At 55.5% G+C, this 57,671-nt stretch carries 50 protein-coding genes and 3 tRNA genes (1 of these 53 cut by a window edge); 28 read left to right on the top strand and 25 right to left on the bottom strand.

Going from position 1 to position 57,671, the window contains the following annotated elements; genetic code table 11:
* Window positions 1–111: 111 nt before the first annotated feature.
* Both IPJ96_04720 and IPJ96_04715 read left to right on the top strand, forming a co-directional pair.
* Window positions 112–186 (top strand) — tRNA-Val (locus IPJ96_04720).
* 48 nt (window positions 187–234) lie between these two features.
* Window positions 235–444, top strand: a complete 210-nt coding sequence (locus IPJ96_04715; GenBank protein MBK7909651.1) for a GIY-YIG nuclease family protein — start codon at window positions 235–237, stop codon at window positions 442–444.
* Between the two features lie 172 nt (window positions 445–616).
* Here IPJ96_04715 and IPJ96_04710 read toward each other — a convergent pair whose 3' ends face one another.
* The 5 genes from IPJ96_04710 to IPJ96_04690 form a co-directional block, all read right to left on the bottom strand.
* Entirely contained in the window at window positions 617–1,918 is a 1,302-nt protein-coding gene (locus IPJ96_04710) for a bifunctional folylpolyglutamate synthase/dihydrofolate synthase (protein MBK7909650.1), read from the bottom strand.
* 43 nt (window positions 1,919–1,961) lie between these two features.
* A complete protein-coding gene (locus tag IPJ96_04705; protein MBK7909649.1) occupies window positions 1,962–2,807 on the bottom strand; it encodes a TonB family protein in 846 nt (281 codons plus the stop codon).
* Entirely contained in the window at window positions 2,808–3,212 is a 405-nt protein-coding gene (locus tag IPJ96_04700) for a biopolymer transporter ExbD (protein ID MBK7909648.1), read from the bottom strand.
* 33 nt (window positions 3,213–3,245) lie between these two features.
* Entirely contained in the window at window positions 3,246–3,971 is a 726-nt protein-coding gene (locus IPJ96_04695; GenBank protein MBK7909647.1) for a MotA/TolQ/ExbB proton channel family protein, read from the bottom strand.
* Between the two features lie 291 nt (window positions 3,972–4,262).
* Entirely contained in the window at window positions 4,263–5,072 is an 810-nt protein-coding gene (locus IPJ96_04690; protein MBK7909646.1) for an energy transducer TonB, read from the bottom strand.
* Between the two features lie 493 nt (window positions 5,073–5,565).
* Between IPJ96_04690 and IPJ96_04685 the strand changes: the two genes are divergently transcribed.
* Window positions 5,566–6,309: an alpha/beta hydrolase gene (locus tag IPJ96_04685; GenBank protein ID MBK7909645.1), complete on the top strand. Its 744-nt coding sequence runs from the start codon at window positions 5,566–5,568 to the stop codon at window positions 6,307–6,309.
* Between the two features lie 28 nt (window positions 6,310–6,337).
* Window positions 6,338–7,081, top strand: a complete 744-nt coding sequence (locus tag IPJ96_04680; GenBank protein ID MBK7909644.1) for a hypothetical protein — start codon at window positions 6,338–6,340, stop codon at window positions 7,079–7,081.
* Here the strand turns inward: IPJ96_04680 and IPJ96_04675 are convergent.
* The 3 genes from IPJ96_04675 to rsgA all read right to left on the bottom strand — a co-directional run bounded on the left by IPJ96_04675 (window position 7,078) and on the right by rsgA (window position 8,902).
* Window positions 7,078–7,407 (bottom strand): nucleotide pyrophosphohydrolase, encoded by a 330-nt coding sequence (locus tag IPJ96_04675; protein MBK7909643.1) that lies wholly within the window; start codon window positions 7,405–7,407, stop codon window positions 7,078–7,080. The genes IPJ96_04680 and IPJ96_04675 overlap by 4 nt on opposite strands.
* Window positions 7,408–7,525: 118 nt before the next feature.
* Window positions 7,526–7,978: a D-tyrosyl-tRNA(Tyr) deacylase gene (locus IPJ96_04670; protein ID MBK7909642.1), complete on the bottom strand. Its 453-nt coding sequence runs from the start codon at window positions 7,976–7,978 to the stop codon at window positions 7,526–7,528.
* 3 nt (window positions 7,979–7,981) lie between these two features.
* On the bottom strand, window positions 7,982–8,902 hold the full coding sequence (gene rsgA, locus IPJ96_04665) for a ribosome small subunit-dependent GTPase A (GenBank protein MBK7909641.1): 921 nt from the start codon (window positions 8,900–8,902) through the stop codon (window positions 7,982–7,984).
* A gap of 81 nt (window positions 8,903–8,983) precedes the next feature.
* Here rsgA and gldA point away from each other — a divergent pair, with 81 nt between their 5' ends.
* The 4 genes from gldA to IPJ96_04645 all read left to right on the top strand — a co-directional run bounded on the left by gldA (window position 8,984) and on the right by IPJ96_04645 (window position 12,853).
* Complete coding sequence (gldA, locus tag IPJ96_04660; protein ID MBK7909640.1) at window positions 8,984–9,892, top strand: gliding motility-associated ABC transporter ATP-binding subunit GldA; 909 nt, start codon at window positions 8,984–8,986, stop codon at window positions 9,890–9,892.
* Window positions 9,893–9,895: 3 nt separating this feature from the next.
* The gene (locus IPJ96_04655) at window positions 9,896–10,981 is read left to right on the top strand and encodes a hypothetical protein (protein ID MBK7909639.1); all 1,086 of its coding nucleotides are present in this window, start codon (window positions 9,896–9,898) and stop codon (window positions 10,979–10,981) included.
* Between the two features lie 266 nt (window positions 10,982–11,247).
* Complete coding sequence (locus tag IPJ96_04650) at window positions 11,248–12,546, top strand: methionine adenosyltransferase (protein ID MBK7909638.1); 1,299 nt, start codon at window positions 11,248–11,250, stop codon at window positions 12,544–12,546.
* A 76-nt stretch (window positions 12,547–12,622) separates the two neighbouring features.
* Complete coding sequence (locus IPJ96_04645; GenBank protein MBK7909637.1) at window positions 12,623–12,853, top strand: hypothetical protein; 231 nt, start codon at window positions 12,623–12,625, stop codon at window positions 12,851–12,853.
* A 5-nt stretch (window positions 12,854–12,858) separates the two neighbouring features.
* Here the strand turns inward: IPJ96_04645 and IPJ96_04640 are convergent, their stop codons facing one another.
* Complete coding sequence (locus tag IPJ96_04640) at window positions 12,859–14,496, bottom strand: peptide MFS transporter (protein MBK7909636.1); 1,638 nt, start codon at window positions 14,494–14,496, stop codon at window positions 12,859–12,861.
* A 127-nt stretch (window positions 14,497–14,623) separates the two neighbouring features.
* Here IPJ96_04640 and IPJ96_04635 point away from each other — a divergent pair, with 127 nt between their 5' ends.
* A complete protein-coding gene (locus IPJ96_04635) occupies window positions 14,624–16,081 on the top strand; it encodes an SLC13/DASS family transporter (protein MBK7909635.1) in 1,458 nt (485 codons plus the stop codon).
* A gap of 2 nt (window positions 16,082–16,083) precedes the next feature.
* On the opposite strand, the gene IPJ96_04630 is transcribed toward IPJ96_04635, so the two are convergent.
* The 4 genes from IPJ96_04630 to IPJ96_04615 all read right to left on the bottom strand — a co-directional run bounded on the left by IPJ96_04630 (window position 16,084) and on the right by IPJ96_04615 (window position 20,358).
* The gene (locus IPJ96_04630; GenBank protein MBK7909634.1) at window positions 16,084–17,562 is read right to left on the bottom strand and encodes a TlpA family protein disulfide reductase; all 1,479 of its coding nucleotides are present in this window, start codon (window positions 17,560–17,562) and stop codon (window positions 16,084–16,086) included.
* A 45-nt stretch (window positions 17,563–17,607) separates the two neighbouring features.
* Window positions 17,608–18,927: a ribosome biogenesis GTPase Der gene (der, locus tag IPJ96_04625; protein MBK7909633.1), complete on the bottom strand. Its 1,320-nt coding sequence runs from the start codon at window positions 18,925–18,927 to the stop codon at window positions 17,608–17,610.
* A 53-nt stretch (window positions 18,928–18,980) separates the two neighbouring features.
* Window positions 18,981–19,056 (bottom strand) — tRNA-Met (locus tag IPJ96_04620).
* Window positions 19,057–19,434: 378 nt separating this feature from the next.
* Entirely contained in the window at window positions 19,435–20,358 is a 924-nt protein-coding gene (locus IPJ96_04615; protein MBK7909632.1) for an IS110 family transposase, read from the bottom strand.
* A 400-nt stretch (window positions 20,359–20,758) separates the two neighbouring features.
* On the opposite strand from IPJ96_04615, the gene era reads away from it, so the two are divergent.
* The 3 genes from era to IPJ96_04600 all read left to right on the top strand — a co-directional run bounded on the left by era (window position 20,759) and on the right by IPJ96_04600 (window position 24,218).
* A complete protein-coding gene (gene era / locus IPJ96_04610; GenBank protein MBK7909631.1) occupies window positions 20,759–21,637 on the top strand; it encodes a GTPase Era in 879 nt (292 codons plus the stop codon).
* Window positions 21,638–21,664: 27 nt separating this feature from the next.
* Entirely contained in the window at window positions 21,665–24,067 is a 2,403-nt protein-coding gene (locus IPJ96_04605) for a penicillin acylase family protein (protein MBK7909630.1), read from the top strand.
* Between the two features lie 79 nt (window positions 24,068–24,146).
* Window positions 24,147–24,218, top strand: a tRNA-Arg gene (locus IPJ96_04600).
* Between the two features lie 83 nt (window positions 24,219–24,301).
* Here the strand turns inward: IPJ96_04600 and IPJ96_04595 are convergent.
* On the bottom strand, window positions 24,302–25,429 hold the full coding sequence (locus tag IPJ96_04595; protein ID MBK7909629.1) for a PAS domain S-box protein: 1,128 nt from the start codon (window positions 25,427–25,429) through the stop codon (window positions 24,302–24,304).
* A 152-nt stretch (window positions 25,430–25,581) separates the two neighbouring features.
* Between IPJ96_04595 and IPJ96_04590 the strand changes: the two genes are divergently transcribed.
* From IPJ96_04590 to IPJ96_04565, 6 genes are read left to right on the top strand one after another with little or no spacing between them, the layout of a single operon-like run.
* On the top strand, window positions 25,582–26,040 hold the full coding sequence (locus IPJ96_04590) for a sterol desaturase family protein (protein MBK7909628.1): 459 nt from the start codon (window positions 25,582–25,584) through the stop codon (window positions 26,038–26,040).
* Between the two features lie 52 nt (window positions 26,041–26,092).
* Complete coding sequence (gene crtI / locus IPJ96_04585; GenBank protein ID MBK7909627.1) at window positions 26,093–27,589, top strand: phytoene desaturase; 1,497 nt, start codon at window positions 26,093–26,095, stop codon at window positions 27,587–27,589.
* Window positions 27,561–28,394, top strand: a complete 834-nt coding sequence (locus IPJ96_04580; protein ID MBK7909626.1) for a phytoene/squalene synthase family protein — start codon at window positions 27,561–27,563, stop codon at window positions 28,392–28,394. Before crtI ends, IPJ96_04580 begins: the two co-directional genes overlap by 29 nt.
* Window positions 28,395–28,396: 2 nt before the next feature.
* Complete coding sequence (locus IPJ96_04575; protein MBK7909625.1) at window positions 28,397–28,885, top strand: hypothetical protein; 489 nt, start codon at window positions 28,397–28,399, stop codon at window positions 28,883–28,885.
* A gap of 2 nt (window positions 28,886–28,887) precedes the next feature.
* Complete coding sequence (locus IPJ96_04570) at window positions 28,888–29,607, top strand: lycopene cyclase domain-containing protein (protein MBK7909624.1); 720 nt, start codon at window positions 28,888–28,890, stop codon at window positions 29,605–29,607.
* Complete coding sequence (locus IPJ96_04565) at window positions 29,567–30,430, top strand: 4-hydroxy-3-methylbut-2-enyl diphosphate reductase (protein ID MBK7909623.1); 864 nt, start codon at window positions 29,567–29,569, stop codon at window positions 30,428–30,430. The genes IPJ96_04570 and IPJ96_04565 overlap by 41 nt, the downstream gene beginning before the upstream one ends.
* 71 nt (window positions 30,431–30,501) lie before the next feature.
* Here IPJ96_04565 and gldN read toward each other — a convergent pair whose 3' ends face one another.
* The 7 genes from gldN to topA all read right to left on the bottom strand — a co-directional run bounded on the left by gldN (window position 30,502) and on the right by topA (window position 40,560).
* The gene (gene gldN, locus IPJ96_04560; protein ID MBK7909622.1) at window positions 30,502–31,359 is read right to left on the bottom strand and encodes a gliding motility protein GldN; all 858 of its coding nucleotides are present in this window, start codon (window positions 31,357–31,359) and stop codon (window positions 30,502–30,504) included.
* A 24-nt stretch (window positions 31,360–31,383) separates the two neighbouring features.
* The gene (gldM, locus tag IPJ96_04555) at window positions 31,384–32,982 is read right to left on the bottom strand and encodes a gliding motility protein GldM (protein MBK7909621.1); all 1,599 of its coding nucleotides are present in this window, start codon (window positions 32,980–32,982) and stop codon (window positions 31,384–31,386) included.
* Window positions 32,983–33,059: 77 nt separating this feature from the next.
* A complete protein-coding gene (gene gldL / locus IPJ96_04550; protein ID MBK7909620.1) occupies window positions 33,060–33,821 on the bottom strand; it encodes a gliding motility protein GldL in 762 nt (253 codons plus the stop codon).
* Between the two features lie 158 nt (window positions 33,822–33,979).
* A complete protein-coding gene (locus IPJ96_04545; GenBank protein ID MBK7909619.1) occupies window positions 33,980–35,257 on the bottom strand; it encodes an SUMF1/EgtB/PvdO family nonheme iron enzyme in 1,278 nt (425 codons plus the stop codon).
* Between the two features lie 154 nt (window positions 35,258–35,411).
* Window positions 35,412–36,308, bottom strand: a complete 897-nt coding sequence (locus IPJ96_04540; GenBank protein MBK7909618.1) for a type IX secretion system membrane protein PorP/SprF — start codon at window positions 36,306–36,308, stop codon at window positions 35,412–35,414.
* Between the two features lie 442 nt (window positions 36,309–36,750).
* The gene (locus tag IPJ96_04535; GenBank protein MBK7909617.1) at window positions 36,751–37,914 is read right to left on the bottom strand and encodes a formimidoylglutamase; all 1,164 of its coding nucleotides are present in this window, start codon (window positions 37,912–37,914) and stop codon (window positions 36,751–36,753) included.
* Between the two features lie 144 nt (window positions 37,915–38,058).
* The gene (gene topA, locus IPJ96_04530; GenBank protein ID MBK7909616.1) at window positions 38,059–40,560 is read right to left on the bottom strand and encodes a type I DNA topoisomerase; all 2,502 of its coding nucleotides are present in this window, start codon (window positions 40,558–40,560) and stop codon (window positions 38,059–38,061) included.
* Between the two features lie 638 nt (window positions 40,561–41,198).
* Between topA and miaB the strand changes: the two genes are divergently transcribed.
* From miaB to IPJ96_04485, 9 genes are all read left to right on the top strand, one after another.
* Window positions 41,199–42,683 carry a tRNA (N6-isopentenyl adenosine(37)-C2)-methylthiotransferase MiaB gene (miaB, locus tag IPJ96_04525; GenBank protein MBK7909615.1) on the top strand — a complete coding sequence of 495 codons (1,485 nt, stop codon included), beginning with the start codon at window positions 41,199–41,201 and terminating at the stop codon, window positions 42,681–42,683.
* Window positions 42,684–42,698: 15 nt separating this feature from the next.
* Entirely contained in the window at window positions 42,699–43,943 is a 1,245-nt protein-coding gene (locus IPJ96_04520) for a sigma-54-dependent Fis family transcriptional regulator (GenBank protein MBK7909614.1), read from the top strand.
* Window positions 43,944–44,014: 71 nt separating this feature from the next.
* Window positions 44,015–44,536: an LptE family protein gene (locus tag IPJ96_04515; protein ID MBK7909613.1), complete on the top strand. Its 522-nt coding sequence runs from the start codon at window positions 44,015–44,017 to the stop codon at window positions 44,534–44,536.
* A complete protein-coding gene (locus IPJ96_04510; GenBank protein MBK7909612.1) occupies window positions 44,536–45,924 on the top strand; it encodes a hypothetical protein in 1,389 nt (462 codons plus the stop codon). The genes IPJ96_04515 and IPJ96_04510 overlap by 1 nt, the downstream gene beginning before the upstream one ends.
* A 4-nt stretch (window positions 45,925–45,928) precedes the next feature.
* On the top strand, window positions 45,929–46,306 hold the full coding sequence (gene secG / locus IPJ96_04505; GenBank protein ID MBK7909611.1) for a preprotein translocase subunit SecG: 378 nt from the start codon (window positions 45,929–45,931) through the stop codon (window positions 46,304–46,306).
* Window positions 46,307–46,557: 251 nt separating this feature from the next.
* Window positions 46,558–46,836 carry a co-chaperone GroES gene (locus tag IPJ96_04500; protein ID MBK7909610.1) on the top strand — a complete coding sequence of 93 codons (279 nt, stop codon included), beginning with the start codon at window positions 46,558–46,560 and terminating at the stop codon, window positions 46,834–46,836.
* A gap of 89 nt (window positions 46,837–46,925) precedes the next feature.
* On the top strand, window positions 46,926–48,560 hold the full coding sequence (gene groL / locus IPJ96_04495) for a chaperonin GroEL (GenBank protein ID MBK7909609.1): 1,635 nt from the start codon (window positions 46,926–46,928) through the stop codon (window positions 48,558–48,560).
* A 92-nt stretch (window positions 48,561–48,652) separates the two neighbouring features.
* A complete protein-coding gene (locus IPJ96_04490; GenBank protein ID MBK7909608.1) occupies window positions 48,653–49,144 on the top strand; it encodes a YkgJ family cysteine cluster protein in 492 nt (163 codons plus the stop codon).
* A 6-nt stretch (window positions 49,145–49,150) separates the two neighbouring features.
* Window positions 49,151–49,726 carry a DUF1211 domain-containing protein gene (locus IPJ96_04485; protein MBK7909607.1) on the top strand — a complete coding sequence of 192 codons (576 nt, stop codon included), beginning with the start codon at window positions 49,151–49,153 and terminating at the stop codon, window positions 49,724–49,726.
* An 8-nt stretch (window positions 49,727–49,734) separates the two neighbouring features.
* Here the strand turns inward: IPJ96_04485 and IPJ96_04480 are convergent, their stop codons facing one another.
* Window positions 49,735–51,213: a hypothetical protein gene (locus tag IPJ96_04480; protein ID MBK7909606.1), complete on the bottom strand. Its 1,479-nt coding sequence runs from the start codon at window positions 51,211–51,213 to the stop codon at window positions 49,735–49,737.
* Window positions 51,214–51,365: 152 nt separating this feature from the next.
* On the opposite strand from IPJ96_04480, the gene IPJ96_04475 reads away from it, so the two are divergent.
* The gene (locus tag IPJ96_04475) at window positions 51,366–52,088 is read left to right on the top strand and encodes a hypothetical protein (protein MBK7909605.1); all 723 of its coding nucleotides are present in this window, start codon (window positions 51,366–51,368) and stop codon (window positions 52,086–52,088) included.
* Between the two features lie 69 nt (window positions 52,089–52,157).
* Here the strand turns inward: IPJ96_04475 and IPJ96_04470 are convergent, their stop codons facing one another.
* The 3 genes from IPJ96_04470 to IPJ96_04460 all read right to left on the bottom strand — a co-directional run.
* Entirely contained in the window at window positions 52,158–52,577 is a 420-nt protein-coding gene (locus tag IPJ96_04470; protein ID MBK7909604.1) for a YqaE/Pmp3 family membrane protein, read from the bottom strand.
* 263 nt (window positions 52,578–52,840) lie between these two features.
* A complete protein-coding gene (locus IPJ96_04465) occupies window positions 52,841–55,768 on the bottom strand; it encodes a GH92 family glycosyl hydrolase (protein MBK7909603.1) in 2,928 nt (975 codons plus the stop codon).
* Between the two features lie 6 nt (window positions 55,769–55,774).
* Window positions 55,775–57,671 carry the 3' portion of a glycoside hydrolase family 2 protein gene (locus tag IPJ96_04460; GenBank protein ID MBK7909602.1) on the bottom strand. 635 nt of this gene lie beyond the right edge of the window, so the window shows 1,897 of its 2,532 coding nt (coding positions 636–2,532); its start codon lies beyond the right edge, outside the window; the stop codon is at window positions 55,775–55,777.

The following is a 57,671-nucleotide window of genomic DNA, read 5'->3' as shown; positions in this document are numbered from 1 at the left end:
AAAAAATACGTCCAAGTTTTTAGGAAATGATCGAAACAGCTATATTTGCACTCCTTTTTCAACAAAATCCGCCGACTTTGATTGTGCTAAACTGTTGAAAAAGAGATCATTGGGAGCATAGCTCAGCTGGTTCAGAGCATCTGCCTTACAAGCAGAGGGTCACAGGTTCGAACCCTGTTGCTCCCACAAAACGGAAACCCACCCTTGCGGTGGGTTTCTGCATTTATGGGGTAGTTGTATATACTATACAGCAAAAAAGCTGATCGGTTCTATATCGGGAGCACGGCCTATCCTGTTGAGCAGCGGTTGCGCAAACACCTCACGAATCACAGAGGTTATACATCCCGGTTCAAAGATTGGGTTATCGCATACAAGGAGCTTTATGGAACATACAACGAAGCCAGGAAACGGGAAATGGAACTGAAGCGATCGAAAGATCGCTAGTTACTCGAGCGATTGATTTCAGCAGGGGCAGAGCATCCCGGCTAACAGCCGGGAGGGTCACAGAGCCTGTCCCGGTTTACCGGGATTCGAACCCTGTTGCTCCCACAAAACGGAAACCCACCCTTTTTTTTATCGGCTGTTTGGGCACCAGCTAGCCTCTCTGGCTAAACCATCAGCTTATTTGACTTGCCTTCATCGCCTCCGCTACTACAAAGGTGCTGCCGGCGATGAGTATGAGATCCCGCTCGTTCGCCGATCGCATGGCGGAGGCTAAGGCCAGGGCTACGCTTGGATAGGCTTCTGCGCGAAGTCCGTGTTCGCGTAGTGCCTGGCACAGGGATGCCGCATCACGTCCTCTGGGCAAGTCCGGTTTGCAACAGTAGTAAGTGGCTGCGGCAGGCAACAAGGGTAGAATGCCCGAAAGGTCTTTGTCTTCAACCACACCGATCACCCAGTGTAAGTCCGTATGATTTTCATGCTCCAATTGTAGGAGGATCTCCCGAATGCCATCAAGGTTGTGACCTACATCCGCGATCACCTTCGGTTGTTCTTTCAGCAACTGCCAGCGTCCCATCAAACCGGTCAGACTCCTGACATCCCGTAATCCGCGCGCGACTGCAGCCTCCGGTATCTTCCAGCCCATTTCGCGCAATCGATAGATCGTCGCTAAAACACCCGCTACATTCTTGGTCTGGTACCGACCCGGCAATCCGATTGTATAATGCAACTGCACCGCACCTTCACGCTCGACCGACACGTTCAGGTCGCGCCCATCTCCTCCAATCGCTTCAACCTTGTACTCCTGATCCGCAACGCAGCTGTTTGAACCGGCGCGCTGAGCCGCGGATGTAAGGACATGGATGGTTTCAAGCTGACCTTCGCTGATGATCACCGGCACTCCCGGTTTAATGATACCGGCCTTTTCCGCCGCGATCTTCTCCAGGGTGTCACCCAGCAAATTCATGTGGTCCCAACCGATGTTGGTGATGAGTGCCACTTCCGGAGTAATCACATTGGTAGAGTCCAACCGACCGCCTAAGCCGGTCTCGATGATGGCGATGTCGACCTGTTCGTTCCTGAAATAATCGAACGCCAGGGCTACCGTCCATTCAAAGAAAGAAGGCTGGATGCGATCGAAAGCGGCGCGGTGAGCTTGAACGAATCCGGTCACCACCTCCTCCGGAACCATGCCACCGTTGACACGGATGCGCTCACGAAAGTCGAGTAAGTGCGGCGATGTATACAGACCGGTCTTGTAACCGGCGGCCTGCAGAACCGCTGCCAGCATATGCGAACTGGAGCCCTTACCGTTCGTTCCTGCCACGTGCACTGAACGGAATCCCTGCTCGGGATGGTCCAGCAATTCCATCAGGTGGTGTGTGTTGTCCAGGTTAGCCTTGTAGGCCACCGCGCCAACCCGATGAAACATCGGGAGACAGGAATACAGGTAGTCGAGGACCTCGGGATAGGTCATAGCCGGCAACAAAGAAAAGAAGGATTCCCCTACCCGAAGCGGGTTATTGTACGAGGAAGATGAAGGTCATGGTCCCCTTCTGGATATCGGCTCCGTCGGGACTGGGACTGAATTCGGCTTTCATGGCGGCCTCTTTCGCCAGGCGATACAGATACGAGCTGGTGGTCGTAGAACCACGACCGCCGGGGATGGCGCTGGTTACATGTCCATTCTTATCAACGGTAATTTCGACGACCACCTTGCCGGTCTCCTGCGAGCGATCGTTGACCTGCGGCTTCCGCGTCATGCGACGGCCTGCGAGGTCGAAGGAGAATCCATCGCCCTTACCACCGCCGGTACCTTTTCCGTCGCCACCGCCTTCTCCTCCACCGGTACCACTGCCCTTGCCGTAGTACTTCGAATTCGGATCACCCGTTGGGTCGCCCTGATCACCGGTGCCCTGACCGGTACCCTGGTTGCCGGTACCGGTCTTCGGACCTTTATACAAAGCACGGCTGTCCACCACGCGAACCGGTTCCGTTTTCACCGGCTGGGTCTTCGGCGTCGTCTCGCGGGGTGTCTTGGGACTGGTCTTGGCCGGGTCGGGTTTCTCTTTGGCAATTGGCGACTCTTCGATCTCCTGCGTCGCGAACTGTTCGTCCGGCGAAGGGACAGGAACCGAAGCCGACAGATTGGGATCCTCCGTGGTATTCGGCGACATGGGTTGCACTTCTCCACTCGCTTCGTCCACGTAGCCAATGTTCACGATCACTCCGCCTCCGCCTCCTGTTTCAGGAAAAGGAGGAATGGGTGTCGACATGACCGTAAACAACAGGATGAGAAACAACAACCCGTGTACGAGTACGGAAATGAGGATGGAGCGCGAACGAATGCCGGCTTCCGTAGCCATTTACTGCTGCTTGGAGGTTTGGGTGGCAAGCACCATTTTCACTTTTTTCCGGTTGCCGATATCGAGCAGGTCGACCAGATTCTGAACCTGGACGGTCTTGTCGACTTTCAGCAGCGCGGTCGGGTCGGGCTGGCCTTTGATGGCCTGTTCGATCGCCGCTTCCAGCTGATCCGCCGGAACCGGCGTATTGTTGATGGCATACTGCAGATCCGCTGTCACCGAAATGGTCAAGGGGTGCTTGACGCTCTGGCTGCTGCTCTTGGCCGACGGAAGCAGGAGCTTCAGTACGTTCGGCGTTGCCAGCGTAGAGGTGATCAGGAAGAAGAGCAGGAGAAAGAACATGATATCGTTCAACGAAGCGGTGTACACTTCGCCGACGAGTCGGTTTCTTCTGCGGAAGTTCATGGTAGTGGTTGTCGGAGATCCGGAACTGCGACCTTATCCTTTCACGGGTTCTTCCAGCAGGTCGATGAACTGGACAGCGTTGATCTCCATTTTGTTGATGACACGGTCGATCATGTACACCAGGTAGTGATAACAGGCGTACGCGATCATACCTACGAGCAGACCGGCTGCAGAGGAGATCATCTTCACATACAAACCGCCGGAGATGGCGTTGATCTCAAGACTGTTTTGCAGGGCGATCTGATAGAAGATCTTGATCACACCAAAAATCGTTCCGAGGAATCCGAACATCGGGGCGATACCGGAGATGGTACCCAGTACGTTCATGTTGTTCTCCATCTTGTAGATTTCGAGCTTGGCCACGTTTTCGATGGCTCCTTCGATCTCCTTCACCGGTTTCCCGAGGCGCATCAGGCCCTTCTCGATCATGCGGGCCACCGGGGTGTTGGTGTTTTTACAGAGCGCCTTGGCGGCATCGATGTTGCCATTGTGCACGTAGTCGCGGATCTGATTCATGAAGTTCATGTCGATCTTGGAATTCTTCTTGATGGTGAAATACCGTTCGAAGAAGATATACAAGGCAGCGATCGACAGGATCGCGATGGGGATCAGGATCGGGCCGCCTTTTTCGGCCATCTCCCACAGCGAGATTGACTGAGACGGCGTAGGGAGGGTGGGGACGGTCGTACTGGCGGTAGCCGCCGAGTCGGCGATCGAACCCGTCGATTGGCTGATCTGCAAAATGATTCCGTTCAACATGGACACTTTTCTTCTTTAATAGCCAACAAAATTACCCGGTTCAAGCCCCTGCATGGCTGCCGGGAGGGGTACTTGTTAACACGATTCTGTTAGCGGTAACGGAGTCGAGCCGAGGGATATTGAAAGGCCAGTGACAACTGCGTTCCGGGTTTCGGGTTCCGGGTTGAAGGTTGAAGGTTGAAGGTTGAAGGTTGAAGGTTGAAGGTTGAAGGTTGAAGGTTGAAAAAACCAAACTTTCAACATTCAACTTTCAACATTCAACTTTGAAACAGACCCGAAATATTCAACTCCCTATTCGGCCAGTAAGCTGAAGTTCACCGGCAATACCATGGCGGTGCTGACGCTTTCGCCTCCGTAGCGACCCGGCGACCACTTGGGACCGTTCGTGAGTACTTTTTCAATTTCACTTTCCATTCCAAAGCCGATCGGTTTGAGGAAGGTGATTTCCTGAATACGACCGTCGCGACCTACGATGAATTGCACGAAGAACCGACCGGATAATCCTTCCATTCTTGCCTGGGGTGTATAACGCAATTTGCTTCTGAAGTATTTATAAAACGCATCCAAACCTCCGGGGAAATCGGGTGCGACTTCCACACTCGCCTGGGAAAAGACCTTCGGGGCCGGCAAGGTCGACAAACCTGCTGTTGGCGGACCAACTGGGCCGGTGACCGGATTGCCAGGCCCCGGGCCGGGTGTGGGATCCACCGGACCGGGAACAGGAACAGGATCGACCGGTAAAGGTTCCTTTGCAACCGGTTTGAAGGCGTTTGGATCCCTTGGAGGAGTGATGGAAGACTTCCCGGCATTGGACTTTGGAAGAACCGAAGGCACGCTTGCCGGCGGTACATAGACGGACGGATTGACGAATACTATTCCGTCGCGCAGGCGGATCGGACTGTCGTGTGCCGGGCTGGGGAAAACCCAGCGCATCACTTTGGGAAGAAGGATCGCCATTCCGGCGAGGAGGCAACCGATCAGAAACGCACGGATCAATCGGGCTTCATAATTCACGCGCAAATCGTACGCGCCATACTGCTTGTTCTTTCGTTCAAAAATCATTTCGGTGTACACCGACTTACTAGATCGAAGGATTTTCATGGAAAGGATTTTCGGAAAGAGTCGGCGGCCGGGGGAATTCCATATGGGGTGGATAGGAGAAACTAGTAATTAGTAATTAGTAACTAGGAACTAGTAACTAGTAATTGGGGGATAGGGGATGGGGGATGGGGGATGGGGAATGGAGAATGGAGACTGAGGACTGAGGACTGAGGACTGGAAACAGTGGCCTGGGGTTGCTGTTTAAATGTTCTACTACCTAAAGTGGTTAATTTTACCGCCGACTTATTATAGGGACGAGGGACGAGGGACGAGGGACGAGGGACGAGGGACGAGGGACGAGGAGCGAGGGACGTGGGACGAGGAGCGATGCATGCCTGCCGAAGCTTTAGCGAAAGCAGGGGCGAGGCAATGAATGCCTACTGCCTACTGCCTACCGCAAACCGATTCCCGCCTACTGCCTTCCGTTTACCGCTTAGTCAACTAAGACAGAAACGACAGCCTTTTCGTATCTTAGTCGGGTCATTCTCTACTTATGCGAAAACTCCTATCGCTTGTCTTGCTAAGCTGTCTTGCCATGATCGCTCCTGCTTCCAGCAATGCGCAACTGTTGGTGACCTTTCCTGCTGCGGACAGTACGACGGTAACAGCCGACTGGTATCCGGTGAGCGATGAATTTCCGACCATTCTGCTTTGTCACCAGAACCGGTTCAGCCGTGGTGAATACCAGGAAACGGCACTTCGTCTGAACAAATTCGGCTTTAACTGCCTGGCCATCGACCAACGGGTGGGCAGCGAGGTGAATGGCGTGATCAACCAGACCGCTCTGGAGGCGAAAGCAAAAGGCCAGCAACCGGAGTTTCCGGACGCTGAACAAGACATCCGCGCAGGACTCGACTTTCTCTATGACAAATACAACAAGCCCGTCCTGATACTCGGCAGCTCGTATTCGGCTTCGCTTGCGCTTAAAATCGCGAACGGCAACAACAAAGTATCCGGTGTGATCGTTTTCAGTCCGGGCGAGTATTTCCAGGACAAGGATTTCACCCGCAACTCCATCAACGGACTGGACAAGCCGCTCTTCGCGACCTCCTCGCGGGACGAATCCGACAAAGTAACCGACCTCTTGCGCGACGTGAATTCCAGGATCAAAGTACAGTACGTACCGAAAACCGCCGGCGACCATGGATCCAAAGTACTTTGGTCGAAGTCGTCCGACAATCAGGATTACTGGGCAGCGCTCATGAGCTTCCTGATGCGCATGAAAAAAATGCAATAAGCCTGGCAAGCAGGGAAATCTCTGACGTGTGCGTTCGACTATGATTCATCAGAAGTTCCTGCCGCTCGTCCTGTTGTTTTGCCTGTGCCTCTCAACAGCCTATGCACAGAAAAACGTCACCACCGTAGGGCTGCAATTCAAACCGATCTTCCCGCTTTCCTTCCTGGGCACCGGTACCCAAAGCCAATTGGAGCAGGGTGTGCAATTCGACTTTTCGCTCAAGAGCGGATTTGCCGCTGGCATGGTGGTTCGTCGGGGCATGACGGACCTGCTTTCGTTCGAAACAGGCATCAACTACGTCAAGCGAACATTTACGCTTGACATTACCGATGCCAACTTCAATGCATCGAGCGATTTCCGGATGATCGCCTATGAAATACCGGCCTCGCTCCTGGCCTACGTCCAGCTTGGCGAAAAGCTATACATGAACGCATCCATGGGCGCTTCCGCCGACATGTTCGCCAGTAGTCTGGAGACCAAAGGGGAAGGATACGAGCATCGATCCAAGCGAAAAAATGTCCTGCAGCCAGCCGTCATCGCCAACATCGGCTGGGAATACCGCACCGTGAAATCCGGCTACTGGTACCTCGGCGCAAGCTATCATCGCCCGTTCAATTACATTTATAATTCTCAGGTACAGTACCAGCGCGCCGGCAAGGATTTCATCGTCGAACAACGCCTGCTCGGCAATTATCTGACACTGGACCTTCGTTACTTTTTTCACGAAGACCCCGACAACCTGAAACGCAAGCGGGTCTACTACGAAAATTAACCGTTCAACTTGGGATTGTTCTTGTGGCGATCCTGGTCACGAGCGGTCTTTTTCTCCAGGTTTTTCTGAAATGCTTCTTCCAGGTTAATGCCCGTTTGATTCGCCAGGCAAACCAACACGAACAACACATCCGCCAATTCATCCGCCAGCTCTTTTCCCTCGTCGGAAGGCTTCATGGATTGATCGCCATACTTCCGGGCCATGATCCTGGCCACCTCGCCTACCTCTTCCATCAGTATCGCCGTATTCGTGAGCTCGCTGAAATAACGTACACCATGCGTGCGGATCCAGTTGTCGACGGTGGTTTGGGCTTGGGAGAGGGTCATGGGGGTATTGGTGATTGGATATTGGATATTAGAAATTAGATATTGGTGATTGGTGATTGGTGATTGGTGATTTGGGGTCTATAACCGGAAAACCGAAACCGGAAACTTCCAACCCCCATCATTCTTTCACTTTACTGTCGATCCAGATCGTAACGGGGCCGTCGTTGATGAGACTTACTTTCATATCGGCCCCGAAGGTGCCGGAGGCGATTGGCTTACCGGTATCGCGTTGCAAGGCCGCTTTGAATTGCTCGTAGCGTGGAATAGCCGTTTCCGGTCGCGCCGCGTGGATGTAGGAAGGTCGGTTTCCTTTGGCTGTGGAAGCGTGCAGCGTGAATTGAGAAACGACCAGGATCTCGCCATCCACCTCGGTGACCGACCGATTCATCACACCCTGCTCGTCCGGGAAGATGCGAAGTCGGGCTATCTTACCCGATAACCAGTCGATATCCGTTTCATTGTCGGCCTCTTCGACGCCCACCAGTACGAGTAATCCCACGCCGATCTTCGCCGTGATCGCGCCGTCGATACGGACAGCAGCTTCCGAAACCCGTTGCAGCAATACGCGCATGACTCAGCGAAAATAGTCTTCGTTCATCAGAATGCTATGATAGCTCTCGTAACGGCTGAGCGCGATCTCCCCTTTTTCGACGGCAGGCAAGACCGCACAGCCCGTTTCATTCGTATGGATGCAATTGTTGAACTTGCATCCTTTGCCCACACGAAATATCTCCGGGAAAAAATGCGAGACTTCGTACTTGTCGAAGTCGATCGTACCGAACTCGCGGATACCCGGCGTATCGATGATGTAGCCTTTCTCCGGCAACTCGTGCATCTCCGCGAAGGTGGTCGTGTGCATGCCTTTCTGGTGTTGACGGGAAATACCGGCGGTCTTCAATTGCTTGCCCGGGATCAGGGAATTGATCAGGGTCGACTTTCCTACACCGCTGTGACCGGAGAACAAGGTGATGGAACCCTTCAGATCGTTTGACAGCACATCCAGCCCCTCACCGCTTATCCCGGACACGGCATACACCTTGTACCCGATGGATTCGTACAGATCGCGCGCCTCATGTACGAAGGCCCAAACATCTTCGTCGTAGAGATCGGTCTTGTTCCAGACGATTCCCGCCGGAATCGAATAGGCTTCAGCGGTGGCAAGGAAGCGATCGATGAAACCGAGCGAGGTTCGTGGAAGGACCGGTGTCGCAACGACCAGCGCGCGGTCGAGATTGGCCGCGATGATTTGAACCTGTCGGGATAGTTTGACCGATTTTCGAATGATGTAATTCTTACGCACACCGATCGATGTGACCAGGCCGACATCGTCACCCGGCTTCAATTCCAATTCGACCCGGTCGCCAACCGTGAGCGGATTGGTCGCCTCGAACCCCTTGAGCCGAAGGTTGCCGCGGATCCTGCATAAGAGCTCCTCCCCGCTGTCGAGCCGCACCAGGTACTGGCTGCCGGTGGATTTGGTTACAAGTCCGTGCACGGACCAAAGGTAGGAATCTCCACCGCCCCAAGTGGCCGGGCCAGTCTTAAAACCAACGCCCATTTCCTACCTTTGAGGGCAATGTCGGTCAGTGTACAGTCCATCAGCAAACGATACGGCGAACAGTTGGCGCTGGATGCCGTGAGTTTCGAAATACCGAAAGGGCACGTGGTCGGATTCCTGGGCCCTAACGGTGCCGGTAAATCAACGATGATGAAGATCCTGACCGGCTACCTTCCTCCCTCAGCCGGACGGGCTGCCGTTTGCGGCTTCGATGTTGTCGACGAATCGCTGGAAGTACGCCGGCGCGTGGGCTACCTGCCGGAACACAATCCACTCTATCTCGATCTCTATGTCCGGGAATACCTGGAATTCGTTGCAGGCCTGTATCGGACCGGAGCCGGACAAGCAGGTCGTATCCGTGCCATGATCGAAGCAACCGGTCTCGGACCCGAACAGCATAAAAAAATCGGCGCCTTGTCGAAGGGCTATCGTCAGCGTGTCGGCCTGGCGCAAGCCCTGCTGCATGATCCCGAAGTGCTGATCCTCGACGAACCTACCTCCGGGCTCGACCCCAACCAACTCAGCGAGATCCGGTCCCTGATCAAATCCCTCGGCCGGGAAAAGACCGTTCTACTTTCCACGCACATCATGCAGGAGGTAGAAGCGCTCTGCGACCGCGTCATCATCATCAACAAAGGCCGGATCGTGGCCGATGATACCACCGACTTACTCCGCCGGAAAGCCGCTCCGGAAGCGGCGATCCGGGTGTCGTTCGACCGCAATCCTACGCGCAGCCAATTGATGCAACTGAAAGGCGTCCGGGATGCCGAGAACATGACCGATACCCATTGGCGGATCGTTCCGGGCGAAGGGCAGGATGTTCGACCTGAATTGCTGCGGTACGCGGTCGAAAACGGATTGACGGTCCAATCCTTGCAGGTGGAAGAACAACGGCTGGAGGATGTGTTCCAGATACTCACCCGTTAGTTCATGACAAAGAAGCTACTCGCAGGACTACTCCTGCTGATTGCCTCGACGGCATTCGAAGCGAAAGGGCAGGCCCTTAGCGCTTACACCGATTACCGGGGTTACCTGCAAGTCTTTGACCGCGGCATGTTTTACCAGGCAGAATATCTGCCGGTACGTTCCTATCAGGTCGGCGGAAACGCTGTCGCGTATATCGACAACCGCAGTGACTTCCGCATTTTCCAGAATGGAAAAGCGAATATGCAGGTCAACGCGGCCGACTTCTGGTACCAGGTCACCAATAACCTGATCGCCTACAAAGTGGGCAACGTCTTGTATGTCTATGACAACGGGCAGAAGAAAATCCTGAGTTATTACAACGACGGCGTTTACCTCGGCGACAGCCTGCTGGCCTGGTTCGACAACAGCAACTACCTCTTGAGCATTTACTACAACGGGCGCACAGCCGAGTTGGAAAGCTCCATGCTCGAAAAGCCCAAAACAGTGAAAGCCGGCGCCAACACCCTGGCATGGGTGAATCAATCCAACTTCTTCAAGATCTTCTATCATGGTCAGACCTATACCCTCGACAACATCCCTCCGCGCGAATTCCAGGCCGGGCGCGATATCGTGGGGTATGTGGATGACTACAATGGTCACTTCCACCTGTTCTATCAGGGCGACACGGCGAGCGTCGAGATCTTTGCTCCGGATTCCTTCAAAGTAGGCTGGTCCATTGCCGCCTATGTTGATAATCTGGGAGACTTCCGGATCTTCTCGGAAGGCGCAACCCGCCGGATCATGCCCGACCGGCCGGACTTCTTTTATGTGGTGGGTAATGTGATCTGTTGGGGCTACAACGGTGATTTCAATATATTCTGGAACGGTAAGACCCACGTGGTCGAGCGTTTCATTCCCCGGGAATTCAAGATCGGACCCAACGGGGTGGCCTATTTCGATCTCAGCAACCAGCTCAAATACTGGTACAAAGGCGAAAATGCCACAGCATCCTATGAATCCGTGCTGAATTACGCCCTAAACGGGGACGTCCTCAAATTCACCGTCGGGACGAATACGGTGAAGGTCTTTTATGAGGGACGGGCTTATTGAGGTACGAGGTGCGGGGCATGCGAGGCATGCCTGCCGAAGCTTTAGCGAAGGCAGGGGCGAGGCATGCCTGCCGAAGCTTTAGCGAAGGCAGGGACGAGGGACGGGGGACGAGGTGCGGGGTGCGAGGCATGCCTGCCGAAGCTTTAGCGAAGGCAGGGACGGGGGACGAGACCTTGGGATTAGGCTGCCTGAAGCACAGCCTAAACACGAAACCCGGAACCCGGAACCCTCTTTTCCTTATCTTTGCAACCTGAAATTCAAAACCAATGTCCTATCTCTTCACGTCCGAATCGGTGTCCGAAGGGCACCCTGATAAGATTGCCGACCAGATTTCCGATGCACTGATCGATTATTTTCTGGCGTATGACCCGAAATCGAAAGTCGCCTGTGAAACACTGGTCACGACCGGACAGGTTGTACTTGCCGGTGAGGTGAAGTCGGAAGCATACCTGGATGTCCAGGAGATCGCCCGCGAAGTAATCAAGAAGATCGGCTATACGAAGTCGGAGTACATGTTCGAAGCGGCTTCCTGCGGTATCCTTTCCGCGATCCACGAACAGTCACCCGACATCAACCAAGGTGTTGAAAAGAAGGATCCCTACAAACAAGGCGCCGGTGACCAGGGCATGATGTTCGGTTACGCCTGCCGCGAGACGGATACCTACATGCCGCTTCCGCTGGAGCTGGCTCACCTCCTGCTCCGTGAGCTCGCGGATATCCGCCGCGAAGGCAAGGTCATGAAGTATCTCCGCCCGGACGCCAAGAGCCAGGTAACGATCGAATACAGCGACGACCATCGCCCGATCCGCATCGACGCCATCGTGGTCTCCACCCAGCACGACGACTTCGACAAAGAGAAAGCCATGCAGAAAAAGATCGCGGAGGATGTGGTAAGCATCCTCATTCCGCGCATCATGAAAAAACTGCCGAAGCGTGTGCAAGCCCTGTTCAACGACAAGATCAAATACCACGTCAACCCTACCGGCAAATTCGTCATCGGCGGACCGCACGGTGATACCGGCCTGACCGGCCGCAAGATCATCGTCGATACCTACGGCGGCAAAGGCGCACATGGTGGTGGCGCGTTCTCCGGAAAAGACCCGTCGAAGGTTGACCGTTCCGCGGCCTACGCTACCCGTCACATCGCCAAGAACCTGGTGGCCGCCGGTATCTGCGACGAAGCGCTGGTACAGGTAGCTTACGCGATCGGCGTCGCCGACCCCGTTGGCCTGTACATCAACACCTACGGAACCTCCAAGGTGAACATGTCCGACGGCGAGATCGCCCGGAAAGTCGCCCGGATCATCGACATGCGTCCGTACGCGATTGAGCAGCGTTTCAAACTGCGCACCCCGATCTACCTCGAAACGGCCGCCTATGGACACATGGGACGCCAGCCGAAGAAGGTGACCAAGATCTTCAACAAAGGCAAGAAGAACGAGAAACGCATCGAAGTGGAACTCTTCCCTTGGGAGAAACTCGACAAAGTCGATGCCTTGCGCAAGGAGTTCAACCTTTCCGAAAAGGCTGCAACCCGCAAGACCGCGCAACTCGAACTGGTCTGATCGCAATATCATCAACGAAAAACCCCGCCACATGGCGGGGTTTTTTATTTCTTCGTGTACCACAATCAAATCATCGATGAACCTGAGTGACTGGATCGGTTTCGCCGGCGTCAGCCTGTTGCTGATCGCGTACTTTCTTCAGACGAGCGGAAAGCTCGCCAGCGACGGACGCCCGTATCTCTGGATGAACTTCCTGGGCGCAGCGGTCGCATGCTTTGCCAGCTGGCTGATACGGTACTGGCCGTTCGTGCTGCTCGAAGGTGCCTGGGCGGTTGTTTCATTGCAATCGCTGTTTAAAAAGAGGTAAGAGAATCAAGTGTGTTCCGCTACGATCTTCCGCAGCCATTTCAACATGGCCAGGATCGCAAGGGCCGCAATGAGGGAAACCACACAGTTCACCCAAAAGAAACTGGCTTTGTGCGAGTAAGAATCCCAGAGCGAGGCCAGCACGCCTGACATCTTGTTTCCAATCGAGGTGGCCAGCGACCAGCCACCCATCATGAGCGCCGTGATGCGGGGCGGACTCAGTTTGGATACCAGCGACAAACCCATCGGACTAAGGCATAGCTCACCGATGGTGATGACACCATAGGTACCCACCAGCCACCAACCGGAAACCTTCTCGGCACCATTACCGCCCGCATATACGGCTCCTACCATTAGCAAGGTGGAGAGCGCCGTGATCAGGAGACCCAGGAAGATCTTACCCGGGGTGGATGGCTCCTTGTTTCGTCTTCGCAGGAACGCGAATGCGGCCACCACCAACGGCGTCAACGCGACGACAAAGAACGGATTGATACTCTGGAAGATCTCCGTCGAGAGCAGGTGCGTAGTACCACCTTCCTCCGGCCAGTGATCCCGGGGCAGGTTGCGGTAGTAGGACGGGAAATCATACGTCTTCGCCACCTTTCCATCCGCGTCTTTGACCGCGCGGAATTGTTCGTCGGTCAGTGTGATCGTATCCTTAGTCAGCGTGACATCCTGCACCATGCCGAGCTGCTTGGCAGGAGCGACCATGGCGGCAGGCAACTCACGGTCGGTATAGCTTTCGGCCCAGGTCGTGAGGGCAGTGCCGTTTTGTTTGAAGATCGCCCAGAAGATGATCACCACGCCGTAGATCGACAACAAAGCCGCGACCGGGCGCTTGTCTTCCGGTTTCAGCCGGAACAACAACGAGACGTAGAACAAGGCTACCGGTAAGGCCCCGAAGATGAAGGCATCGGTGGAGTCGCTGCCGAACACATTGCCGGGAATGCTCCAGCCGAGGAAACCCGCGACCACCGCCGGAAGCAGGACCATGCCGAATACACGACCGACGCCCATGTCCTCCGGGTTGGCGGGTTTGATCACGTCCATGTGTTTGTAGTGACGGTTCCCGATCCAGAAGATGATCACGCCGAGGAACATACCCACGCCGGCGGCAATGAAGGCTTCGCCCCAGCCGAAAGCGTTGCGGAGATAGGCCGCGAAGAAATTGCAGATGAAGGCACCGATGTTGATGCCCATGTAGAAGATGTTGTAGCCGGCGTCCTTTCTCGGTTTGAATTTCGGTTCGTTGTAGAGGTTCCCCAGCAAGGTGGAGATGTTGGGCTTGAAAAAGCCGTTACCCAGAATGATCAGTCCGAGCGAGGTGTAGAAGGCAGTGGGACCCGGCAGGGAGAGGCCGATGTAACCCAACCCCATCAGGATGCCCCCGATGGTGATTGCCACACGCAGGCCGAGGATCCGGTCCGCCAGCAAGCCGCCGATGAACGGTGTCAGATACACCAGGGCGATGAAGGTGCCGAAGATGTCCGATGCATCCTTTCGGTCAAAGGCCAGTCCGCCCCGTTCCGTATCGGTCATGTACAGGAAAAAGATCCCGATGATCAGGTAATAGCCGAAGCGTTCCCACATCTCCGTAAAGAAGAGATAGGGCAAGCCGGCGGGGTGGTTGCGTTCCTTCTGCATAATGTTCCTGGCCTCCTGGCCTTTCGGCAAAATAAGCAGGAATGATCAGGCGTACAACAGGGGTCGGGTGCAAAACTCGGCGAGCAGCGTCGAGCGAAGTTGACCGCCTCCTCCTACATTCGCTGACGTGCAGGAACAGCAACGCCCCCGTTTCATCCGGCTGATCATCGGTCCGCTGATGGGCTGCCTGGCCTACTGGCTGCTGAGTACGAACGGGCTCGATCACGCGAAAGCGGCGACGGTGCTCGTGACGATCTGGATGGGGATCTGGTGGATCACCGAAGTGATCGACCTGGGTGTCACCTCCTTTCTCCCCTTCCTCCTCTTCCCGCTCCTCGGCGTGCTCGACTCGAACACGGTCGCGGCGCAGTACATGGAGCAGACGATCTTTCTTTTCGTTGGCGGATTCTTTCTGGCTTACGCGATGGAACGCTGGAACCTGCACCAGCGGCTCGCGTTCTCCATCATTCTCAAAGCCGGGTCCACGCCCTCCCGCGTATTGCTGGGGATCATGATCACCACCTTCACTGTGTCGATGTGGATCTCGAATACGGCTACGACCGTCATGCTCCTGGCCGCGGTCCTCGCGATCGTGCGGCACGAACACCTCTTTCCGAAATCGGGACATGCGAAGATCGCGACGGGCTACCTCCTCGCATTGGCTTATACCGCCAGCATCGGCGGTATGGCCACCCTCGTCGGAACGCCGCCGAACATGATCCTGGCCGGTTTCATGGACAAGATCGAACCGGGCGCGGTGAACTTCAACCGCTGGTTCGTCTTCGGCTTTCCGTTCGCGTTGACCTTTGGCACGATCGCGTTCTTCTTCATCCGGTACCGCTTCATTCCGAAGTCCGACGACCTGCGCTTCGACCGCAACTACATCCGCGAAAAACTGGAAGCCCTGGGGCCGTTGCAGACGGAAGAGAAACGCGTCATCGCCATCTTCCTGTTCGCCGTGCTGGGCTGGTTCACGCGCATCGACCTCGACTTCGGCGCCTTTCGGATTCCCGGTTGGTCGAACCTGTTGCCGGAAGGAAAGATGATCAAGGACTCCACCATCGCGATCTTCGCGGCCCTCCTGTTGTTCCTGATCCCGGCGAAGAAAAAAGATGCCGGCGCTCTGCTGAACTGGTCCGACGTGACACGACTGCCGTTCCGCATCATCCTGCTCTTCGGAAGCGGCTTCGCCTTAGCGGAAGCATTCGAACGAACCGGACTGGCGCAGTGGCTGGCGGGGCACTTGCAAGTCCTGCACGGCATGCCGGCCTGGATCATGGTGCTGGGCGTAGCCGTGATGGCGACCGCGCTGAGCGAGTTCGCTTCCAACGTGGCCAGCGTGCAATTGATGTTACCGATCCTGGCGCCCCTGGCCGTCTCCCTGGAAGTGGATCCGCTGGTCCTGATGTTCCCGGCGACGATCGCGGCTTCCTTCGGCTACATGATGCCTGTTGCAACGGCCGCGAATACGATCGTGTATGGCACCGGCTACATCCCCGTACGGCAGATGATGCGCACGGGACTTTTCCTGAACATCATCGGCATATTGCTGCTGACACTGTTCTCGCAGCTCATCCGATTTTAAAATCATTCTTCGGCGAGCCTCCGGAGGTCCTGGAGGAGCGCCGGATCGTTGGGTCGCTTCGCGTTGAAATCGACGATCTCACCTTTGGCATTCATCAACATATAACGCGGAATACTGTAGACCTGGAAAAAGGTACATACTTCCGAATTCCAGTCTCCCGGCGAAATGACATTCTCTCCCTGTATCCCCATGTCTTGGACGGCTTTCTTCCACGACTCCTGCTTGGAGTCGATGGAGATGTAAAGGAAGACGACCTTCTTCTTCAATTTCGGATCAAGGCTGTCGTGCAGTTGCTTTGAGAATGGCATCATAGCCCGGCAAGGGCCACACCAGCTCGCCCAAAAGTCGATGTACACGACTTTGCCTTTGAAGTCGTCCAGTTTGACTTGCTTTCCTTCGAGATCCTTGAAACTGATTCCGGCCTCCCCGGTCTTGGCTGCCTGGGCATCGGCCGGGGAAACCTCCGCGAGTTTCTGATACACTTGATCCCTTTTCTCTTCGCAAATCTTCCGGACCGCTGAAACATAGGAACCTCCCTCGTCGCAGGACCGCAACTCCTTCGTGAGTTTGTTGTACATAAAAGGCGACAGGAATCCGCATTCATCCGCGAGAAAACGGGCAAGGAATATCCTGAACACCGGCTGCTCCAGTCGGTCTCGCGCAACCTGGATCTTCCGGTCGGAAGAGGATGAAACATCCGGAAACTTCCGGAAGCCATTCGTCTTGGATGTCTGGTAATAGATATAATGCCGAACGAACAAGCGGTACTGTTCGTTCACCAGTGCGGATGGCTCGTTGATCTTCACTTTCTCGAGGCCGTCCAGCATCGACTCGGGCAGGGGGTTAACGGTTTGTATTTCCCGGCTGCTGTTCGCGATCACGATGGGGTACGACAACAACAACGCCCAATACCGATACCTGATCTGCGTTTCGAGATAGCTCCGGGCCGGAGCGGAAAGTGCCGACCATGCCGGGTCCTGCTTGCAGTAATCGAGCTGTTCCTTGCGCATCGAAAAGATCTTCGCCTCGTACGCGTCTATGGGTGTGTTCATGATCGCAAGCGACTGAAGGCTGTCGTTGAACGCAGCGGCATAATGGATCAGAAACCGGCAGATGAAGCCGGCGTCCGCCGCGCCTTTTCCGGAAAAGGACAATCCGCTTTCAGCGGCGCTATCCGGCGCGACTTCGATATCGCATCCGGGTTGCAGGAACATCGGAATCCGTCGCCCCTGAAACTCCAGCGAGGCCATGACACTGGAATCCGTCGCGACCTCAAACGAGAAACGATTGTTCTGCAGGCGTTGCTCCTGACGTTCCTGGAAACGGTTCAGGCAGTTCCGGTCGATGGCCAGGGCCACCTGTTGTTCGTCGGTTACCGGGACCATTCCCTGGATGACCACCTTTCCCGCAAAAACCGGGGAGGATAGGAATATCAGCGTCAGCAGCGTGAAACCGGCAAGGCAACGGAGAACAGTTTTCATGAGAGCAAGATACGCAAGGCCCCTGAAAACAAGCGGTAGCCGGGATTAGTCCTCGCTCTTGGCCTTTCCGCGGAAGAAGATCTGGACCGGTACTCCCGAAAAATCGAAGCGCTCCCGCAGTTTATTCTCGAGGAAACGGCGGTAGGATTCGTTCACGTACTGGGGCAGGTTGCAGAAAAAGGCGAACTGAGGCGTGGTAGTCGGCAGTTGGGTGACGTACTTGACCTTGACGTATTTCCCTTTGATCGCCGGCGGAGGATTGTTCTCGATAATGGGCAGGAAAAAATCGTTCAGCTCGGAAGTGCGTACTTTCTTCTTCCGGTTTTCAAAAACACGGATGGCTTCTTCAAGGGCTTTGAACACGCGTTGCTTGTCGATCACCGAGGTGAAGACGACCGGCACATCGGTAAAAGGCGCCAGGCGTGCGCGGATGTGATCGGCAAAAGCTTTGGCGGAGTTCTGGTCCTTCTCGACGAGGTCCCATTTGTTGACGATGACCACTACGCCCTTGCGGTTGCGTTCCACGAGGTGGAAGATGGCCAGGTCCTGGGCATGGATGCCCTGCTGAGCATCGATCATGAAGAGGCAGACGTCGGAGTCTTCGATCGCGCGTACGGAGCGCAGCACCGAATAGAACTCGAGGTCTTCCTTCACGCGCGCTTTGCGGCGGAGACCGGCGGTATCGACGAGGATGAAGTCGTGGCCGAACTTGGTATAGCGTTGCTGGATCGGGTCGCGGGTGGTGCCGGCGATCGGTGTCACGATGCTGCGTTCCTCGCCGATGAGCATGTTGAGCAGGGAGGACTTGCCCACGTTGGGCTGGCCGACGATGGCGAGTTTCGGTAAGCCGCTGGTGTCTTCGGGTTCGTCGTCGGGCAGGGCGGCTACGAGCGCGTCGAGGAGTTCGCCGGTTCCGGAGCCGTTCATGGCGGAGATGCAATAGGGATCGCCGAGGCCGAGGGAGTAAAACTCGGCCGCGTCGTGTTGTCGTTGCGGGTTATCCACCTTGTTGGCCACGACGAAAACGGGCTTACCCGATTTCCGCAGCAGGCGCGCGACGGCATCGTCGAGGTCGGTTACGCCCATCTCTACGTCGAGAACGAGCAGGAGGACGTTGGCTTCTTCGACGGCGACTTCCACCTGTTTGCGGATCTCGCCTTCGAAAGCATCGTCGGAGCCGCGGACATAACCGCCGGTATCGATGATGGAGAACTTACGTCCGGTCCATTCGGCATGGCCGTAGTGGCGGTCGCGGGTCACCCCACTCTGCTCATCCACGATCGCCTGCCGGGATTCGGTGAGGCGATTGAAGAGCGTGGATTTCCCCACATTGGGACGCCCGACGATGGCTACGATGTTGGACACGGAAACGGTTGATTTTAAATGAAAATAGCCGAATTGCTTCGGCTATTTCGTTCTGGTAGCGGGGACAGGACTCGAACCTGTGACCTTTGGGTTATGAGCCCAACGAGCTACCAACTGCTCCACCCCGCACTGTTTGAGGACTGCAAAGGTACGGAAATATTCGCTCAATCCAACTCTTTTATCAATTTGCAAAAAGTTGATTGCTAGAGGATTCGGCTTACGCTCCGAGTTAGTATGTCAAACACCAATAGCACGCGGATACTGCGAATGTTGCGAATTTACGCGGATGTCTTCGATAAGCAGATGTGTGCGATGTTTGATCCGACGGCCTTCTTCGTATGATTAAGTTACGCAGAGTCGCGCGGAGGTAACGCAGAGTCTCGCAGAGTTCAATCTCTGTGTATTCTAAGACTTACGCAACGTTTTGATTGATTTTTTTCTCGTAGGTTAGGACGAATGGGGTTTTTCTTTTAATGACTGCAAAGACCCGATTGATCAGTTTGCAGGCTACGGCGTTTGCGATGACTTTGTGGTGTTTGCCCTCGGCCTTTTCCTTTGGCAGTAGACCCTTATTTCAGGGTCGTAGATCATGGCGCTATTGGCTCCGTTGAGCAAGATTGCTTTCATCTGCTTATTTGCCATGGGATGTACCCTGGTCCTTCCCTTGGTTAATCCGGAGGAGTGTTCAAAAGGCGCCGTTCCGGCATAGCAGGCGAACTTACGACCATCATCGAACTGAGTGAAGTTCTGGGTTATAACGAGCATCATCGTTGCAGCAATGAGTCCTATTCCCTTGACAGATTGTATCAGATCAAAATTCTGTTTGAGCTCCGGATCGGAGGCGATCACTTTTTCAATGGCCTCGTTTACTGCCTTAATGCTCTTTTCCAGCCGTTGAATGTGTTGTTCCAGATCCTCGGTAACCAGGTGATTGTCGATCACAATATTGAGCTTTGAGCGGCTCTTGAGGCTATTGACATTCTGGGTATGTTGCTGCACCAACGAGGCGCGGTAGGAGATCAGCTCTTTGAGTTGAAGGATGGATTTTTGAGGGATCACAAATGGCCGGAGCTTGTGATGATGGATCAAGGCGTAAACGCCGATTCGCTCTGCATCCGTCCGGTCACTTTTACCTCGGGTTACGCCCAGGGATTGTTGGATCTCTCTTGCCGGTATTACCGAATAGGTCATACCCTTTTCCTGTAACAGGCAACACAAAAGCAATCCGTAGTTGCCGGTGTGTTCCATGCAAAACCAGGGAGGTGATCCCGCTGGCACCTCCTTTTTCAGGCGTTTAAACATGGATTCAATTCCCTCCTGGCTGTTCTTCACCCGGAACAGACTCAAGGGTTTGGCTGAAGGGTCCACTACCAGCGCTACATCCAGCCATTGCGATGAGATGTCAATGCCAACGGTACAGACTGTTTTCATAACTTTGGTTTTAAGGTTTATTTGTCTGTACTGGAACAGGATGTGCTGCTAAAACCTTTAATAGGCCTGGATGCCTATGATTCTAACTGGCACCGCACCCTGAAAAGAGATAGAGGACTGATACACAGATTAGCCCTGAAGGCTCTAACTCTGCTTAGTTCACCTCTATCTCTTCCAGCACAGTCAGCTTGAAGTTACGAAGGCAAGTCTAAAGGAGACTCTGTGTGTCCTCTGGGATACTCTGTGCTACTAATCCTAAGCCTAGCGAAAGTGGTCACAAATTGATGGCACGCGGATCACGCGGATGCTTCAGCTAACCGAGGCGCTATCCTTGTGCTACGACCTTTGAGGCAACTTTTTCTCATTTCCTCCTCCCCTTCCGATTCCCTACCTTCGCCTCATGGCGCATAAGGCGGGTTTTGTGAGCATCATTGGGAAGCCGAATGTGGGGAAATCCACGCTCATGAACCGTATTCTGGGACAGCATCTGTCGATCGTGAGTGCGAAGGCGCAGACGACGCGGCACCGCATCAAGGGCATTCTGAACGCGGAGGATTACCAGATCGTGTTTTCCGATACGCCCGGCCTGCTGGACCCGCACTACCTGCTGCACCAGAAGATGATGGACTTCGTGGACGCCGCGCTGGAGGATGCCGACGCGGTGCTGTTCATCACCGACCTGGCCGAGCAGTACATGAACGAGGCCCTGGTCGCGCGCCTGAAGAAGATCAAGGTTCCCGTGGTGGTGGTGATCAACAAGGTGGACCAGTCGGGGATCGACGAGATCAACAAGCTGGTGCACGGCTGGAAGAAACACCTGCAGCCGCATGCCGTCATACCCGCCTCGGCCATCAACGATTTCAACACGACGGTGGTGCGCGACACCCTGCTGGAGGTATTGCCGGAATCGCCGGCCTTTTTCCCCAAGGACGATGTGAGCGACGCCTCGCTGCGGTTTTTCACGGCCGAGTTCATCCGGGAAAAGATCTTCATGCACTACCGGGACGAGATCCCCTACGCATCCACCGTGGACATCGAAGCGTTCAAGGAAGGCGAACAGCAGGTGCACATCTCGGCGGTGATCTATGTGGAACGCGACTCGCAGAAGGGCATCCTCATCGGGAAGAAAGGCAGCTCGATCAAACGGGTGGGTACGGAGGCCCGTCACGACATCGAATCGTTCCTTGGGAAGAAGGTGTTCCTCGAGCTCTTCGTAAAAGTGGAAAAAGACTGGCGCAAGCACGAGAACAAGCTGCGCCGGTTCGGATATTCGTCCTGATCGTTCGCCGCACAGCGGCGCCTGCCCATGAAACTGCTGCTCCGCATCTGTATCGGCCTCTTCCTCTTGCTCTTCGCGGCCGGATTGTTCGTCTTCTTTTACCTGCGCTGGAACCGTCCGCAATATGACGGGGAACTCCATTTGCAGGGCCTGCAGCAAACCGTCACCACGCGCTTCGACGCGAACGGCATCCCGCACATTTACGGAGCGAACGAACACGACGTGTTCCTCGCCCTGGGTTACCTGCACGCGCAGGACCGGCTCTTCCAGATGGAGCTGTTGCGCCGTGTGGGCAGCGGACGGCTGGCGGAGATCTTCGGGGCGCAGGTAATCGAGGTGGACCGGTTTTTCCGGATGCTCGGTTTCGCGCAGCACGCCGACTCGGCCGCGCAGGCTTTTCGCAACGGACCCGAGGCCGCCTGGAAGCAAGCCGCCCGCGCCTACCTGCAGGGCATCAACCAATACATCGAACACGGCAAGACGCCGCTGGAGTTCCGCCTCGCGGGCATCCCGAAAGCGCCCTTCACCGAGCGCGATCTGTTTTTGATCGTCGGGTACATGACCTTCAACTTCGAGATGGGCTTCCGGACCGATCCGCTGATGAGCCGGCTGCAGCAACAACTGGGCGAACCGTACCTGCGCGATCTGAGCCTCGGCTATTTGCCCGGAACCTTGCGCAACCCGACGCATCCCGATACCGCGTTGGCGGCCGCCACACCAACGACCGGCGCCACCTTCGCGTCGATCCGGGAAGCGATGCCGGTATTGCCCTGGAGCGGCAGCAACGCGTTTGTCCTGGCACCGGGGCGCTCCGCTTCGGGGAAAGTCCTGTTCGAGAACGACACGCATATCCAGCACCAGCAACCCGCCGTCTGGTACGAGGCGCACCTGGAGTGTCCGGGCTTTCGCTTTTACGGCAACTTCCTCGCAGGATTTCCCTTCGCGCCGATCGGGCGCACGCCCGCCTACGCCTGGGGACTGACCATTCTCGAAAACGACGACCTCGATTTTTTCAGGGAGCGACCCGATCCGACCGACAGCAACAAGGTGATCACCGCCGGACAATCCGTTCCCTTGCAACTGCGGGAGGAGATCATCAAAGTCAAGGATTCCGCTGACGTACGGCTGGTCTGTCGCAGCGGTCCGCACGGACCGATCTGCAGCGACGTGATGAAGGACTTCGCTTCGCTGACCAAGGACCCCGTTGCCGTGAGCTGGACCTTTTTTAAGTTTCCGAATAATCTGCCGGAAGTCACGTATGAACTCGCACACGCCGCGAACCGAAACGCATTCCGTGATGCGGTAAGCAAGATCGCCGCGCCCGGATTGAACGTTTTGTACGGCGATTCGGCGGGGCACATCGCCTGGTACACGGCCACCCGCTTCGTGCAGCGCGCGCCCGGTCGTTCGGCCGTGTTCCTGCTCGACGGCGAGACAGGCGAAGACGACTGGCTGGGCTTTTACGACTTCTCGTACAACCCACGTTCGGAAGATCCGGAGCAGGGTTATGTGTTCAGTTGCAATCACCAGCCCGACTCGGTGAAGGGCGTGTTACATCCGGGTTACTATCTGCCCGAAGACCGCGCCAGCAGGATGCAACAACTGCTGGAGGCGAAGGCGAAGCACTCGCCGGAAGACGCGAAAGCGATCGTACTCGATGTCACCAATCCCAAAGCCGCCCGGGTCGCGCAGTTGCTGGCCGCCTGTGTTCCCGATACCGCATCGGCTTCGGTGAAGGCTGCAGCACGTCGCTTACAGGCCTGGACGGGTAAGCATTCGTTGCAGGATGTCGAGCCGGTGATCTATTACCGGTTGTTGTATGAAGTCCTGCACAATACCCTCGCGGACGAGATGGGCGAAAAGGATTTCGAAGCGTTTCTTTCGACGCACATCGAGAAGAACTCGCTCCTGACCTTGTTGAACAACGACAGCTCGCGCTGGTGGGACGACCGGAACACGGCGGATCGAAGCGAAAGCAGAAAAGAGATCATCGGCAAAGCCTGGCCGGTGGCCATTGCGCAGTTGACGGACCTGTACGGTGACGATCAGGACAACTGGCACTGGCTGCGCGCGCATACGATCGAGATCGGGCATCCGCTGGCGAAGCAGCCGCCCCTGCATCTGGTCTTTGGCATCGGTTCGTATCCGATCCCGGGCGGGATGGAGACGATCAACAACCAGAGCTTCACGCTGACGGGAAAAGGTTCGTATTCGGTGAACCTCGGACCTGCGTTGCGGCGCATCGTCGATTTCGCGCAACCGGAGTTGGGTGAGAGCATCAATCCGAGCGGGCAATCCGGCAATCCGTCGAGCGCTTATTATCAGGACCAGGCCGACCGGTATGCATCGGGGAAATTCCGGGAAGAGCTACTCGACCGTAAGCGGATCGAAGCGGAGACGAAGCACACCCTGATCTTCCAACCCAAGTGAGGCCTCGATCCCGCTGCCGAAAGGTTGATGATTCGCCGGAAGGATGTTACCTTTGCAAAACGGTTGAAAAACCGCCATTGGTCTCATAGTACAATGGATAGTATAGAGGCCTCCGAAGCCTTTGATCTAGGTTCGACTCCTAGTGAGACCGCAGATTCAAGCAACTGATTATCAACAAGAAAGCTCCGAAAAATCGGAGCTTCTTGTTTTTACAGGTAGTTCTCGATTCCCGGCTCAGCGTTCGCGCAACGCGAGCAAAAGACAGGGTTGATCCATGTGTTGGATACGTGCTGTGCTGATGGCGACCGGAATGACCTGGCCGCTGGTGGACCAGGAGTAGCTGTCGATCCTTGACAATTGTCCGTTCCAGAGCTTGCTGAAATCGCTCCACAATTCCTCGTGGCGGTCCGGCGGTGCGAGATCGGTGATGCGTTTGCCTACGAGTTCGGGGTAGTTCATGCCCTGCAGTTCGCAGGCCTTGCGGTTGGCGTCGATGATGATTCCGTCTTCGTTTTCGATGAAGATCGGATCGGGGCTGTATTCGAAGATCGTTTTGAACTTCTGCTCGGCGGTGACGCGTTCGCGGTCGAGGCTGGACCATTTGGTGATGTCCATGGCCGAACAACCGATGAAGGTCTTGCCGTTCGATTGGGGCACCGGAAATTTGTACACGATCCACTCACGCTCTACACCGTCAGGCGTAATGGTCCGCTCGAAGAACTCGACGGACTTTCCAAAGTTCAGGACGATGCGATCGTTCTCTTCGGATTCGGCCCAGTAGCCGTTCGGAAAGAGTTCTCCGAGCGTCATGCCCAGCGCGTCTTTCGACAACACACGGAAGGAACGTTCAAAGTTGGCATTGACGAAGACCAGGCGTCCTTCTTCATCCTTGATCATCGAGACCGTGGGCGCGTTGTTCATGAAGATGCGGAAACGCTCTTCGGATTCTTCCAGTTGAAGTTCGAAGTTCTTGCGGTCGGTGACATCGCGCAGTTGGACGAGGATGCCGTCGATCTGCGGGAGGTTGAGCATGTTGTTGAAGATGCATTCCATCCAACGATACTCGCCGTGCGCGTCAAGGACGCGGTAATCGGCGGTAACCCGGTTGCCGGGATAGGCCAGGAGTACGGAATGGCGCAGCCGTGCCTGATGACGTTCGGCGGGATGCAGGTAGCGCAAGGCATTGCGCCCCACGATCGCCTCAGGATCGTAACCCAGCAGTTTTCGCGAACTTGATCCGCAATAAATGATCTGTCCCTGACCACGCAGGATGCAAAAGACATCCGGTGTCTGGTCGATCAGCTTGTCGTAATACGAATATTGCTCCATGGTAAAGTCCGCGCAGGATGAAAAGGACTTCACGCCGTGAAAATACCAAGTCCCTGAACTTAAGTACGCGTCTTTTGTTAGAGTTCATCAGTCAAGTTGTCAACAGGCTTGGTCGTTGTATATTCAATAATTATTTGAATTTCAATTAATTACTGTTGTGCAACGAGAAGCCGTAACTTCGCAGCATGGAAAACAGCATTTGGATCAATGTCCTTGCCTTCCTGACATCCTATTTCGCCATGGAAGGGGTAGCCTGGGCTACGCATAAATATGTGATGCATGGTTTTCTTTGGACCCTGCACGAGTCGCATCACCAACCGCGTCACGGCGTGTTTGAGCGGAATGATTTCTTTTTCCTCTTCTACGCGACGATCGCGATGGTGTTGATGTATTTCGGCTGGGAGCAACTCGATTTTCGATTCTGGATGGGACTTGGCGTGACCGCGTACGGCTTCACCTACTTCATGCTGCACGATGTGTTCATTCATCGTCGGGGCAAGTGGCTGGACAAACTGGACAATTCCTATTTCCGCGCCATGCGCAAAGCGCACAAGGTGCATCATAAGAAAATGGGCAAGGAAGACGGCGAAGAGTTCGGCTTGTTGCTCTTTAACAAACGTCATTGGCGCGTCAACCAGGATTGAACAATTCCGCACCAACCTTGTTGCCCTACCTGTTCACCAAAACGCCTGAACCATGTCGAAAAAAGTACTGATCATCGGAACCGGTCTGGGTGGATTGGCAACCGCCTTGCGGCTGGCTTGCCGGGGTTACCAGGTGGAGATGGTCGAGAAGCACGGGCGCGCCGGTGGTCGACTGAACCAGTTGGAAAAGGACGGATTCACCTTCGACGTGGGTCCTTCATTCTTCAGCATGAGCTACGAGTTCACGGAGTTGTTCCGCGACTGCGGGATTTCCAATCCCCTCGAGCTGGAAGAACTGAATCCGGTTTACTCCGTCAACTTCGCTCACCGGAAAAAGCCGTTTCTCATCTACAAGGATGTGGAAAAACTGGCAGCCGAATTCGCGGGACTGGAAAACGACTTCCCGAAAAAACTCGGCAAGTACATTGGAACCGCAAAACAACTGTTCCACGATACGGAGGACATTGTCATCCGGCGAAACTTCCGCAACAAGCTCGACTATCTCCTCCAACTCACCCGGGTTCCGTTGCGTCACGGCCCGATGATGTTCCGCTCGATGTGGAAAGAGCTCGACAACACCTTCGACTCCGAAGAAGCGAAGGTGATCTTTTCGCTCGTCGCGTTCTTCCTGGGTTCGACGCCCTTCGATACTCCGGCGGTTTACAGCCTGTTGAATTATACCGAACTGGAGCACGACGGTTATTGGAATGTGAAAGGCGGCATGTACCGCATTACCGAGACGCTCGTCCGGCTGTTGGAAGAGCGCGGCGTGAAGATCCATTACAACACCGAGATCCGACAATTCGAAAACGAGAACGGCGAGCTGAAAGCCTTCGTGGATCAGCGCGGTCATCGCTGGACGGCCGACCTGTTCGTCTGCAACGGCGACGCGGCCGCCTTCCGGGGACAGATCCTGAAACGTCCGCGATTCGCGCCGGAGCGGCTGGACCGGATGGAATGGACCCTGGCGCCCTTTACGATCTACCTTGGTGTGAAAGGCAAGCCGGAAGGCCTGATCCACCACAACTATTTCCTCGGCAGTAATTTCAAGGAGTACGCGGATAACATCTTCCGCACCGCCGTTGCTCCGGAGAAACCGTACTACTACGTCAACGTCAGCAGCAAATCGAATCCGGCCTGCGCGCCGGAAGGCTGCGAAAACATCTTCGTGCTGTGTCCGGTACCGGACCTGCGCTACAAGCCAGACTGGAGCGACTCGGACAAGCTTGCCGACACCATACTGCGTGATCTGTCGCAACGTACCGGCTTCGACTTCGTCGCGAACACCGTGACGCGTACCATCTGGACGCCGCTGGATTGGGAAGAAAAATTCAACCTCTACCGCGGCAGCGGGCTTGGTCTGGCGCACGGATTGAACCAGGTCGGCGGATTCCGGCCATCAAACAAAGACGAGTCATTTGAAAACCTATATTACGTGGGCGCGTCCACGACTCCCGGCACCGGTCTGCCGATGGTGGTGATCAGTTCGCGCCTGGCCGTTGAACGCATCGAACATGAGCATGCAGCAGTACACGGAAACGTGCTATAAGCTCAGCAAGACGATCACGCGCGATTACAGCACCTCGTTTTCGCTCGGGATCCACATGCTGGATCGTTCCTACCACCCCGCGATCTACGCGATCTATGGTTTTGTGCGGCTGGCGGACGAGATCGTGGACACCTTTCACGGTCACGACAAATCCGCCTTACTCGAAAAGTTCAAAGCGGAGACCGATGCCGCCCTGCGCGACCGGGTGAGTACGAATACCGTCCTGCACGCCTTCCAGGATGTCGTACACCGCTACGCGATCGAACGTGAATTGATCGACGCGTTCCTGCACAGCATGGAGATGGACCTCCAACCGGTTCGTTATGATCAGAACCTCTACCACGAATACATCTACGGTTCCGCCGAAGTGGTGGGCCTGATGTGCCTGCGCGTCTTTTGCGCGGGCGACGAGCAAGCGTACCAGTCGCTGCGGGAGCCGGCCCGCCGCCTGGGGGCAGCGTTTCAAAAGGTGAATTTCCTCCGCGACATCCGAAGCGACTTCGACGAGCGGGGTCGCGTCTATTTCCCCGGCGTCGACTTTTCCCGTTTCGACAATGCCGCGAAGCAACAGATCGAAACCGACATCGAAGCGGATTTTACGGCCGCGCTTCCCGGCATTCATGCATTGCCGAAAGGCGCCCGGCTTGGGGTCATGGTTGCGTACATTTACTACCGGGCCCTGTTCCGGAAAATCCGCCTGCTTCCCGCGCAACGCATACGGCAGGAGCGCATTCGCGTACCCAATACGCAAAAATTCCTGTTGCTGATCCAAACCTGGTTGCGCCATCGTTTCAAGCTGGTCTGATCATGCGCGGGTCCATCCTACTCTTCTTATTGCTACCCCTCCTATCCTCCGCCGTTCAACCGGAAGAAGTACGCAAACTATTCCGGCAAGCGAGTCAGGACGAGGCCGTAGCGGAACAACTGATAAAAACACTCAGCGGACAGCAAGACCAACCCGTGTTGCAAGCCTACTTTGCCGCTACGACGGCGCTGCTGGGCAAGTATGCACTGAACCCCTACACCAAGCTCAGTCATTGCAAGCAATCTTCGGAAGTCTTCCAAAAAGCGATTGCTGCGGATCCTGGTAATGTAGAGATCCGGTACCTACGGCTTGCCATTCAACTCAACCTTCCGAAATTCCTCGGCATGAGCAACGACCTGGAAGAAGACCGTCGTGTGATCCTCCAGGGCTTGCCGTTCCTTCGCGACATTTCACTGCGCAATGAAATCGCGCAGTTCCTACTCGCTCAACATCAATGCACGCGGGCGGAATTAGCCTGTTGTCTGCCGTAAGCATGGACCCGCGCTACACCTATCTACTCATCAACCTGGGTTCCATTCTGGTGCCCTTCATCGCCTCCTTCGAACCCCGGCTGCGCTTTTACCGGCAATGGAAGGCGCTGTTGCCCGCGCTGCTGATCACCCTGGTCTTCTTCATCGTCTGGGACCATTACCTGGCTGCCTGGGACGTCTGGGGTTTCAATCCGAAGTATGTACTGGGCATTTACTGGTGGGGGTTGCCGATGGAAGAATGGCTTTTTTTCATCACCATACCTTATTCCTGCCTGTTCATTTACGCTTCGCTCAACTACCTCCTGCCGAGGGAACCCTTTAGCCGGCACGCCCGAAACATTACCGGCGCATGGGTTGTTATCCTCCTGTTCGTTGCCGCCCTTGGCTACGACCGGTTGTATACCGGGATCAAACTGACGCTGACCGCGGTCCTGCTGGCGTATGCCTGGTACCGCGATTATGCCTGGATGGGGAAATTCATCCGCTGCTACCTCGTCAGTCTGATCCCGTTCCTGCTGGTGAACGGATTACTGACTGCCCTGCCGGTAGTCACGTACGACGACACCGAGAACCTGGGCATCCGGTTGTTAACCATTCCGGTGGAAGACACGCAGTACACCCTGCTGCTGCTGTTGATGAACGTGATCCTGTTCGAGAACTTCAAACGCCGCCTCCGCCTTGATCCAGACGCTTCCGCGCCTTCGCCTAACGGTCACCATTGATCCCGGTTCCGGCTTTTGCTTCGGTGTCGTTTATGCCATCCAACTGGCCGAGGAGATCCTCGCTGCGGAAGGTCGGCTGTTCTGTCTGGGCGACATCGTTCACAATGACGCGGAGATCGAACGCCTGCGTCAAAAGGGACTGCGGACAATCACCCATGACGAGCTTCGCGCATTACGCGATGTGCATGTCCTGATCCGGGCGCACGGAGAACCGCCTTCCACCTACCAGATCGCGATCGAAAACAACCTGACCCTGATCGACGCCTCCTGCCCGGTCGTCCTGAAACTCCAAAACCGGGTACGTCAATCAGCGGATGAGGAACGCGACATCCTGATCTACGGCAAGCGCGGTCACGCCGAAGTGGAAGGCCTGATCGGCCAGGTGAAGGCGAAGAACGTCATCGTGTTCCAGTCGCTCGAGGAGCTCGACTTCGACACCCTGCCCCGCAGCGTATCGCTTTACAGCCAGACGACGAAGAGCACCGAGAAATTCTATCGCATTTACGAAGCGCTCACCGCGCGCGGCATCGAAGTGGAGCTGAACGACACCACCTGCCGGCAGGTCTCCAACCGCGATCAGCAGTTGCGGCAATTCGCCGCCGCATTCGACAAGATCGTTTTCGTATCCGGTATAAAATCCTCCAACGGGAAGGTCTTGTACGACGTCTGCAAGGCGGTAAACAATGGTACTTTCTTCGTCAGCCGACCGGACGAAGTGCAGGCAGGGTGGTTTTCGCCGAACGACCGGGTCGGCATCTGTGGCGCTACCTCCACGCCGATGTGGCTGATGGAAGCCGTTCGCGACCGTTTGCACTCCTTTTGATTTTCGGGAATAAAAAAACACCGGCCGCAACTGCGACCGGTGTCTACCATTGTCAACCGGACTTTCCGGTGTTAGAATTCCCACATATCGTGTTCCATATTCGTGATCTCCGTCTTGATCCGCTCCGACTCCAGCAAGGCGTTCATGCCCTGTTTGTAGTCGTCGATACGACGGTCGTACACGTTGGACTCCTTGTAGATGTACGAAGCAAAGAGTCGCTTTTGGAAGATGTCGTCGAACGAGCGTCGCTCGGCGTCGTTGGAACGGTTGAAGACTTCGGCGTTGGCGAACAGCTTGCGCGCTTCCGGATAGTAGATCCAGAACAGCGGGATCTTGATGTTGCCTTCGCGCACGTTTCCGTCCTGGTCGACCGCGTAGATCAGCGGCGCGATGCCGATGATGCGGACTTCCATGACCGAACGCTGCTTGTCGAAGAACCAGTCTTCCTTCATACGGAACCCGATCACCTTGTCACGGGAGAATTCCCGCGCGATGATCGTATCGTATTCGTCATAGGGAGGTTCCGGACGCTGCATCTTGACCGTATCGGTCCGTGCGCCGCCGCGTGACTCCACTTCCTTCATCGTGACCGGTGCCGTGAATTCGTCGTCGGCGAAGGTGTACGCGGTGAGCGAACCCTCCTGAACGGCGTCCATCACCAGGTCGATCAGCGATTTGCGGTCCTGGGTCTGCTTGCTCAGCGGGTATTTGAGCGGCAGGTTCATCTTCTCGTTGAGATCGATGATGCGCCAGATCCGTTTGCTCCACATTACGTCCGCCTCGCGCAGGTAAGCGTAAGGCAGCGGAGTGCGTTCGATGGTATGCTCCTTCACGTAGACGCCGTCGAGCACGTTCGGGCCGCCGGTTTGGGCGGAAACGTTGCCGGCCAGTGCGACGAGCAGGAGAACCAACAGGATGCGGAATTTCATGACGAATTATTTTAGGTACTGCTTTTACTGGATGGTGAAGGCCATCGGGGACAAGTTACGCGGAGACGGGTCGTTACCGCCGTCCATGCGCGCCTTGATGTATTCGAAGAAGACCTTATCGCCCGCGCGCGTCTTGGAAAGCGCGTCGCGCATCGGCTGGCTGAGCTGGTTACCCTGCGTCTCGTATTCGACGAGGTCCTTGCCCTTACCGGTGATGGTCATCTTGAAGCCCGTGATCTTAAAGAACAATTTGAAGTCGAAGTTTTCCAGGATCGGAATCAGCGTACCTGCCATGAGCAGGTTCTTGCCGATGTTGCCGCCCTTGCTGTTCGAGATCGTAGCGACCGGATCCGGTACACGCTTCACGCGGTACTCGAACGCGCCCATCGGCATGACCTTCCCGCCGATCTCGGCGGAAACGCGGATGGTAGCCTTGCCGACCGATCCGACCGTAGCGGTATAACGACCCGCACCGGCGGAAGGATTCGGACGCAGCGCGCCACCGGCACCTTCGATGGTCACTTTCACTTTATCGTGCGTAACGCCGGGAACCGAGATCGACATCGGGTTTTCAACGCCGATATAAAGCACGTTCATGTTGTCGGCGGACACAACCGAGTTCGGTTTCTGCGCTACGTAGGAAGAGCTGAACGGATAGTGGTCGTAGGAGCCGTCGGGCTTCTTGACACGGATCACACCGCTCCACTTCTTCTCGCCTTCGGAACCCGGACGATCGGAATATTTGGCATAGCCGCCTTCTACCGGCAGCGCGTTACCGTCGCAGCCTTTGCAGGCCTTGCTGGTCGAGTCATAGGTAGCGCCGATGAAGACTTCGGGCGCCATCGTTGACGAAGTAGCCGACAGGAACACATCCGCCTGGAACTCCGAGCCGATGGTCACCACCGTACTGTTGGCGATCACCTTGGCGTTGAGCTTATCCAGTTTCACGATGTTCTTGTCGACGGAGGTCAACAGTTCATCGATCACCTGCGATTCCGCGTTGCGGACGTCACTCTGCAGTTTCGTGAGCAGGGCGACCGTCGCTACGACCGGGTTGTGATAGAAGTTCACCATTTCCCAGGTGCGCTTGCCTTCCTCGGGTTTCTCCGGATCAGCCGTGTTGAGCAGTTTGTCCAATTGCTTGGGATCGGCCACGCCGCTGCCTTTGGGGGCATTGGCAAGAATGACTTTCTTGAAGGCTTCGAGCTTATTCTTCAGCTCGGTCGCCGCCTTGCCTTTGCCATTCTGGTCGTCGCCGCACATGAGGTTGGTCGGAACGTCATAGTCGTCCTTCCGCTCCATCATGCGAAGTTCCGGAACGGGCTGACCCGCGTCGATATGATCGGTCGTGGTGACTAATTGAGTCTTCAGTTCTTCAATAAACTTCACCAGATCGCCGGCCGACTTCTTGACCGCATTGGCCCGGTCGTTGACGTCCTTGTACTTGTTGGCGTCAACCGACATGGCCTGCGCGAAAGCCGCGTAGGTGTTCTGGTTCTTTTTATCAAGATTGTCTTTCGACAATTGCACGCTTTCATTGATCGTGACGAAGGCGTTGATGACCTCTTTCGTCACGTTCAGGGCAAGAAGGGCGGTCAACACGAGATACATCATGTTGATCATCTTTTGCCTCGGGGTTAGTTTTCCACCTGCCATCTCAGCTGAATGTGTTTATGTTGGTTAGACGTTGAATAACACAATCAGCTCTTGATGGTCATTGCGGAAAGCATGTTGCCGTAAACCGTGTTGAGTTTGGACAGGTTCTGGGCAAGGTGCGCCACTTCGTCGCGGTATTTGCGGGTATCGTCGAGCGAGGCGTTGAGGTTGCCCATGAGCTCGTTGATGCCTTCGTAGAAGCGGCTGGTCTGCTTGAGGTGTTCGTTGCTGTCCTGCAGTTGCAGTTCGTACACGGCGTTGAGCGCGGCCAGGTTCTTACCGGCGGTGACCACCTGATCCTTGTACACTTTCACTTCTTCCGTAGAAGAGGAAAGGCCGTCGATCGCGGCAGCGGCTTTGGTGTACGAATTCGACATATTGCCGACTTCGGTAGCAGCCTTGGCAACGTTCTTCACATAGTCGTTGGTAGCGACGGAAGCGTCGCTGAGGTCGGCCAGTTTGCCGGCGTTGTCGCCCAGCGACTTCAGGCCGGTACCCAGGCTTTCGATCAGTTCCGGACCGATCTTGGCGTCGGCCATCAGGGCATCGAGTTTCTGTGCGACCGGATCCGCCTTCTTGCGCTTCTCCCGCTTGCCATGGTCATCATCGCCCATACCGGCGAGTTCAGGATATACCAGCGACCAATCCACGTCTTCGTGGGGAGGTTCGAAGGCGGAGAAGAAGAAGATCACGGCTTCTGTGCCGAGACCTAATACGAGGAAAAATCCGGAGAACGGCCAGTGCTGGATCTTGAACAGCGCGCCCACGATAACGATGGATGCGCCCCATCCATAGAGTTTGGCCATGAAGTTTTTGAACTTCTTACCTTGAGTTAATTCGGCAAGTCCCATGTTGTACGGTTTGGTTTGTTTTGGTTAGACAATGGTGGTGTAATTCGTAGTAAGGAGGGGAACCCGATGGCTGACGCAGTCTTGACCGGGTTCAGGAAAGGCGATAAGCCGGATCAATAATCCGACTTATCACGACCCAGGAAGCTCATCACGCAGCGGAAGCCGACGTAGCACTTGGAGGTATCCTGGTATTCGTAGGAGCGCGTTCCGGTCTGGAGGAAGTACATGACATCCTTCCAGGAGCCGCCACGGATGACTTTGCGCTTGAGCGCTGGCGGATCGGAATCTTTCGCGTCGTATTCGTAATCGGTACTGATATCGTGGGTGAAGCTGTACGCCGACTCGTCGTAGGCGTTGCTGGTCCACTCGGACACGTTACCGGCCATGCAATACAGGCCGTAATCGTTCGGCCAGTACGAAGTGGCTTTCACGGTGTACACCCCGCCGTCGTCCTGATAAGAACCGCGCATTGGCTTGAAGTTACCCAGGAAACAGCCGCGGCTGTTGCGGATATACGGACCGCCCCAGGGGTACGGGGAAAGTTCCAGGCCTCCGCGCGCGGCGTATTCCCATTCGGATTCGGTGGGGAGACGATAGTCCTGCACGAAAGCTCCGCCTTCGTCGGCCAGGTAGGAGTTCAACAGTTGGGTACGCCAGATGCAAAATGCACGTGCCTGCTTCCAGTTGACGCCGACCACAGGATAATCGTCGTACGCCGGATGCCAGAAGTACATTTTGGTCAGCGGCTCATGGTACGAATAAGCGTAATCGTGGATCCAGGCAAGGGTGTCGGGATACACGTTGATGACGTCCTTCTTGATAAAGACCGAACGGTCGCGCATACCCTGCTCACGGTTCTCGCGCTGGGCAGCGGCCTTCAGGTCGATCCAGTAGTATTCGAAGTTGAGTTTGCGGGTATCGATCTCCTTGCGGCGATAGAAGCGCTCCGTTTCGGGCAGGAACAGCTCGGCAAGGGTCTCTTCGTTCTGCTCGTCGTCCCACTTGATCTTGGCTTTCCAGTTGATACGTTCGCCGTACTCGCCCTCTTCGATCAGGTGCTCACCACCGATCAGACGGTGTGCCAGGGAGTCGCGCACCCAATACACGAACTGACGGTACTCGTTGTTCGTGATCTCGGTGTGGTCCATGTAGAACGCCGGGATCGTAACGGTCTTGCTCTGGGCCGTGAGGGAATAATTCACGTCCTGGTCGCTCGGACCCATATTGTACGATCCGGCAGGAATGTATACCATGCCGTAAGGATCGGCCTGATACCATTTTTCCCGATGGAGCACCCCGGTCAATTCTCCTTTGTTTCCGCTGCCGCAGCCGGCAAGCGCCAGGAGAGCGATGGAATAGAGAAACCCGAACTTCTTTATCCCTGATCTCATCCGATTCATGGTCTTTGAGGTGAAACGCGATTAGCGTGCTAACGCAGTTTATGCGAACTTATTGAATATCAATTAACCTTCGTTCTATAACGAGGGCCTCCCCCACGGGTTTCATCAAATCTAGGCTACGGGACAGTCCCCGCCGCTTCAATTTTCAGAGCATTCTTACATTCCGGTGGAACATGCGTTTGATAGGCTTGTTCGGCCGGAAACAGTATCCAAGCATCACTTCATGGGTTCCGCTTGAGTAGGTCCGTATGTCGGAGGTCGTATAGTCGTAAGAATATCCCAGTTTCAGGTTCGGCATGATCTCCAGGCCGGCCGTCACGATGACGGCATCCTGCAGGCGGTAACCCGCGCCTACCCAGAACCGGTTGTTGATCATCAGGTTGGCGTTCACATCCAGTTGGGTGGAAACGGCATCCGATTTCACGAGCATTGCCGGCTTCAGCGTCAGTGATGGCGTAAGATCCAGGCTGTAGCCGGCCATGAGCCAGTAATGACGGGCCAGGCTGGTCCGTACGTTATCGTATTTGATGTCGCCTTCCTGCAAATGCGTGCTCGACAAACCGACATACAGTCGATCGGTCGCATAGTACAAGCCTAAGCCCAGATCGAGCGAACCGCCGCTCACGTTCCCGGTGGGGATGTTGCCGTCACCGGCATCGTTGAAGACGAACTTGGAACCGTCGAGCGACTTCTGATGGTAGCCAACGTCGACACCCACGCCCAGCCGACCCATGCCGAGTTCAGCCTGGTATGCGTAAGCACCGCGAATGTTCAGATTCTTTTCCGCTCCGAGTTGGTCGGCCGCGTAAACGCTCAAACCGATACCTCCGTGCAGGACATCGACCGGCATATCGCCGGTAAACAACATGGTTTTGGGCTCCCCGCCAAATCCGGTCCACTGGTTGCGGTATACGAGCGTACCACAAATAGCTTCATTGGAACCTGCAAAGCCGGGATTCACGGTCAGCTTGGTAAATGGATGTTGACTGAATTGGGGATCCTGTTGGGCAATAGCCGTCGGGGATACCGCAAATCCGGCCATCCATAGGAGTAACACTCGCGTTAGACGCATCGTCAAAACGTGGGAATTTGCGGTTTTTTGCTTCCTTTTTACCGTGATGAGCGGGTAAAGTAAGGAAATACAAAAACTAAAAACAAACTTTTTTTCAGCCACCGGTTGTTAATGGACAAGCCCCCCGAAAGGGGTTCATTGCGCCCACTTTACACGGAAAAAGTTGGTAAAAGTTTCAAGGAAGGGACGGGGGACGGGGGACGGGGGACGAGGGACGTGGGACGGGGGACGTGGGACGAGGGACGTGGGACGTGGAGAGGTACGCCTACTGTTTACTGTTTACTGTTCACTGTTCACTGTTCACTGTTTACGGTTCACTCCTGCCTACGCAAAAGCTTCGGCAGGTAAAATTCGCTAATCGCTATCTACTGTTCACTGTTCACTGTTCACTATTCACTGTTCACTCCCCTCCTCAGCTCAACTTCTGAAACGCCTGCCACCAGCGCTCCGGCATTTCGTCGCGGAGGGCGATTTCGTAATCGTGGTAGGAACAGGGCACAAGGTGGTGACGATGATAGCGCACCTTGCTGTTGGGGTACGGCACTTCCATCCACCAGCGTTCGCTCTTCTGGCTCTTGTAAAAGACGATCTCCTGGTCGGCGCGCTTCAACGCCACGCGGTACTTCACAAAATCGGTCTTGCTCTTGAGCGGGACGTCTTTCTTCCGGTTGTAATAGCCTTCGGTCAGGTACCAGATCATCTGCGCCGCCAGGTGCGCGGTTTGTCCGTGCTCGTCGAAGGCGGGATTCAGTTCATACAATCCGAACGAACTCAATTTGTCCGACAGTCCCGCATAACGCACGATCTGGCAGGCCTCTTCGCCGTAAAATCCGTTGGGGGTTGCCTTACCGTTGCCCGGCGCGTCGCTCCGGCGTATGGCGGTCAGGTCGAAGGAAAGTATGTCGGCGTTTCGGACGATCGGTTCCGCCTCTTCCATATCCCGCTGCACCTGGCCGAGGCGATAGGTATCGAAATACAATTTCTCCATCAACTCCACCTGGTCCGAGCCCGTGAAATAGGTCTGGTAACCGAGGTTGCTGAAGTTGAACAGGAAGTTCGGTTCGTGGAGCACGATCTTTCCGAGGTAGGTGTCGGAACCGATGGGGTCTTCCGTGGCGCCAAGATCGAAGGACGCGTCCACCGCCACGATGTTCACCGTCTCTTCCAGTTTCTGATAGGCGACATATTGCGCGAAGGTGAGGTCCTGGCTGCCGCCCAGGATCACCGGAAGAATTCCCTCTCTGATCAGATCGGCGTGAATGCTGGCGACCGCGGCGTAGGTATCCTGCAAAGTCGCGCCCAGCCGGAGATTGCCGAGGTCGAGGATGTTGTACGCGTAACGACCGGTCTTCAGCGCATAGAGCTTTTCCCGAACCGCGTCGGGAGCCGCCGCACAGCCGGCATTCTGCACCGTGCCCCGCTCCTCGCCTACGCCGAAGATCGCGATGTGCGCGCCTTCCAGCTCGGGAAAGGAAACTCCTTCCACATACTTGCGGACCACTTGTCCGAATGTCGCCCGACCTTCGGGAAACGCAAAGCGATCCGCTTCCAGCGGCGCGAAATACTCCTCCATCATCGTACTGCGGGTTTTGGGATCGACCTTCGCGGATTGAACAGATCACGATCCCGTCCGTGCGCGTAAAAATCCGGAATCAATTCCCGGCCGCGACTACGGTCGGCAGCGAACAATCAACAACGGAATCAACGAAGCGGGATCCGCTTACTTCTTCTTGACGGCAGCCTTCTTGGCCGGCGCTTTCTTGGCGGCCGCCTTCTTGGGAGCGGCGGCCTTCTTTACCGGGGCGGCCTTCTTCACGGCCGCTTTCTTGGCAGGCGCTTTGGCTTTCCGTGCGACGGGCTTGGCGGCTGTGGCCTTCTTCAGCGGCGCTTCTTTCTCAGCGGTCTTCTTCGCACCGAACCGGCGGAAGCCGCCTTTACGCGGTACGTCCGGCGTCGCTTCGGCGATCGCGTGGATCTCTTCCAGCGTGAGGGAGGCCGGCTCCCGGTCCTTCGGGATCCGGAGGTTGCGCCCCTTGTAGGAAATGAAAGGACCCCAGCGGCCTTTCAGGATCTGGATCTCCGGCTCGCCATCGAACGCGCGGATGATGCGGTCGCGTTGCGCCTGTCGCTTCTCTTCGATCAACTCGATGGCACGGTCCAGCAATACGGTATAGGGATCGTCTTCTTTCTTCATGGAAGCGAAGAAGTCGCCCAGTCGCACGTACGGACCAAAACGCCCGATGGAAACGATCACATCCTGTCCTTCATATTGTCCCAGGTTGCGCGGCAACTTGAACAGGTCCATCGCTTCTTCGAAGGTGATGGTGTCCAGTCGCTGATCGTTGCGGAGCTTGGCGTAGCGTGGTTTCTCGGTCTCTTCTCCCGTGCCGATCTGTGCCATCGGACCAAAACGGCCCACACGCACCAGCACGGTATGACCTGTGCCCGCTTCCTTACCCAGGATCCGTTCACCTGTAACACGCTCGGATTCCTTCTCGGTCACCTGCACGGTCTTGTGAAACGGGCCGTAGAACTCCTTCAGCATCTTCTGCCACTTCAACTCGCCGTTGGCGATGTCGTCGAACTCGCGCTCCACGTATGCGGTGAAACCGTAGTCGAGTACTTCGGAAAAGTTCGCCACCAGGAAATCGTTGACAAGCATGCCGATGTCGGTCGGGAACAACTTGTTCTTCTCCGCGCCGGTGATCTCGGTCTTCGTCTCCGGACTGATGCGTTCGTCTTTCAGGGTCAGCACGCGGTAGGCGCGTTCTTTGCCCTGTCGTTCTTCCTTCACCACATACCCGCGCTTCTGTACCGTCGAGATGGTCGGCGCGTACGTTGAAGGACGACCGATCCCGAGTTCTTCCAGCTTCTTTACCAGCGAAGCTTCGGTGTAGCGGGCGGGCGGATGGGTGAAACGCTGCGTCGCGCTCGCTTCGATCAGGCGAAGGTCATCGCCCACCGCAAGCGGCGGCAGGATGCCTTCCTGGTCGTCGTTGTTCTCGTCGTCCGTGCTCTCCATGTACACCTTCAGGAAGCCGTCGAATTTGATCACTTCACCGGTCGCGGTGAATTCTTCATTCGTCTTGTTCGAGGCGATGGTGACTACGGTCTTTTCCAGGATCGCGTCCGACATCTGGGATGCGATCGCGCGCTTCCAGATCAGGTTGTAGAGGCGCTGCTCCCGCGGGTCGCCCTCTACGTTCTCCATCGTAAAGTCGGTCGGACGGATCGCTTCGTGAGCCTCTTGCGCAGAGGCGGTCTTGGTCTTGTATTGGCGGCGGAAGTGATAACGTTCACCGTAACTGCGGTTGATCGCGTCGCGGGCCATGCCGAGCGCGTCCTCGGAAAGGTTCACGCTGTCGGTTCGCATATAGGTGATCTTACCGCTCTCGTACAGGCGCTGCGCGAGGACCATCGTCTGCGCCACGCTGTAGCCGAGCTTCCGGCTTGCCTCCTGTTGCAGGGTCGAGGTGGTGAAGGGCGCGGAAGGCGTCCGTTTGCCGGGCTTCACTTCCAGGTTCTTCACCGAGAACTGCGCACCGATGCATTGTTCCAGGAACTGTTGCGCTTCCGCTTCCGTAGCGAAACGCTTCGGCAATTCCGCCCGGAACGTTTTGCCCTTATCGTCGAAGAAGGCGATGACGCGGAATGCCGACGTGATTTCGAACTTATCGATCTCACGCTCACGCTCCACGATCAGGCGGACGGCGACGGACTGCACACGGCCGGCGGACAGCTGCGGACGCACCTTTTTCCAGAGTACCGGCGACAATTCGAAACCGACGAGTCGGTCGAGGATGCGCCGTGCCTGCTGCGCGTCGACCAGGTTACGGTCGATCTTGCGTGGGTTGGCGATTGCGTTGGTGATCGCTTTCTTGGTGATTTCGTGGAATACGATCCGGCGGGTGGCATCCTCTTCCAGTCCGAGTGTCTCGAACAAGTGCCAGGAAATGGCCTCCCCTTCGCGGTCCTCGTCAGTCGCGAGCCAAACGGTATCGACTTTCTTCACGATGCGGCGGAGTTCGTTGATCACGTCCACCTTTTCCGGACTTACTTCATAGACCGGATCGAAATTCTTATCGACGTTCACACCCATGCCGCTCTTCACGAGGTCGCGCACATGGCCGTAACTCGATTTCACCACGAAATCTTTTCCGAGGTATCCTTCTATGGTTTTCGCCTTTGCGGGCGACTCAACGATCACAAGATTTTTCGCCATCCGTTTTTTCAGTCGGCGCAAATAAAAGCATTTATTTTTTGATCGTTCAAACGACCCGGGACATCCGAATCATTTCTCCGCATTTTTGCAACCTTTAAAGCCGCCACCAGCAAGGCTTTCCCGACGTTCAACATTTTTTTCGCACACATCACTACCGCGCCTCCACAACAACCTGTTTAACACACACACCCGTGTCGTACACAGTAGGTTACACCTTTTCAGTCCGACGTCCTTTCGAACGTTCATTCAATTTTTTTTCCTCCAGAATCCAAGCGATTCTTCTGCAAAGAAGTATAGATGTGGGAGCGATGCGGGGCGACTTCGTTTCACCGGGCTTCCCGTGTTCACTCCTCACATCAGCTTGCGCATGTTGCTCAACGCAGGAAGCGTGACGAGTTCACCCGGGGCTGGATTGCCACGGTTCCCTTCGCCTGAACCCGACCATGCATACCTATATATAGGCAGAATTCCTTTCCCCCGACCCTGGAATCGAGATGGGAAGCAAGCGTACCCGGAACCGCATTCAGCGACCTTTTCGATTATACAAATCCCGTTTTTACACTAAAAATCCAGTCCGAGTCATCATTAACGGCTGACAACTTGTCACGTACCCGCCAAGGGGCTATCTTTGTCATCCAATGGAGAAATTCGGGAACAAGGAGATCGACGAATCGCGGCAAGGGGAAGCCCTGGTGCTGCCGGAAGCCGGGGAACAGCGGAGCAAACTGCTTTACCTGGAGAGCTACGGCTGCCAGATGAACTTTTCCGACAGCGAGATCGTGGCATCCATCCTCCGCGATTGCGGCTACTCCACCACCCGGGTGCTGGAAGAAGCCGACCTGATCCTGCTCAACACCTGCGCGATCCGCGACAATGCCGAGCAGCGCGTGTGGGGTCGGCTGCGGGACCTTCGCCACGGTAAGAACCGCAAACCCGACCAGATCGTGGGTGTGCTCGGCTGCATGGCCGAACGGCTGAAGACCCAACTGCTCGAACAAGAACAGCTGGTCGACATCGTCGTAGGTCCCGACGCCTACCGCGATCTTCCGAATCTCATCGCTGCTGCCGGCTCCGGCCAGAAAGCCGTGAACGTGCTGCTCTCGCGCGAGGAGACCTACGCGGAGATCAGCCCCGTGCGCCTCGGCAGCAACGGCATCACCGCTTTCATCTCGATCATGCGGGGTTGCGACAACATGTGTTCGTTCTGCGTGGTACCCTTTACCCGCGGTCGCGAACGCAGCCGCGATCCGGAATCCATCGTGCAGGAAGCACGACAGCTCGTCGAACAAGGTTACAAGGAGGTTACGCTCCTTGGACAGAACGTCGATTCCTACCTCTGGTGGGGAGGCGGTCCGAAGAAAGACCTGCCGGAAACCACCGTACAGGACGCTCTCAACCACCGCCTGCCGGAAGAAGAGCAGCAACAGTTCGTCACCTTCGCCGATCTGATGGAGCGCGTCGCGCAGGTCAGTCCGAAGCTGCGGATCCGTTTTTCCACCAGCAATCCGCGCGACATCACCGAAGCGGTGCTGGAGGTGATGGCGAAGTATCCCAACATCTGTAAGTACATCCACCTCCCGGTGCAGTCGGGCAACAGCGAAGTGCTCGAAAAGATGAACCGCGGATACACGCGGGAAGACTACATGCAGCGCATCGAAGCGATCCGCCGGATCGTACCGGGCTGCGGTGTTTCCACCGATATCATCAGCGGATTCTGCGGCGAGACCGAAGAACAGCATCGCGACACCTTGTCGTTGATGCAATGGTCCGGCTACGATTACGCCTTCATGTTCAAATACTCCGAACGCCCCGGCACCCTGGCGGCGCGGAAGTATCCCGACGATATCGCTGACGAGGTCAAAACCCGCCGGCTGACCGAGATCATCGACCTGCAGAACAAACTTTCGCTTGAGAGCAACCGGCGCGACATCGGCCGCACCTTCGAGGTATTGGTGGAGTCGCTGAGCAAGCGTTCGGACGCGCACCTCAGCGGTCGCACCACCCAGAATAAAGTGGTGGTGTTTCCGAAGCAACACTATCAGCCCGGCGATTACGTCTTCGTTAAAGTGAACGATTGCACCTCCGCCACCCTGCTGGGCGAAGCGACAGGCCGCGCGGACTAAACGACTGAAAGCAGCATGAACACGAACGAGATCAAAGCGCGGTTCGGCATCATCGGCGGCTCCCCCCTGCTCGAGCATGCCATCAATGTTGCCCGACAGGTAGCGCCGACCGAGATCAGCGTCCTGATCTTCGGGGAAAGCGGCGTGGGCAAGGAAGTGTTCCCGCAGATCATCCACCAGCTCAGTCCGCGCAAGCACGGCCCGTACATCGCCGTGAACTGCGGCGCCATTCCCGAAGGCACGATCGACTCGGAACTATTCGGTCACGAGAAAGGCTCGTTCACCGGCGCGCATGAAGCACGGAAAGGTTACTTCGAAGTAGCGAACGGCGGCACGATCTTCCTCGACGAAGTGGGCGAGCTTCCGCTCAACACCCAGGTCCGCCTGTTGCGCGTATTGGAGACCGGAGAGTTCATCAAAGTCGGTTCCTCGAAAGTGCAGAAGACGAACGTGCGCATTGTCGGCGCAACCAACGTTGACATGCAGCAGGCCATTGCCAACGGCAAGTTCCGCGAAGACCTCTACTACCGCCTCAACACCGTTCCGATCCGGATCCCGCCGCTGCGTGACCGGAAGGAAGACATCTACCTCCTCTTCCGGAAATTCGCCCACGACTTTTCGGAAAAATACCGCGTGCCGGCGCTGGCCCTGACGCCGGATGCCGTGCAGGTCCTGACCGAATACCGCTGGCCGGGGAATATCCGGCAACTGAAGAATATCACCGAGCAGTTGTCCATCCTGGAAAAGAGCCGGGAGATTAACGGCGAGACCCTGTCGCGTTACCTGCCTCACGTGCCCGCTTCTTCTGTGCCCATGCTGTTGCGCGACGAAGCCAAGAGCCAGGAAGCCTTTACCGAGCGCGAGTTGTTGTACAAGGTCCTCTTCGACATGAAGAAGGACATGAACGACATGAAACTGCTCATCAACGAGATCATGCAGGGCAGTGGCAACGATTCCACCTGGAAGGAACGACACGAGCAGGTCATCAACCGCCTCCGACCCGAACCGGTACATTCGATCCTGCACACGCATGAACCATCCGTGACGATTCAGCCGGCTTCACCACAACCGGTCGTTACCGTATCGCCGATCCAGGACCACGAAGAGCTGGAAGAATCGCTTTCACTCGAAGACAAAGAGAAAGAATTCATTCGGAAGGCGCTTCAGAAGCACAAAGGCCGACGTAAACTCGCGGCGAAAGAACTCGGCATCTCCGAGCGCACGCTGTACAGGAAGATGAACGAATACGGAATCCATTGACCCGGATGACCGAATTAAAATTTGCGTATCCACGGCGCGTTAGGGAATTTGCCGCCGTTATTCCCAACACCATGCGGACCCACGCGTACCGATCGTTCACCCTGAGCTTCCTGCTCGCTACGCTGATGCTGCTGGGCGGATGCAAGGTGAATTACTCGCTTTCCGGCGCGTCCATTCCGCCGGATGTGAAGACGATCACGGTCAAGTTCTTTCCTAAAACGGCTCCGCTTGGTCCCGCCAACCTCAGTCAGACCTTTACCGAACGATTGAAAGAAAAATTCATCGGGCAAACCGGGCTGACAGTCGTGGACCGCAACGGCGACCTGCAACTGGAAGGGGCGATCACGGGATATTCCGTGGCCCCACAGGCGATCCTACCAAACGAAACGGCCGCCAAGAACCGTCTTACGATCACCGTGAGTGTGAAGTACACCAATACGAAAGACGAGAAACAGAGTTTTGAATCCTCTTTTTCGCGTTTCACCGATTACAGCAGCTCGGTTAACTTAGCTGCGGCGGAAGATGAATTGGTCCGTGAGGTCTTCGATCAACTGGTCGATGACATCTTCAACAAAGCGGTGATCAACTGGTAATGGATTATCGGCATTTCCACGAGCTATTGGCCGGCAAGGCGGCACCGCAAGCGGGTGCTTTGCAGGAATTGCTGCGCGATCATCCGTATTGCCAGGCAGGTCATCTGCTGCTCGTCAAAGCCTTTCACGACCAACAACACATCCGCTACGAGCCCGCACTGCGAACAGCCGCCGCGCATCAGCCGGACCGTCGGGTACTTTACCGGATCGTACACGATCAGGTACAGGCGAGCTCCGACAGTGTATTTCGCGAGCCCGTTACCGCGGCCCCTGAGTCCCCGTTCCTCGAGGCAGCGAAAGAAGAGTCTCCCCTGCTCATTGGTGCGCAAGCAGTGGACAGCACCATTCCGGCAGGAATTTTCTCCGATCACTATGTACCGGAGCAGGTGACACCTGAACCGATGTCGGAACAACCACCGGTCCTTCCGGAGCCCTCCCGCGAGGCGATCATCAATCCGCACATTCAGGAAGAGCCGATCAGTCTCGCACCTGTTGTCCCGATTGAAAACGACGACCCTCGTGAGGTCTTGCGTCGTCGCCTGGCGGAGTTGCTGGGAGATTCCGCTTCAACCGCTACTGTCAGGGAAACAAAGGTCATCCCCGAAGAGCCTGCTGCGCCGACAATCCTGAACGATACTCCAAAGACTACTGACGATTTTCTCGTTACCGCGCCTGCCGGCATGCCGGAAGAACCCATCGAAGAAGCGGAAAGCGGAATCACCAAAGTAACAGATGCAAAGCCGGCGGAACCTGTCAAGTCGGAAGACATTGTGGATGCGGAAAGTGAAGCGCTTGAAGATCCGGTATTCCGCGAAGGACTGTCGTACGCTTTGGAAGAAACGCTGCTGCACGAGCTGGAGCGATTACCGGAACTTTCAGTAAGTCCTGAGGAATCACACGACACTGCCAAGAGTCCGGAAACCGAAACAACTGAACCTAAAGCGGTAAGCGGGAACTTCTTCGCCTGGCTGCGATCGAAACAGGTCGATGGTTTTGGTGCCGTCGAAGCTGTTCATGCTGAAGACGATCAAAAGGACGAGCGGGAGCCGATCAAAGCGGCTACCCTACCCGGCACTGTCATTCCTGCAAAAGCCACCGACGAACAGAGTGCCCTGATTGATAAATTCATCGCGGAAGAGCCCCGGATCGTACCGTCAAAGACCGAGTTCTTTAACCCCGTTGTACAGGCCAAACGAAGCGTTGAGGAACACGAAGACATTGTTTCTGAGACACTTGCAGGCATTTACGCCGCTCAGGGAAATTTACTGAAGGCGCGATCCGCCTACCAAAGACTGGGCTTGCTTCATCCGGAAAAAAGCGCTTACTTTGCCGCCCTTGTCCGCGAAATAGACGAAAAACTTAACAGTTCGTCGAGCGAAGACCTATAAAGCAATGTTTACCGCCATTACCGTCCTCATCATCATCATTTGCATCCTCCTTGTTCTGGTCGTGCTTGTCCAGAACCCCAAAGGCGGCGGCGTCGCGTCCGGCATCATCGGAGCCAACCAGCTCATGGGCGTTAAAAAAACGACGGATTTCATCGAAAAACTGACCTGGGGCCTCGTTATCGGCCTGGTATCCCTTTGCCTGTTGGCAGGTTTTGCCTTGCCGAAGAAAGGCGATCGCGAGATCGGTACCAAGATGCAGGAGCAGATCGACGCGGGCGCCGCGCCGACCACCACTCCGGCAGCTCCGCAGCAACCGGCACAACAGCCGGCGCAGCAACAACCCGCCCAGGGAGAACCGGCACAACAGCAGCCGGCTCAGTAATGAAACTGAACTGAATCGTCGAAAAGCTGCCTCCATGGCGGCTTTTCGCGTTTTTCGGCACAGACAAAAACTGAAATCCCCCAGCGCTGAAAGTTTGTCACTTAAATCCCTGACACCTCTTCCTTGGATTTTAAAAAGATTGAAATTTTGTCAGGAAACGAAGAAAACACAACCACTGGCACGTTTTCTGACCACGGCGGTCGACGTAAGTCAGTCAACTCTATTTGTCCAACCTTAAAATCAATACACTCATGAGCAAACTCACCCTGAAGCCCCTGGGCGATCGCGTGCTGGTAGAAGCAGCAGCGGCAGAAGAAAAGACCGCATCCGGAATCATCATTCCGGACACCGCGAAAGAAAAACCGCAGCGTGGTAAAGTCGTAGCTATCGGCACGGGTAAGAAAGACGAGCCGATGACCGTGAAAGTAGGCGACTCGGTTCTTTATGGTAAATATGCCGGTACCGAAATCACCATCGACGGACGCGAGCTTCTCATCATGCGCGAGAGCGACATCTTCGCCGTACTCTGATCCACCTTCGGCGGACCGGGAACGGCGATTTCATTTTTCAGTACCTCCAATACATTCAGTCTAACTCAACAAACAACTCATAAGCTAACATGGCAAAGGACATCACCTTTAACATCGACGCCCGCGAACGACTCAAGAAGGGTGTCGACGCACTGGCGAATGCAGTAAAAGTGACGCTCGGACCGAAAGGCCGCAACGTCATCATCGACAAGAAATTCGGAGCTCCGGCGATCACCAAGGACGGCGTAACCGTCGCGAAAGAGATCGAACTCAAGGACCCGATCGAGAACATGGGCGCGCAGATGGTGAAGGAAGTCGCTTCCAAAACAGCCGACGTAGCAGGTGACGGCACCACGACCGCAACCGTTCTGGCGCAAGCCATCGTAACGGCAGGTCTGAAGAACGTAGCCGCCGGCGCTAACCCGATGGATCTGAAGCGCGGCATCGACAAGGCTGTTGAAGCCGTAGTCGGTTCCCTCCAGAAGATGAGCAAGAAAGTCGGCGACGACAACAAGAAGATCGAACAGGTCGCTTCGATCTCCGCCAACAACGACCACGAGATCGGCAAACTGATCGCCGACGCGATGGCCAAGGTGAAGAAAGAAGGCGTCATCACGGTGGAAGAAGCCAAAGGCACCGAGACCACCGTGGAGATCGTGGAAGGCATGCAGTTCGACCGCGGTTATATCTCTCCGTACTTCGTCACCAACGCCGACAAGATGGAGACCGTGCTCGACCGTCCGCACATCCTGATCTACGACAAGAAGATCAGCGCCATGAAGGAACTCCTTCCGGTGCTGGAAAAGCAGGTACAGACCGGCAACCCGCTGCTCATCATCGCGGAAGAAGTTGACGGCGAAGCCCTGGCTACGCTGGTGGTGAACAAGATCCGCGGCTCCCTGAAGATCGCTGCCGTGAAGGCTCCGGGCTTCGGCGACCGTCGCAAGGCCATGCTGGAAGACATCGCCATCCTGACCGGCGGCACGCTGATCAGCGAAGAGCGCGGCTTCAAACTTGAAAACGCTGACCTCTCCTACCTCGGCAAAGCCGAGAAGGTGACCATCGACAAAGACAACACGACCATCGTTGGCGGTTCCGGCAAGAAAGCCGACATCACGGCTCGCGTGAACCAGATCAAAGCGCAGATCGAGACCACGACCTCCGATTACGACCGCGAGAAACTCCAGGAGCGCCTGGCCAAGCTCGCCGGCGGTGTGGCCGTCCTCTACGTAGGCGCCGCGACCGAAGTTGAAATGAAAGAGAAGAAAGACCGTGTCGACGACGCGCTGCACGCCACCCGTGCCGCTGTTGAAGAAGGTATCGTCCCCGGCGGCGGTGTCGCTTACATCCGCGCCATCAACGGCCTCGACAAACTGGCGGGCGCCAATGAAGACGAAACCACCGGTGTCGCCATCGTGAAGCGCGCGCTCGAAGAGCCGCTGCGTCAGATCGTAGCCAACGCCGGCATGGAAGGTTCGATCATCGTACAGAAAGTTCGTGAAGGCAAAGACGACTTCGGTTACAACGCCCGCTCGGACAAGTACGAGAACCTCTACTCGGCCGGTGTCATCGACCCGACCAAGGTGACCCGCGTCGCGCTCGAGAACGCCGCTTCGATCGCCGGCATGTTGCTGACGACCGAGTGCGTACTCGCCGACATCAAGGAGGAGAAAGCTGCTCCTGCCATGCCGCACGGCGGTATGGGCGGCGGTATGGACTACTAAGATCCACTGCTTCAGAAAAGAAACCCCTGCCATCCGGCGGGGGTTTTCTTTTTTATTTCCCCGCCCATTATCTTTAAGCGATCTCCCACTGAATGCTGCCCGAATACCGCACGTTACTGGAACAAGCCGTTAACCGGAAGAAGGAAAACAAAGCCTTTCTCGAACGGTTGAAGAAGAGCCGACCGGCCGACCTGGACCAGACGACCAATCGGTTACACGATGAGGCATTCGAACACATCGATTGCCTGCAATGCGGCAACTGTTGCCGGACCACCGGCCCCCTGCTCCTGAGCAAGGATGTGGATCGATTGGCCGGACATTTCCGAATACGTCCCGCCGAGTTCACCGAGCGTCATCTTCGGATCGACGAGGACGGCGATTACGTGTTCCGGTCGATGCCCTGCCCGTTTCTTGGCGGCGACAACTATTGCAGTGTCTATGAAAACCGCCCGAACGCCTGCCGGGAATTTCCACACACCCAACAACGCGACATCCGTGAAAAGCTCGGGATCACCTACCACAATACCATGGTCTGCCCGGCAGTCGCCGAAGTGCTGGAACGCCTGAAAGCACATTATCGATAATTCAAAATGGAAAAGAACCGACTGGAAGCCTTTAGTGATGGCGTGCTGGCCATCATCATCACCATCATGGTCCTTGAATTGAAGGTACCCCATGGTACCAACTGGACAGACCTGCTGGCGCTTTGGCCGGTATTCATCAGCTATGTCCTGAGTTTCCTGTACATCGGAATTTACTGGGGTAACCACCATCACCTGATGCATACCGCACGCCGCGTGAACTCCGGCATCCTGCTCACGAACCTGCATCTGTTGTTTTGGCTATCGCTCATTCCCTTCACCACGGCCTGGATGGGGGAGAATCATTTCGAGTCGAATCCCGTGGCCTTGTATGCGGTCAACCTGACAGCCGCGGGTATCGCGTATTTCATACTTCAGAAATCCATCGAACGTCATCACGCGAAGGACGATCAGTTGAAATCGGCCTTTCAAAGGCACGCAAAAAAAGGAATCGTATCGCAGATCGCTTACGCGGCAGCCATTCCGCTGGCGTATGTACATCCCATGATCTCCGGCATCATCTTTCTACTCATCGCCATACTCTGGATCGTTCCAGCCAAAGAGATCGAAGAAGCAATCAAATAATGCTGTCGTTAACGCGCGACCGGAAATCGAAGTACGCGCCTTGCTCCATCCTTACACCTAAGCTCAACGAGATACAGGCCGGCAGGTAAGGAACGAACATCGAATACTATTTCTTCTTTGCGTTCACGCACCATAACATCAACGAACTGTCCGTAAGCCGTCAGCATGCTTGCGCTGATAATCTGATCCTGTGCTGCTCCCCGGACATGCACCCGATCAATCGCCGGTGAAGGATAGAGTTGCCATTCATCCACACCAGAAACGCCTGATAAGCCGGTACTACTGCAGAGCACGGCATTGAGTGTATCGGCCAGGGGAGTCGCTGCGATGATTCCGGAACCCGGACTTGTTTCCAAATAGTCGCCGGTGATCTCCCAGATGATGGCGCCCCGAAGGTTATGGTCGTTGATGTACTGCGCCTTCCGCGCGATGGATTGTTCGTCGTCGTAGGAGACGAAGGTGTTCAATCCGTTCCGGCCGGTCAGATAGGGCACCTGGGCCTGATTGTCCCACCAGGTATCGAAGGAAGAAAGGTTCAGGAGAATGTTGTAATACAGCGGCGACCCGTCATCGGTAAAGAACGTGATGTTATCAGCGGTTTGCGTGGAAGGAACGAACAATCCCGGCGCACCCGTGGTGACGGCGGAACGTCCGTAAAATGGAACACCCAGCGTGATCCTTCCGGGATCGACTCCATACACCTGGATCAGGCGGGTGATGGCACTGTCGCAGTTGAACGTGACATCGCCTACGTTGGGCGCATAGAGGGGTGCATTGTGATTCGTGGTAGCATCCCAGGCACCGAAGAAATCGTACGACATCAGGTTGATGATATCGAGCAAAGACGTGACCGCGGGCCAGTCGACATCGTCCATCCGGTCAGCCCCAGCGCCGACGGCAGCGGTCAGCAACATGTTCCGGCCGAGGGTGTTTCCGGTTGCATCGATCGAGTCACGGACCTCCGAAAGCAGCAAGGTAAAATTGGCACGATCGGCCGGAGTGCCGTTGTGATCCGGGAAACCGGGGTATTCCCAGTCGAGATCGACACCATCAAGGTTGTACTGCCGGATCAGCTGTGCACAGTGGTGGGCGAAGTTCGTCCGTTTGACGGGATCCGCAGCGATGGCAGGAAAGTCATTCGAAAGCGTCCAGCCGCCGACAGAGATCACGACTTTCACCCCCGCGCTATGTGCCAGATCGACGATCGAGGTATTCGGCAGGTAACCACCATTCGCCCAGTCGGGCTCACCCAGCAGCAAGTTCTCATCGGCCCAGGCATCTGTGCCGGTAATGGAACCATCCGGCATAGGCTGAAAGAACGCGTAGTTGATGATCGTATAACGGTCGTATCGGATACCGGCAGGCTTCACCAGTTTAGCCCGATCGTACCACTGCCAGGCAGGGTAATACCCAACGACCTCTTTACAAGGCTGCGCAAACAGCGCCAGCGCTGACAGCAGGAGCAGGAAACTGAGAATCAACCGCATGATCAGATTTTATTACCGAAGAAAGCGAGCGATTCCATGTCAAACATGAAGGCTCATCCATAGAAGTCCTTAAAAATACGCAGTTATTTCACGGAATAGTAATAGCCTTTCAGCCTGAACCACCTGCTATCTTTAAGTGTTATAAGCTGCGTATGATCTTTTCCCCCGTCAACTTACAAGATGAACTGATCCGTGAACGGATGCGCCAGCAGCGGATCATGAATGATGTACATGATCTGTTCGACGCAGGAACACGCCGTGATCAGGAAGTACTGGATCGCTTGGCCGGTCGAGGACGGCCGACGGAACCGCAGCTGGCGCTTGACGCGGCGGATCTGGCGCATGTATTCACACTTGACCAGATCCGGCAGACCTGCATTCGCTTCCGGCTGCGGTTTCTGGACACGCGTTTCTTCCGGTCCGAGTTTCCATACGATGCCGTATTAAAGATCCGCGCCTTCGAAGAACGATACAACATCCGGATCGAACGCTTCCGCATCGCGGCGCCGGATCATGCTTTTAAACTGGAGAACATCAACAAAGACCCCTTGCTCTTTGCCGAACTGGCGGACGGTCGATACTATCTTCTGCATCAGTGGGGAGAAGACCTGGCCTGGTACAAACGATTCCTGCTCTGGCCATTACAAAACCTCAAGACCTTCCTGCTGACGATCCTTTCCATCAGCTTCCTGATATCATTTCTGATTCCCTCCGCGGTGATGCACGTGTTTACCCTCCAAAGCGAGATCTACCTGCGCATCTGGTTTGGACTCCACCTATTCATCGGCTTCACTGGAATTGGTCTCTGGGCAGGCATCTCGTTCGACAAATCTTTCTCCAGCATGAGCTGGAACAGTCAATACCGCAACTATTGATTTTCACAATAACAAAAGCGGCCCTGCTATCTGTATAGCAGGGCCGCTTTCGTATGGCACCAGGGGTCATCAACGCGTAACGACAATCAGCGCGTAGATCACGCCGGGCAGCCAGAAGATCAGGGTTAGGATAAGACTGATCCAAAACTCTGTTCCGATTCCGAACTTGAGGAAAACCGCAAGCGGAGGAAGGAGAATGCACAATACGATGAGCAGCCAGAACGGCACATCTTCCTGCGGATGGAAAAAGCGTTTAGCCGCCTGCTTCACTTGCTGAAATTTGGAAGCGGATTGCACCGACTGTTCTTTCGCAAACAAAGTTGAGGTTGCATCAACCGCTGCCGGGGTTGAACGGGTATGCTTCACCTGCGTCACGGTTTCGTTCGAGGCGACTACCGGAGGCTGTGCTTCAACAACAGGAACAGAATAGTGTTGCTCGACGAGCGGCTCATTTTGCGCTTGCGGTAAGGCAGAGACGATCACCGGCATCTTTGCCGTTTGTTCAACCTGACGTTCAGCCGTAACGCTTTGACGGTGCCCGATGCCGGCATCAACGTGAAAGCCCTTACGATAGCGGCGTTTTGAAATGTCGAGGTGCAGATCAGGACTGCAGGCGGTAAGCAGCGAAACAACGGCCACTGCAAGGAATAGAATACGTTTCATCGTGCGTGATTTTGAACAAAAGTAAAATAGCTTTGGGCTGTATCAATCTCGCGTTGCCGGAGTTATGAACCGGGAAACTGTTGGTTGCGTCAGGGATTCGCCCACACTTCATCAACGAAGATGAACGCAGGATAACCTGCGCCCGGATGCCAGATGGGCAATCGTCCATAATTCACCGCTTTCACTTTCAAGTAACGGGCAACAGTGACGGGAATATGTCCTTCGAAATCATGCAGGACATTCTCCTCCAGTCGATCGGAAAGCGAATTTGTAACGGTCAATACGGTCTTATAAGTCTTGCCATCGTCCGATAACTGGAATTCGACCGACTTGGGCATCAGGATCCAGGAGCGCATATCCTGCAGGAAGCCGCCGCCGAGTTCACGCACCGGCATGGGCTTACCGAAATCAATCACGGCTTCAAAGTCGGCGCCCTGATAACCTTGCCAATCCCCTTTTCGCCAGTTGGTCGTCCCCCTGATCCCATCGATAATTCCTTCCGGACCTCCTGCCGTATACTGCGGGTTGACTTCGGTAGCAACAGCCACCTTCCAGTCCGGATGCGGATACGGCTGGACCTCGGCGCGTACGACACGGCTGAAACGGTTTCCACGAACGGCCATTGACTGTACCGTGGTCGCTTCTTTCACGGTGAAGGGGCCCGTGTAAGTACGCAAGCCCGAGCGTGTGGGTCCGGGACCCGACCACTTCTTTTCAAGGTCGACCCCATCCACTGAGTAGAGGATCGTATCACCGGCTGCGGCACTGATACTGATCGTCATGGAATCGCGCAGCAACTTTCCATTCGTATGGATCACCGGATTAATGACGATCGATGAATCCACTGCGACTTCAGGGTGCGACCACGTTCCAGTTCCCCAATTCGATGCCGGGCGGTCACTCAGGGTAAAACTCATGGAACCGCCTTTGGACAGTTCTTCGTGCGAAAGAAAGGCCGTGTTTCGCACCTGACCGTTCACCTCGAGAGACTGAATATAACAGCGGCTCGCCGAAGGCTCGTCGGCACGAACAACAAACGACTTACCATCCTCGAGATGGATCGTCACCTCCTGAAACCAGGGCGTACCGATCGCATAGTAGGGAGCTCCGGGTGTCACGGGATAAAATCCCATCGCGCTGAACACCAGCCAGGCCGACATTTGGCCACAATCCTCATTGCCGATCAATCCATCGGGGGAAGCCTGATAGAACTCATCCATGATCTTGCGCACCAATCGCTGTGTCTTCCAGGGTTGACCGCAATAATTGTAGAGGTAAGCCATGTGATGACTCGGCTCGTTCCCGTGTGCATATTGTCCGATCAGTCCGGTGATATCGGCCTGTTCCCGACCCCGGGTCCGGTTATCAGCAGCGAACAGCGCATCCAGTCGTCCTGCGAATCGCTCCATTCCTCCGTGTATCCGCATCAACCCGGGAATATCCTGCGGAACATAAAACGAATATTGCCAGGAGTTCGCCTCGGTAAAATTATTGTTGACTTCATACGGATCGAAGGGAGACAACCACCCACCGTTAACCCGGGGTTGCATAAAACCGGTGACCGGGTTCAGCAGGTTCTTCCAGGATTGCGATCGTTCGAAATACTGCTGCGCCAACGGCCCCTGACCAAGCCGTTGCGCCATGGTGGCAATGCACCAATCATCATATGCATACTCCAGCGTCTTGGAAACCGACTCATGCTCATCGTCCAGGGAGAGCATCGCATGTTTCATGTAAGCCCCGAGGCCGTAGCGTTCTTTGGCTTCAGCGCTTTTACGCATGGCCATCAGGGCCTGCATGCGGTCAAAACCGCCGATACCCTTCGCGTCGGCATCGGCAATCACCGGCACCGCGTGATAACCGATCATGCATTCGGTCTCATTCGCGGACAACTCCCAGACGGGTAATAATCCGCCTTCCCTGTACTGCCGGAGAAACGTGTTCACATAAGCCGTAGTTCGCTTCCGGTCGATAATCGTCATCAAGGGATGCCATGCCCGGTAAGTGTCCCACAACGAGAAAACCGTGTATTGTTCCGGCCCATCAATGGCATGCACCTGACCATCACGACCACGATAGCGACCATCTACATCGGAATAGACGTTGGGGACGATCATGGTATGGTAGAGGGCCGTGTAGAAAATCCGGAGTTGCTTTTCACTTCCTCCCTTTGCTTCGATCTTACCCAACTCCCGGTTCCAGGCAGCGCGTGCCGCGCTTTTCGTCGCGACGAAATCCCAGCCCGGCAACTCGCGCTCAAGGTTCATTCGGGCGTTGGCTTCGCTCACGGAAGAAAGGGCGACCTTCACCAGGAGTTCGTTTGATTTGTCTTCTTTAAAGCGCAATGTGTAGTGCAAACTATCGGGAGCTGTTTCGTTGCCCGGGAGATTGATCAGTTCGAATGGCCGAGAAAACTCCATGGAGAAATAGACGACCTGATCCCTCGCCCAGGCGGAAGAGCGCCGATAGCCTTCAATTCGTCTATCGCTGACCATCCGCATTTCCGCACCAAGGACTTTATCACGATGGCGCAGGTCCAGCAGGACCCGGTGTTCACCAACGCCATTGAAAGCATAACGATGAAACCCGACTCGCACGGTGGTGGTAAATTCGGTTTTGACACCTACAGTCGGAAGATCCACGCTGTAGTATCCCGGTTCCGCCAATTCATCCGCGTGTGAAAATCGCACGGGCTGGATCGGGGTTCCATCTAACTTGTTGACATACGGCAGCAGCAGGATATCGCCATAATCCGAGCATCCGGTCCCGCTCAAATGGGTATGAGAAAATCCATACATCATGGAATCCGAATGATGGTAACCGCCGCAACCATCCCAGGAACCATCAACGCGCGTATCGGGGCTTAACTGCACCATTCCGAAAGGCAGGGTCGCACCGGGATAGGTATGACCATGGCCCCCTGTCCCGATGAACGGATCAACATGGCGGGCGAGGTCGACCTGGGCGTTGGCCTGGAATGAGAGACAGGCGAATAAGCTGAAAAGAATCTTCTTCATGTTCGTTTAATACGTATCGACCAGGGATCGAAAGCGTAGACGTGTGCTGTCGAATGTCTTCCCCGGTCTTTCCACTATTCGAATGCGATAATTCTCCTTTGGCAACAAGGTAAAATAGTTTTCCTCAAACCAGGAAGGATCCCCGTCCACACTGAGTTCGACACCCAGCGCAAGAACACTGGAGCGAAGCTCAATGTATTGCGCTCCTACCGGCCCGGGTATGACCTTGATCGACATGGCCGGCCGGTATAATTTCAAATTCCTGGGTGAAGTAAAGAAAACGTCACGCTGGCTGATGACCTCATCGTGTGACACCAAGCGGATCCTCAACATGGCATCGCAGGTATCCATGAATCGCAGTACGGGCGCGAGATTGGAGGAATACACCCGACTGACAGCGGACGACTTTGCATCGGCAGCGGCCACTTCGCTCCAACGGATATTCCCATGGAAATCGATCAGCGTGAGCTCCATCCGCAGCAGGAGATCGGTCGCTGAATCATTCACGACCCGCACTTCCAGTCGCTGCCCATCCACCCGTGGTAAGAGTCGAACGGTACTGAACGCTTCGGTGACCGCCCAGTGCGCCGCCTTCTTGCGGCCGGTATGATCCACCGTACTCCAGGAAACCACCGGCCAGGTATCGTTCAGTTGCCAGTACAACGACCCCATACAAAGCGGCATGGCGCCTCGATGTGCATCAATCGCCGTGACAAGAGCATCCGCTTGCAACAATTGAGATACATGCGCATACGATTGAATGTCCTTTGGGTCGCGGTACCGCGCTTTCATGTATTCGGTGATCGTCTGATAGCCGGTAGGATGCTTCTGATGTGCCGCCAGCGCGCCTTTGGATGCATCCAACACTTCCGAACCTGCGAACTCACGAATGGTCGCCATGCAGGGAAGCCCTTGAAAACCATACTCACTGACGAACCGGCCATAATGATCTTCATAGGTAGCGAACGGAGCATGTCCCCACCATACGCCCCAATAATGCACGTCCCCTACCCGATAAGCCGCACTACGTCCCCAACCCGTTGCCGGGGAAGAGGGGTGATAGGGACGATCGTCATTTGATTTGACCACACCGGGAAGCACATCATGAAACAGACAATCATAGGCCGCCTTGACTCGCATCGAGTCTTCCGGTGTGTATCCGTATTGACGCTGCCAGCCCCAGTTGTTCCAACCTTCGTCCGATTCATTGTTGCCACACCACAAGGCAAGACTCGGATGATTCCGAAGACGACGTACTTGCCCGATCGCTTCCTGCTCGACATTTTTCCTAAACTCATCATCCAACGGGACCATGGAGCAGGCGAACATGAAATCCTGCCATACCAGAATTCCAAGGCTATCACAAGCATTGTAAAACGCATTCGGCGGATAGATCCCTCCACCCCAAACGCGTAGCATATTCATACCCGTTTCATTCGCCAGTCTCACCAAAGCCACCCAGGATGAATCATCCGACATGGTACTGAAATGATCCGGAGGGATGATGTTGGCACCTTTCATGAACAATGGACGATCGTTCACGACCACGGTGAACGCACTACCGACACTATCCACGTCCTGCTGAAGGCGGATCGAGCGTAAACCGACCAGGAGGGAATCTTCGACCGCATCGCCTCTGCTGTCGGACACGGTAATACGAAAAGGATACAACGGATGGCCGCCACTTCGGTTGGGCCACCAGAGCCTGGGCTGCTCGATCCTTCCACTTACGGAAAGTTGTTGCTTCCCTGCATTCAGATCACTCCACACTTCATAAACGCTTTCGGACCCTTTCCCTCCGGCAACACGAAGGTGATACCGTCCCGGAACCGCGACTTGTACCTCCGTGGTAAAATTCACAACGGCCACAGCGGAATCTAGACGTTCGATCGTGAACCTGGTG

Source organism: Bacteroidota bacterium (genome assembly GCA_016713765.1).
Classification (GTDB): domain Bacteria; phylum Bacteroidota; class Bacteroidia; order AKYH767-A; family 2013-40CM-41-45; genus Pollutiaquabacter; species Pollutiaquabacter aromativorans.
This window is presented reverse-complemented; position numbering and strand designations above follow the sequence as displayed.

What these genes read in the sequence shown, in the direction of transcription:
- IPJ96_04710 (MBK7909650.1), bottom strand. Translation starts at nt 1,918, where the DNA reads ATGACCTATCCCGAGGTCCTCGACTACCTGTATTCCTGTCTCCCGATG.
- IPJ96_04705 (MBK7909649.1), bottom strand. Translation starts at nt 2,807, where the DNA reads ATGGCTACGGAAGCCGGCATTCGTTCGCGCTCCATCCTCATTTCCGTA.
- IPJ96_04700 (MBK7909648.1), bottom strand. Translation starts at nt 3,212, where the DNA reads ATGAACTTCCGCAGAAGAAACCGACTCGTCGGCGAAGTGTACACCGCT.
- IPJ96_04695 (MBK7909647.1), bottom strand. Translation starts at nt 3,971, where the DNA reads ATGTTGAACGGAATCATTTTGCAGATCAGCCAATCGACGGGTTCGATC.
- IPJ96_04690 (MBK7909646.1), bottom strand. Translation starts at nt 5,072, where the DNA reads ATGAAAATCCTTCGATCTAGTAAGTCGGTGTACACCGAAATGATTTTT.
- IPJ96_04685 (MBK7909645.1), top strand. Translation starts at nt 5,566, where the DNA reads ATGCGAAAACTCCTATCGCTTGTCTTGCTAAGCTGTCTTGCCATGATC.
- IPJ96_04675 (MBK7909643.1), bottom strand. Translation starts at nt 7,407, where the DNA reads ATGACCCTCTCCCAAGCCCAAACCACCGTCGACAACTGGATCCGCACG.
- IPJ96_04670 (MBK7909642.1), bottom strand. Translation starts at nt 7,978, where the DNA reads ATGCGCGTATTGCTGCAACGGGTTTCGGAAGCTGCTGTCCGTATCGAC.
- gldA (MBK7909640.1), top strand. Translation starts at nt 8,984, where the DNA reads ATGTCGGTCAGTGTACAGTCCATCAGCAAACGATACGGCGAACAGTTG.
- IPJ96_04655 (MBK7909639.1), top strand. Translation starts at nt 9,896, where the DNA reads ATGACAAAGAAGCTACTCGCAGGACTACTCCTGCTGATTGCCTCGACG.
- IPJ96_04650 (MBK7909638.1), top strand. Translation starts at nt 11,248, where the DNA reads ATGTCCTATCTCTTCACGTCCGAATCGGTGTCCGAAGGGCACCCTGAT.
- IPJ96_04645 (MBK7909637.1), top strand. Translation starts at nt 12,623, where the DNA reads ATGAACCTGAGTGACTGGATCGGTTTCGCCGGCGTCAGCCTGTTGCTG.
- IPJ96_04640 (MBK7909636.1), bottom strand. Translation starts at nt 14,496, where the DNA reads ATGCAGAAGGAACGCAACCACCCCGCCGGCTTGCCCTATCTCTTCTTT.
- IPJ96_04630 (MBK7909634.1), bottom strand. Translation starts at nt 17,562, where the DNA reads ATGAAAACTGTTCTCCGTTGCCTTGCCGGTTTCACGCTGCTGACGCTG.
- IPJ96_04615 (MBK7909632.1), bottom strand. Translation starts at nt 20,358, where the DNA reads ATGAAAACAGTCTGTACCGTTGGCATTGACATCTCATCGCAATGGCTG.
- era (MBK7909631.1), top strand. Translation starts at nt 20,759, where the DNA reads ATGGCGCATAAGGCGGGTTTTGTGAGCATCATTGGGAAGCCGAATGTG.
- IPJ96_04605 (MBK7909630.1), top strand. Translation starts at nt 21,665, where the DNA reads ATGAAACTGCTGCTCCGCATCTGTATCGGCCTCTTCCTCTTGCTCTTC.
- IPJ96_04590 (MBK7909628.1), top strand. Translation starts at nt 25,582, where the DNA reads ATGGAAAACAGCATTTGGATCAATGTCCTTGCCTTCCTGACATCCTAT.
- crtI (MBK7909627.1), top strand. Translation starts at nt 26,093, where the DNA reads ATGTCGAAAAAAGTACTGATCATCGGAACCGGTCTGGGTGGATTGGCA.
- IPJ96_04580 (MBK7909626.1), top strand. Translation starts at nt 27,561, where the DNA reads ATGCAGCAGTACACGGAAACGTGCTATAAGCTCAGCAAGACGATCACG.
- IPJ96_04575 (MBK7909625.1), top strand. Translation starts at nt 28,397, where the DNA reads ATGCGCGGGTCCATCCTACTCTTCTTATTGCTACCCCTCCTATCCTCC.
- IPJ96_04570 (MBK7909624.1), top strand. Translation starts at nt 28,888, where the DNA reads ATGGACCCGCGCTACACCTATCTACTCATCAACCTGGGTTCCATTCTG.
- gldN (MBK7909622.1), bottom strand. Translation starts at nt 31,359, where the DNA reads ATGAAATTCCGCATCCTGTTGGTTCTCCTGCTCGTCGCACTGGCCGGC.
- gldM (MBK7909621.1), bottom strand. Translation starts at nt 32,982, where the DNA reads ATGATCAACATGATGTATCTCGTGTTGACCGCCCTTCTTGCCCTGAAC.
- gldL (MBK7909620.1), bottom strand. Translation starts at nt 33,821, where the DNA reads ATGGCCAAACTCTATGGATGGGGCGCATCCATCGTTATCGTGGGCGCG.
- IPJ96_04545 (MBK7909619.1), bottom strand. Translation starts at nt 35,257, where the DNA reads ATGAGATCAGGGATAAAGAAGTTCGGGTTTCTCTATTCCATCGCTCTC.
- IPJ96_04540 (MBK7909618.1), bottom strand. Translation starts at nt 36,308, where the DNA reads ATGGCCGGATTTGCGGTATCCCCGACGGCTATTGCCCAACAGGATCCC.
- IPJ96_04535 (MBK7909617.1), bottom strand. Translation starts at nt 37,914, where the DNA reads ATGATGGAGGAGTATTTCGCGCCGCTGGAAGCGGATCGCTTTGCGTTT.
- topA (MBK7909616.1), bottom strand. Translation starts at nt 40,560, where the DNA reads ATGGCGAAAAATCTTGTGATCGTTGAGTCGCCCGCAAAGGCGAAAACC.
- miaB (MBK7909615.1), top strand. Translation starts at nt 41,199, where the DNA reads ATGGAGAAATTCGGGAACAAGGAGATCGACGAATCGCGGCAAGGGGAA.
- IPJ96_04520 (MBK7909614.1), top strand. Translation starts at nt 42,699, where the DNA reads ATGAACACGAACGAGATCAAAGCGCGGTTCGGCATCATCGGCGGCTCC.
- IPJ96_04515 (MBK7909613.1), top strand. Translation starts at nt 44,015, where the DNA reads ATGCGGACCCACGCGTACCGATCGTTCACCCTGAGCTTCCTGCTCGCT.
- IPJ96_04510 (MBK7909612.1), top strand. Translation starts at nt 44,536, where the DNA reads ATGGATTATCGGCATTTCCACGAGCTATTGGCCGGCAAGGCGGCACCG.
- secG (MBK7909611.1), top strand. Translation starts at nt 45,929, where the DNA reads ATGTTTACCGCCATTACCGTCCTCATCATCATCATTTGCATCCTCCTT.
- IPJ96_04500 (MBK7909610.1), top strand. Translation starts at nt 46,558, where the DNA reads ATGAGCAAACTCACCCTGAAGCCCCTGGGCGATCGCGTGCTGGTAGAA.
- groL (MBK7909609.1), top strand. Translation starts at nt 46,926, where the DNA reads ATGGCAAAGGACATCACCTTTAACATCGACGCCCGCGAACGACTCAAG.
- IPJ96_04490 (MBK7909608.1), top strand. Translation starts at nt 48,653, where the DNA reads ATGCTGCCCGAATACCGCACGTTACTGGAACAAGCCGTTAACCGGAAG.
- IPJ96_04485 (MBK7909607.1), top strand. Translation starts at nt 49,151, where the DNA reads ATGGAAAAGAACCGACTGGAAGCCTTTAGTGATGGCGTGCTGGCCATC.
- IPJ96_04480 (MBK7909606.1), bottom strand. Translation starts at nt 51,213, where the DNA reads ATGCGGTTGATTCTCAGTTTCCTGCTCCTGCTGTCAGCGCTGGCGCTG.
- IPJ96_04475 (MBK7909605.1), top strand. Translation starts at nt 51,366, where the DNA reads ATGATCTTTTCCCCCGTCAACTTACAAGATGAACTGATCCGTGAACGG.
- IPJ96_04470 (MBK7909604.1), bottom strand. Translation starts at nt 52,577, where the DNA reads ATGCCGGTGATCGTCTCTGCCTTACCGCAAGCGCAAAATGAGCCGCTC.
- IPJ96_04465 (MBK7909603.1), bottom strand. Translation starts at nt 55,768, where the DNA reads ATGAAGAAGATTCTTTTCAGCTTATTCGCCTGTCTCTCATTCCAGGCC.